The organism is Corynebacterium sp. KPL4072, from assembly GCF_037908395.1.
Lineage (GTDB): Bacteria > Actinomycetota > Actinomycetes > Mycobacteriales > Mycobacteriaceae > Corynebacterium > Corynebacterium kefirresidentii.
The window spans coordinates 173,015-230,685 of the sequence record NZ_JBBMGE010000001.1 but is presented as its reverse complement, the minus strand read 5'-3'; the positions used below and the strand labels follow the sequence as shown (position 1 = coordinate 230,685).

Annotated in this window: 53 protein-coding genes and 2 pseudogenes (2 of these 55 running past the window's edge); 15 read left to right on the top strand and 40 right to left on the bottom strand. The window is 59.1% G+C overall.

What is annotated here, in order from left to right:
* The 8 genes from WMP97_RS01065 to WMP97_RS01030 all read right to left on the bottom strand — a co-directional run.
* Positions 1 to 1,579: the 5' portion of a DUF4040 family protein gene (locus WMP97_RS01065; protein WP_200288904.1), read on the bottom strand. Its footprint begins 1,400 nt before the window's first position; only the first 1,579 of its 2,979 coding nucleotides appear in the window; the start codon lies at positions 1,577 to 1,579; its stop codon lies beyond the left edge, outside the window.
* A 371-nt stretch (positions 1,580 to 1,950) separates the two neighbouring features.
* Positions 1,951 to 3,915, bottom strand: coding sequence for a signal recognition particle-docking protein FtsY (gene ftsY, locus WMP97_RS01060; RefSeq protein ID WP_200288903.1), 1,965 nt, complete (start codon positions 3,913 to 3,915; stop codon positions 1,951 to 1,953).
* 102 nt (positions 3,916 to 4,017) lie between these two features.
* Complete coding sequence (gene smc, locus WMP97_RS01055) at positions 4,018 to 7,527, bottom strand: chromosome segregation protein SMC (protein ID WP_248098810.1); 3,510 nt, start codon at positions 7,525 to 7,527, stop codon at positions 4,018 to 4,020.
* A gap of 78 nt (positions 7,528 to 7,605) precedes the next feature.
* Complete coding sequence (locus WMP97_RS01050; protein ID WP_023021271.1) at positions 7,606 to 7,884, bottom strand: acylphosphatase; 279 nt, start codon at positions 7,882 to 7,884, stop codon at positions 7,606 to 7,608.
* 22 nt (positions 7,885 to 7,906) lie between these two features.
* The gene (locus WMP97_RS01045; RefSeq protein ID WP_200288901.1) at positions 7,907 to 9,406 is read right to left on the bottom strand and encodes an alanine/glycine:cation symporter family protein; all 1,500 of its coding nucleotides are present in this window, start codon (positions 9,404 to 9,406) and stop codon (positions 7,907 to 7,909) included.
* 53 nt (positions 9,407 to 9,459) lie between these two features.
* Positions 9,460 to 10,275, bottom strand: a complete 816-nt coding sequence (mutM, locus tag WMP97_RS01040; RefSeq protein WP_248098812.1) for a bifunctional DNA-formamidopyrimidine glycosylase/DNA-(apurinic or apyrimidinic site) lyase — start codon at positions 10,273 to 10,275, stop codon at positions 9,460 to 9,462.
* 2 nt (positions 10,276 to 10,277) lie between these two features.
* Positions 10,278 to 11,048: a ribonuclease III gene (rnc, locus tag WMP97_RS01035; protein WP_200288899.1), complete on the bottom strand. Its 771-nt coding sequence runs from the start codon at positions 11,046 to 11,048 to the stop codon at positions 10,278 to 10,280.
* A complete protein-coding gene (locus WMP97_RS01030; RefSeq protein ID WP_340439638.1) occupies positions 11,045 to 11,590 on the bottom strand; it encodes a YceD family protein in 546 nt (181 codons plus the stop codon). Before WMP97_RS01030 ends, rnc begins: the two co-directional genes overlap by 4 nt.
* 150 nt (positions 11,591 to 11,740) lie before the next feature.
* Here WMP97_RS01030 and WMP97_RS01025 point away from each other — a divergent pair, with 150 nt between their 5' ends.
* Entirely contained in the window at positions 11,741 to 12,388 is a 648-nt protein-coding gene (locus WMP97_RS01025) for a hypothetical protein (RefSeq protein WP_023021266.1), read from the top strand.
* A gap of 184 nt (positions 12,389 to 12,572) precedes the next feature.
* On the opposite strand, the gene WMP97_RS01020 is transcribed toward WMP97_RS01025, so the two are convergent.
* Complete coding sequence (locus WMP97_RS01020) at positions 12,573 to 13,331, bottom strand: DivIVA domain-containing protein (protein WP_340439637.1); 759 nt, start codon at positions 13,329 to 13,331, stop codon at positions 12,573 to 12,575.
* Between the two features lie 199 nt (positions 13,332 to 13,530).
* Positions 13,531 to 14,877, bottom strand: a complete 1,347-nt coding sequence (gdhA, locus tag WMP97_RS01015; RefSeq protein ID WP_200288898.1) for an NADP-specific glutamate dehydrogenase — start codon at positions 14,875 to 14,877, stop codon at positions 13,531 to 13,533.
* A gap of 198 nt (positions 14,878 to 15,075) precedes the next feature.
* Between gdhA and WMP97_RS01010 the strand changes: the two genes are divergently transcribed.
* A complete protein-coding gene (locus WMP97_RS01010) occupies positions 15,076 to 16,158 on the top strand; it encodes a glycerate kinase (protein ID WP_200288897.1) in 1,083 nt (360 codons plus the stop codon).
* Here the strand turns inward: WMP97_RS01010 and WMP97_RS01005 are convergent.
* On the bottom strand, positions 16,155 to 16,553 hold the full coding sequence (locus WMP97_RS01005; RefSeq protein WP_200288896.1) for a hypothetical protein: 399 nt from the start codon (positions 16,551 to 16,553) through the stop codon (positions 16,155 to 16,157). The genes WMP97_RS01010 and WMP97_RS01005 overlap by 4 nt on opposite strands.
* A 36-nt stretch (positions 16,554 to 16,589) precedes the next feature.
* Here WMP97_RS01005 and WMP97_RS01000 point away from each other — a divergent pair, with 36 nt between their 5' ends.
* Together WMP97_RS01000 and WMP97_RS00995 are read left to right on the top strand one after the other, a co-directional pair.
* On the top strand, positions 16,590 to 17,795 hold the full coding sequence (locus WMP97_RS01000; protein WP_248098819.1) for an amidohydrolase: 1,206 nt from the start codon (positions 16,590 to 16,592) through the stop codon (positions 17,793 to 17,795).
* Positions 17,796 to 17,895: 100 nt separating this feature from the next.
* A complete protein-coding gene (locus WMP97_RS00995) occupies positions 17,896 to 20,286 on the top strand; it encodes a glycogen/starch/alpha-glucan phosphorylase (protein WP_248098821.1) in 2,391 nt (796 codons plus the stop codon).
* Between the two features lie 71 nt (positions 20,287 to 20,357).
* Here the strand turns inward: WMP97_RS00995 and WMP97_RS00990 are convergent, their stop codons facing one another.
* Complete coding sequence (locus tag WMP97_RS00990; protein WP_255342550.1) at positions 20,358 to 21,542, bottom strand: alkaline phosphatase; 1,185 nt, start codon at positions 21,540 to 21,542, stop codon at positions 20,358 to 20,360.
* On the opposite strand from WMP97_RS00990, the gene WMP97_RS00985 reads away from it, so the two are divergent.
* A complete protein-coding gene (locus WMP97_RS00985) occupies positions 21,519 to 22,862 on the top strand; it encodes an IS256 family transposase (protein WP_023021258.1) in 1,344 nt (447 codons plus the stop codon). The two genes, WMP97_RS00990 and WMP97_RS00985, sit on opposite strands and share 24 nt — an antisense overlap.
* Before the next feature lie 36 nt (positions 22,863 to 22,898).
* A pseudogene (locus WMP97_RS00980) lies at positions 22,899 to 23,626 on the top strand (IS1634 family transposase); the annotation flags it as partial.
* Between the two features lie 30 nt (positions 23,627 to 23,656).
* Here WMP97_RS00980 and WMP97_RS00975 read toward each other — a convergent pair.
* From WMP97_RS00975 to hisD, 15 genes are all read right to left on the bottom strand, one after another.
* A complete protein-coding gene (locus WMP97_RS00975; RefSeq protein ID WP_005328806.1) occupies positions 23,657 to 24,547 on the bottom strand; it encodes a cation diffusion facilitator family transporter in 891 nt (296 codons plus the stop codon).
* Between the two features lie 293 nt (positions 24,548 to 24,840).
* A complete protein-coding gene (gene pyk / locus WMP97_RS00970; protein WP_248099936.1) occupies positions 24,841 to 26,256 on the bottom strand; it encodes a pyruvate kinase in 1,416 nt (471 codons plus the stop codon).
* 158 nt (positions 26,257 to 26,414) lie between these two features.
* Positions 26,415 to 27,368: a prolipoprotein diacylglyceryl transferase gene (lgt, locus tag WMP97_RS00965; protein ID WP_340439636.1), complete on the bottom strand. Its 954-nt coding sequence runs from the start codon at positions 27,366 to 27,368 to the stop codon at positions 26,415 to 26,417.
* A gap of 45 nt (positions 27,369 to 27,413) precedes the next feature.
* Positions 27,414 to 28,244: an indole-3-glycerol phosphate synthase TrpC gene (locus WMP97_RS00960; protein WP_023021255.1), complete on the bottom strand. Its 831-nt coding sequence runs from the start codon at positions 28,242 to 28,244 to the stop codon at positions 27,414 to 27,416.
* An 84-nt stretch (positions 28,245 to 28,328) separates the two neighbouring features.
* Positions 28,329 to 28,967, bottom strand: a complete 639-nt coding sequence (locus WMP97_RS00955) for a TIGR02234 family membrane protein (RefSeq protein WP_023021254.1) — start codon at positions 28,965 to 28,967, stop codon at positions 28,329 to 28,331.
* Positions 28,964 to 29,326 carry a phosphoribosyl-AMP cyclohydrolase gene (hisI, locus tag WMP97_RS00950; RefSeq protein ID WP_023021253.1) on the bottom strand — a complete coding sequence of 121 codons (363 nt, stop codon included), beginning with the start codon at positions 29,324 to 29,326 and terminating at the stop codon, positions 28,964 to 28,966. The genes WMP97_RS00955 and hisI overlap by 4 nt, the downstream gene beginning before the upstream one ends.
* On the bottom strand, positions 29,323 to 30,093 hold the full coding sequence (gene hisF / locus WMP97_RS00945; protein WP_023021252.1) for an imidazole glycerol phosphate synthase subunit HisF: 771 nt from the start codon (positions 30,091 to 30,093) through the stop codon (positions 29,323 to 29,325). Before hisF ends, hisI begins: the two co-directional genes overlap by 4 nt.
* Before the next feature lie 30 nt (positions 30,094 to 30,123).
* Positions 30,124 to 30,906 (bottom strand): inositol monophosphatase family protein, encoded by a 783-nt coding sequence (locus tag WMP97_RS00940; protein ID WP_023021251.1) that lies wholly within the window; start codon positions 30,904 to 30,906, stop codon positions 30,124 to 30,126.
* A gap of 3 nt (positions 30,907 to 30,909) precedes the next feature.
* Positions 30,910 to 31,698, bottom strand: coding sequence for a bifunctional 1-(5-phosphoribosyl)-5-((5-phosphoribosylamino)methylideneamino)imidazole-4-carboxamide isomerase/phosphoribosylanthranilate isomerase PriA (gene priA / locus WMP97_RS00935; RefSeq protein ID WP_023021250.1), 789 nt, complete (start codon positions 31,696 to 31,698; stop codon positions 30,910 to 30,912).
* Between the two features lie 14 nt (positions 31,699 to 31,712).
* A complete protein-coding gene (gene hisH, locus WMP97_RS00930) occupies positions 31,713 to 32,345 on the bottom strand; it encodes an imidazole glycerol phosphate synthase subunit HisH (RefSeq protein ID WP_340439635.1) in 633 nt (210 codons plus the stop codon).
* Between the two features lie 3 nt (positions 32,346 to 32,348).
* Positions 32,349 to 33,599: an MFS transporter gene (locus WMP97_RS00925; protein ID WP_023021248.1), complete on the bottom strand. Its 1,251-nt coding sequence runs from the start codon at positions 33,597 to 33,599 to the stop codon at positions 32,349 to 32,351.
* Positions 33,596 to 33,754 (bottom strand): hypothetical protein, encoded by a 159-nt coding sequence (locus WMP97_RS00920; protein WP_198010475.1) that lies wholly within the window; start codon positions 33,752 to 33,754, stop codon positions 33,596 to 33,598. The genes WMP97_RS00925 and WMP97_RS00920 overlap by 4 nt, the downstream gene beginning before the upstream one ends.
* A 14-nt stretch (positions 33,755 to 33,768) precedes the next feature.
* Positions 33,769 to 34,371 (bottom strand): imidazoleglycerol-phosphate dehydratase HisB, encoded by a 603-nt coding sequence (gene hisB, locus WMP97_RS00915; protein WP_023021246.1) that lies wholly within the window; start codon positions 34,369 to 34,371, stop codon positions 33,769 to 33,771.
* Positions 34,368 to 35,498: a histidinol-phosphate transaminase gene (locus tag WMP97_RS00910; RefSeq protein WP_200288891.1), complete on the bottom strand. Its 1,131-nt coding sequence runs from the start codon at positions 35,496 to 35,498 to the stop codon at positions 34,368 to 34,370. Before WMP97_RS00910 ends, hisB begins: the two co-directional genes overlap by 4 nt.
* Positions 35,499 to 36,809, bottom strand: coding sequence for a histidinol dehydrogenase (gene hisD / locus WMP97_RS00905; RefSeq protein ID WP_340439634.1), 1,311 nt, complete (start codon positions 36,807 to 36,809; stop codon positions 35,499 to 35,501).
* A 126-nt stretch (positions 36,810 to 36,935) separates the two neighbouring features.
* Here hisD and WMP97_RS00900 point away from each other — a divergent pair, with 126 nt between their 5' ends.
* On the top strand, positions 36,936 to 37,832 hold the full coding sequence (locus WMP97_RS00900) for a YbjN domain-containing protein (RefSeq protein ID WP_239207542.1): 897 nt from the start codon (positions 36,936 to 36,938) through the stop codon (positions 37,830 to 37,832).
* Positions 37,833 to 37,841: 9 nt separating this feature from the next.
* Here the strand turns inward: WMP97_RS00900 and WMP97_RS00895 are convergent, their stop codons facing one another.
* Together WMP97_RS00895 and WMP97_RS00890 are read right to left on the bottom strand one after the other, a co-directional pair.
* A complete protein-coding gene (locus WMP97_RS00895; protein ID WP_239207541.1) occupies positions 37,842 to 38,354 on the bottom strand; it encodes a hypothetical protein in 513 nt (170 codons plus the stop codon).
* Positions 38,329 to 39,114, bottom strand: coding sequence for a hypothetical protein (locus tag WMP97_RS00890; protein ID WP_200288888.1), 786 nt, complete (start codon positions 39,112 to 39,114; stop codon positions 38,329 to 38,331). The genes WMP97_RS00895 and WMP97_RS00890 overlap by 26 nt, the downstream gene beginning before the upstream one ends.
* Before the next feature lie 161 nt (positions 39,115 to 39,275).
* On the opposite strand from WMP97_RS00890, the gene WMP97_RS00885 reads away from it, so the two are divergent.
* The 5 genes from WMP97_RS00885 to WMP97_RS00865 all read left to right on the top strand — a co-directional run bounded on the left by WMP97_RS00885 (position 39,276) and on the right by WMP97_RS00865 (position 45,083).
* A complete protein-coding gene (locus tag WMP97_RS00885; protein WP_023021240.1) occupies positions 39,276 to 39,815 on the top strand; it encodes a TetR family transcriptional regulator in 540 nt (179 codons plus the stop codon).
* Positions 39,816 to 39,836: 21 nt separating this feature from the next.
* Positions 39,837 to 42,035 carry a glycogen debranching protein GlgX gene (glgX, locus tag WMP97_RS00880; RefSeq protein WP_232212598.1) on the top strand — a complete coding sequence of 733 codons (2,199 nt, stop codon included), beginning with the start codon at positions 39,837 to 39,839 and terminating at the stop codon, positions 42,033 to 42,035.
* A 13-nt stretch (positions 42,036 to 42,048) separates the two neighbouring features.
* A complete protein-coding gene (locus WMP97_RS00875; protein ID WP_340439633.1) occupies positions 42,049 to 43,380 on the top strand; it encodes an exonuclease domain-containing protein in 1,332 nt (443 codons plus the stop codon).
* 76 nt (positions 43,381 to 43,456) lie between these two features.
* Positions 43,457 to 44,074 carry a hypothetical protein gene (locus tag WMP97_RS00870; RefSeq protein WP_023021237.1) on the top strand — a complete coding sequence of 206 codons (618 nt, stop codon included), beginning with the start codon at positions 43,457 to 43,459 and terminating at the stop codon, positions 44,072 to 44,074.
* 10 nt (positions 44,075 to 44,084) lie between these two features.
* Positions 44,085 to 45,083 (top strand): GTP pyrophosphokinase, encoded by a 999-nt coding sequence (locus WMP97_RS00865; protein WP_023027873.1) that lies wholly within the window; start codon positions 44,085 to 44,087, stop codon positions 45,081 to 45,083.
* Positions 45,084 to 45,093: 10 nt separating this feature from the next.
* Here the strand turns inward: WMP97_RS00865 and WMP97_RS00860 are convergent, their stop codons facing one another.
* The 4 genes from WMP97_RS00860 to ilvA are packed head-to-tail and all read right to left on the bottom strand — an operon-like array spanning position 45,094 to position 47,635.
* On the bottom strand, positions 45,094 to 45,483 hold the full coding sequence (locus tag WMP97_RS00860) for an RNA-binding S4 domain-containing protein (RefSeq protein ID WP_340439632.1): 390 nt from the start codon (positions 45,481 to 45,483) through the stop codon (positions 45,094 to 45,096).
* Positions 45,484 to 45,726: a hypothetical protein gene (locus WMP97_RS00855; RefSeq protein ID WP_023021234.1), complete on the bottom strand. Its 243-nt coding sequence runs from the start codon at positions 45,724 to 45,726 to the stop codon at positions 45,484 to 45,486.
* A gap of 2 nt (positions 45,727 to 45,728) precedes the next feature.
* On the bottom strand, positions 45,729 to 46,367 hold the full coding sequence (locus WMP97_RS00850; protein WP_023021233.1) for a YigZ family protein: 639 nt from the start codon (positions 46,365 to 46,367) through the stop codon (positions 45,729 to 45,731).
* Positions 46,367 to 47,635: a threonine ammonia-lyase IlvA gene (ilvA, locus tag WMP97_RS00845; protein ID WP_023021232.1), complete on the bottom strand. Its 1,269-nt coding sequence runs from the start codon at positions 47,633 to 47,635 to the stop codon at positions 46,367 to 46,369. Before ilvA ends, WMP97_RS00850 begins: the two co-directional genes overlap by 1 nt.
* 98 nt (positions 47,636 to 47,733) lie before the next feature.
* On the opposite strand from ilvA, the gene WMP97_RS00840 reads away from it, so the two are divergent.
* Positions 47,734 to 48,531: a hypothetical protein gene (locus WMP97_RS00840; protein WP_308767491.1), complete on the top strand. Its 798-nt coding sequence runs from the start codon at positions 47,734 to 47,736 to the stop codon at positions 48,529 to 48,531.
* Positions 48,532 to 48,579: 48 nt separating this feature from the next.
* On the opposite strand, the gene WMP97_RS00835 is transcribed toward WMP97_RS00840, so the two are convergent.
* Positions 48,580 to 49,770 carry a cobalamin-independent methionine synthase II family protein gene (locus WMP97_RS00835; protein ID WP_200288885.1) on the bottom strand — a complete coding sequence of 397 codons (1,191 nt, stop codon included), beginning with the start codon at positions 49,768 to 49,770 and terminating at the stop codon, positions 48,580 to 48,582.
* Positions 49,771 to 49,842: 72 nt separating this feature from the next.
* On the bottom strand, positions 49,843 to 53,415 hold the full coding sequence (dnaE, locus tag WMP97_RS00830) for a DNA polymerase III subunit alpha (RefSeq protein WP_284798344.1): 3,573 nt from the start codon (positions 53,413 to 53,415) through the stop codon (positions 49,843 to 49,845).
* 45 nt (positions 53,416 to 53,460) lie between these two features.
* Here dnaE and rarD point away from each other — a divergent pair.
* A pseudogene (rarD, locus tag WMP97_RS00825) lies at positions 53,461 to 54,312 on the top strand (EamA family transporter RarD).
* Here the strand turns inward: rarD and WMP97_RS00820 are convergent.
* Genes WMP97_RS00820 through lspA form a run of 5 tightly spaced genes read right to left on the bottom strand, consistent with a single transcriptional unit; the run spans position 54,299 to position 57,608 of the window.
* Positions 54,299 to 54,568: a hypothetical protein gene (locus tag WMP97_RS00820; protein WP_023021226.1), complete on the bottom strand. Its 270-nt coding sequence runs from the start codon at positions 54,566 to 54,568 to the stop codon at positions 54,299 to 54,301. The pseudogene rarD and the gene WMP97_RS00820 overlap by 14 nt on opposite strands.
* Positions 54,569 to 54,581: 13 nt before the next feature.
* Complete coding sequence (locus WMP97_RS00815) at positions 54,582 to 55,604, bottom strand: HNH endonuclease signature motif containing protein (RefSeq protein ID WP_239207536.1); 1,023 nt, start codon at positions 55,602 to 55,604, stop codon at positions 54,582 to 54,584.
* Positions 55,605 to 55,664: 60 nt separating this feature from the next.
* A complete protein-coding gene (locus WMP97_RS00810) occupies positions 55,665 to 56,201 on the bottom strand; it encodes a hypothetical protein (protein WP_340439631.1) in 537 nt (178 codons plus the stop codon).
* Positions 56,198 to 57,124 (bottom strand): RluA family pseudouridine synthase, encoded by a 927-nt coding sequence (locus tag WMP97_RS00805; RefSeq protein ID WP_340439630.1) that lies wholly within the window; start codon positions 57,122 to 57,124, stop codon positions 56,198 to 56,200. Before WMP97_RS00805 ends, WMP97_RS00810 begins: the two co-directional genes overlap by 4 nt.
* Complete coding sequence (gene lspA, locus WMP97_RS00800; protein ID WP_034655419.1) at positions 57,117 to 57,608, bottom strand: signal peptidase II; 492 nt, start codon at positions 57,606 to 57,608, stop codon at positions 57,117 to 57,119. The genes WMP97_RS00805 and lspA overlap by 8 nt, the downstream gene beginning before the upstream one ends.
* A 41-nt stretch (positions 57,609 to 57,649) precedes the next feature.
* Here lspA and WMP97_RS00795 point away from each other — a divergent pair, with 41 nt between their 5' ends.
* Positions 57,650 to 57,671, top strand: the 5' end (the start) of a protein-coding gene (locus WMP97_RS00795) for a hypothetical protein (protein ID WP_023021221.1). The gene runs 920 nt beyond the window's last position; only the first 22 of its 942 coding nucleotides appear in the window; it begins with the start codon at positions 57,650 to 57,652; its stop codon lies beyond the right edge, outside the window.

The window sequence follows — 57,671 nt, the reverse complement described above, 5'->3', positions numbered from 1 at the left end:
TTGCCCACATCGTCTTGCGGGCAAAGATACCGGCAATACCGGCGATAAGGACCACGAGCGAGATAAGGAAAGGAACATTAAGCCCGTGCCAGAGGGCAAGGTGCGAATGATGTTCCAGACCAACAGCAGCCACTGCATGGTCAATCGGGTTATTAAAGATTCCGAGTACAAATACCAGTGGCAGGGACATAAAGCCCGGTAGTGCGGCAGGCAGCCACAGGGAAACCGGAGCCTCGTGGACATGTCCCATATCGCGAGGTCCATCAAAGAAGGCGCCGAAGACGATCTTGGCGGAGTAGGTAAAGGTAAAGAAGGCGCCGATGGCGGCAACGATGAGCAAGATGCCCTGGCCAGTGCCACCAATCGGGGCGTCTTCAAACGCAGTGAGCATGCCTTCCTTGGATACAAAGCCCAAAAGCGGTGGTACCGCGGCCATAGAGGCCGCGCCGATGACTACCGAGCCAAATGTCCACGGCATCTTATTCCACAGTGGTCCGAGGCGGCGAATATCGCGCGAACCGGCCTCGTGGTCGATGACGCCAATAAGCATAAACAGCGAGGACTTAAATAGCGCGTGCGCCAACGTGTGTACCAACGCTGCGGCGATAGCGAATGGGGTTCCCACACCAATGGTGGCGACAATCCAGCCCAAATGGGACACGGTCGAATAAGCCGTGAGCTTCTTCAAATCCGTCTTTTGCACCGCAAAGACCGCGGACATTACCGCGGTACCCATTCCGACCACGATGAGCAGCCAATTCCATACCGCCACATCGTGGAAGATCGTGGAAAAGCGAATCAGCAGATACACGCCAGCCTTGACCACTGCGGCTGCGTGAAGGAAAGCCGAAACCGGAGTGGCGGCGGCCATAGCCTCAGGAAGCCAAAAGTGGAATGGGAATTGCGCCGATTTGGTAAATGCAGACGCCGCGATCAACACGGCTACGGCCGCTGTTACACCTGGGCGCTGCGTCCATACCGGCGACGCCAGAATCTCAGATACCGTAGTCGATCCGGTCACCGTCGCAGCAATACCCAACCCGGTCAGCAGGGTCAATCCACCAACGAAGGTCAGGATCAAGGTGCGCTGCGAACCAGCTTCGCCGCCCGAACCGGAGCGCGCAATCAGCATAAAGGAAGCCAAGGAGACTAGCTCCCAGGCAAGGAACAAAACCACAACGTCATTGGCCAAAACCAGCAATAAAATGGACAGCGTAAACGCTGTCATCAAGGTGTAGAAGCTGGTATTACCCTCATTCTTAGGCAGATAAGCCGCCGAATAAGTAAAGACGACGGCACCAATGACCAGCGCCAACATAGCAAAGAAAATACTCAACGCGTCCCCGCGGAGAGCAAAACTTACGTCGACGCCCGGTGCGATAAAATCGCGCACCCAAGTGGCGTGGAAACTCAATTCCTCCCCGGCTGCAATGGCAGGAAATTCCTTGGCAATAAGGACCGCCGCAATAACGAAAAGGCCAGCTAGTGGATAGCCTGCCTTTCGGTCAATAACCTTTACGGTTACCGGTGCCAAGATCACTGCCAGCGCCGCGAGGAGGACTGCATAAAGTAGCGTCACGAAATACTTGCCTCACGAACCTTGGTCTAGGTTTAATGCGAATTTCGCATTAAATACAGCCCCTTCAGGCTACCATTCTCACCAAGGCCAAACCACATTGCAGCATTCCCTGTCGGCTGATAAAAGGCGAGCACAACCGCCCCAAATACGCTTATAGTCAGAAAAACCACAGGCACTTAGCAGGACATTCTTCCATACCAATTGAATTGCCCATTCCGCATAGTTTGCGAAGTGGTGATCCCAAATCGGCGAAAAGGATTCGCGAGCAAGGTACACGCTGGAACTTAGCCAGGAAAACGAAGAACTCCCCCAGCACACCGTGGCGCACGCTCGCGCTTCCCGATATACAGGGGGAGTATCAAAGTTGGCCGTTATTTTTCACCCAAGAGAGCGTCGACAAAGCCTTCGACCTCAAACGGCGCGAGATCATCGGCGCCTTCGCCCAAGCCCACGAGCTTGACCGGAACGCCCAACTCCTCTTGCACCTGGAAGACGATTCCGCCCTTGGCAGTACCATCCAGCTTGGTTAGGACGACGCCGGTGATATCTACTACCTCGCGGAAAATCCGGGCCTGGGTCAGGCCGTTTTGTCCCACGGTAGCGTCCAGTACCAGCAGAACCTCGTCCACATCAGTCTTCTTTTCCACCACGCGCTTGACCTTGCCCAACTGGTCCATCAAGTCTGTGGAGGTATGCAGGCGGCCTGCGGTATCGACCAAGACCACATCTACTTGCTGTTCTACACCGCGAGCTACCGCGTCGAAGGCGACCGATGCTGGGTCAGCGCCCTCCTTGCCGCGCACGGTATCGGCGCCAACGCGGCGACCCCATGTCTCGAGCTGATCAGCGGCCGCAGCACGGAAAGTATCCGCCGCGCCCAGAAGTACCTTATGGCCCATGGCTACAAGCACACGGGCAAGCTTGCCCGTGGTGGTGGTTTTTCCGGTGCCATTTACGCCGACAACCATAACGATGGCTGGCTTACCCTCATTCGGCATGGCCTTAATCGAACGGTCCATCTCTGGGTGGCCTGCCTCAATGAGGCATTCACGCAGCATGGCACGGGCCTCGTCCTCGCTGGAGACGCCGCGCTCAGCAATCTTCTCGCGCAGGGAGTCAGTCACTTTCATAGTGGACTTGGTGCCTAGGTCCGCCATGATGAGAGTATCTTCTACTTCCTCCCAGGCGTCTTCGTCCAGGTCGCCTGCGGAAAGAATCCCCATAAGTCCCTGGCCGATGGCATTTTGCGACCGGGACAGGCGTCCACGCAAACGGCCGAGGCGCCCACCGGCGGGAGCGATGTCTTCCTGTGGTGCTGGCGCTGGGGCCGGCTCTCCCTCTGGAACCTCGGTCTGCTCCTTGGCAGCTTCGGCCGCGCCGGTTTGTGCCTCGGCTGCAGCCGCAGCCTCTTCGGCCTCCTCGCGGTCATCGACGCGCTCTTCAATGTCTTCCGCGTTCTTGTCTTCAACGACCTCGTCAAAGACTGGGGATTCCTCTGCTACTGCGGCGTCTTCCACAGCTACGGTATCTTCAGGAGCTTCTGCCTTTTCAGCAGCTGGCGAAGCCTCTTCCGCTGGCTTATCTGCCTGCGACGTCGCTGGCTCCTTCGGCTCGGATGTTGCTGCTGGCTGCTCGACCGACTTTGGGGCTTTATCCGCAGGTGTTTCTTTACTTTCTGCAGCCGCAGCTGCCGTACCCGCTACCCCTGCTGCACCGGCAGCGGTTGCCGCCGTGGCTCCAGCGCCCGTGGACGGGTTCTTTTCGGACTTATCTGGGAGAGAGTCAGTCGGCTGCTCTTTGACATCTGCCGGCTTCTTGGTCTCAGTAGTTTTATTGGTTTCTGCCGGCTTTGCCTGCTGTTGTGGTGCCGGCTTATTTTCCTTTGGTTGCTCTACCGCGGGCTTGTCGGCCGCAGCATCGGTCTGAGACTGAGCGGGCTGTGGCTTGTCCGCAGGTGCTTGCGGCTTGGCCTGTGGTTGTGGGGTCTTGCCGCTAAGCTGCTCGTTGGCAATGTCGGTAGCATTAGGCTCTGCCTTTGCCTCCTGATGTGCCGGAGCTGACTTATCCGCAGCTGGCTGGTTCTTCACGGGCTTTTCCGCTTGCACCGGGCTTTTCTGCTTTTCCTTGGCACTACCGGCAGGAGCGAAGTTAAAGCCGGACTTAGCTTGATAATTGCCGGACTTTTGCTCCTGAGTAAGCTGCTTCGGTTCTTCCTCAGTGGGCTTGTCAAAGGACACCTTCTTGGCGTCGCCGCGTTTTTTGCCGATCACTACGAGAAGAATAATCAGCACAATGACGACGATCGCAATGCCGATCCATAACCATAAAGAATTCATGTCTCTATAGTGCCAGTCTTGCGGGCTCGCGGCACGCCAAACCCCCTCCTATCCCGGATAGAGGGGCCTACCGGCAGGCGACGCCCGCGGCTACCACCCTGGCTAGTCGCCCCGTGGAGCATCAACGCCCAGGCGGGTAGCGTCCTCGCTGGCTTGCTCTGTTCCAGGGGCACTACCTGCGGGATTCATGCGCTGCGAAATAACACGGGTGATACCGTCGCCGCGCATGGTCACGCCATACAGCACGTTAGCTACATCCATCGTCGGCTTTTGGTGCGTAATGACGATAAGCTGCGAATCCTTGCGCAACTCTTCAAAAAGGGCGATGAGGCGGCGCAGGTTGACATCATCAAGCGCTGCCTCAACCTCATCCATGACGTAGAACGGGCTGGGGCGGGCGCGGAAGATTGCTACCAGCATTGCCAGCGCGGTGAGCGACTTCTCACCACCAGAAAGCAAGGACAGGCGCTTGACCTTCTTGCCCGGTGGGCGCGCTTCCACCTCGATGCCGGTGGTAAGCATGTCCTCCGGCTCCGTGAGGATGAGGCGGCCCTCGCCACCAGGGAAAAGGGTCTGGAAGACCTTGGGGAATTCCGCTTCCACGTCATGCCAGGCATCGGTGAAAAGCTGTAAAATCTGCGCATCCACGTCCTCAATAACCCCGGCAAGATCCTTGCGGGCTTGGATGACATCTTCCAGCTGGGTGGACAGGAAGGAATAACGCTCCTCCAAAGCCTTATATTCTTCCAACGCAAGTGGATTAACCTTGCCCAAAGAATTCAAGTCCTTTTCTGCTTGCTTCAGGCGCGCATTTTCCGCCCCGCGATCGAAATCCTCGCCTGGGGTGTAGTCCTGCAAAAGGTCCGAAATCGCAATGCCGAGCTGCTCCACAATCTTGGCTTCTGCTTCATCGACGCGCACCTGTGCCTGCGAGCGAGCAATTTCTGAGTCATGAGCGCGGTTGGTCAACCGGTCCAGCTGCTGTCGCGCGGCCGAGACTTGCTGTTTTACCTGTTGCAACTGCGCGTTCAAGGAGGTGCGCTGCGCAAAGTAGTCATCGCGCTCAGCGGTGGCGCGCTCTAGCAATTGCGTGGCGCGCGCGGCCAAATCACGCGAATGCCTTGCCACTGCACCGGCCAATTCCCCTTGGGCTTTGCGCCGGGCCATGGCCTGCTCATGGCGAGCCTTGGCTTGGCGCTCATGCTGCGCTTGGCGACGCAATGCCTCGCCCTTCCCCGCTACCTGACCCACTTGGTCTTGAGCAGAGCGGGCTGCAACCTGCGCCTCCATCTCCATCGACTTAACCTGCTCTAATGCGGCCGAAGCCTCGTCACGTTCCGCCGAAGAAGGCTCATCTGGCTGCTCGTCCGCATCGACGCGGGCGAGCCTATCGCGGGCGTCGGCAAGCTGCTTGCGGGCTTCTGCGATCTTTACCTCAATCTCGGTCGCCCGCGCAGCGGCCTTTTCGTGTTCCGATTTATTGGCCTCGTATTGCTTAAGCAGGCGCTGATGATCACGCTTCCACGCGTCAACCTCGGTATCGTGTTCGCGCAAGGCAGCCTTCGCCGAGGCGGCGGTCACGCGGGCATCTTCTGCCGCAATCTTTGCGCCCTCAAGTGTGCCGGATAGTTCTTCTAGCTCCTGCGTCGCAGATTCCAGCTGTTCCTCTGCCTCTGCGATGCGAGCGGTGACCTCTACGGTAGACGAGGCACCGGTGCCTACTTCTACCCAACCTTCGCCCAGTACCACGCCCGATTCGGTAACGGCGCGCAGGCGAGGATCCTCTGCCACCAATTTTTTCGCCGCCGCGAAATCGGGAACGAGCACGACATCCGCAAGGAGGCGGTGCAGCGCGGCGGATACCTCCGGAACCACAGCAATGTGGTCGAGCAACCACGAGGTTCCGGTGGGCAAAGTTGCATCCACGCGCCAGGAAGTGGCGGGGGCGGCCACAGAGACATCGATAAGCGCGGAGCGCGTACCCTTTTCCAGGTCCGCAATGAGCTGAACGGAAATCTCGCCGGCCTGAGCCTCAGCGAAGGCGCCCAATGCGGCAGCAACCGCCGTCTCATATGAGGTGCTGATGAATGTGGCCAGCGGCTGGAACTGCTCACCTACATCGACTTTTTCTGGTGCAGTCTGGGCCAGGGTATCGATGCGGGAGCGCAACGTGTACACGGCGCGCTCGCGTTCGCGCTGCTCATCGCGCAGCTGTTCCAAGCGTTTGTCGGCCGCACCCGATTCACTGGCTGCGCGCACATGTGCCTCCTCGAGCGGCTCGCGCTCGCCAGCCAAAGATTGCAGTTTATCCGCCACCTCATCGGCCTCTGCCTGGGCAGACTGGGTGCGTTGGCTGGTAGAAGCAAGGGTTTCCTCTTGCCGCGCTAGCTCCTCTTCCGCCGAAGTAACCTGGCCTGCCGCCTTTTCCTCCGCCGCGATAAGGCGGACTACGCCCTCGCGCCTATCAGCAATGGCGCGCAGCTGGGCCATGTGTTCGCGCTCGGCCGCCTCAAAGGCTTCGCGACGCTCTGCTACCTCTTCGCGGATCGCTTCCAGGCGTTCTGCAGCTTCTTCCGCCGCGGCGAGAAGCTCCGCATGCTCCTCATCTGCACGGGTGGCCCGTGCCTCTAGGTCCTCCGGATCTTGGCCAGAATAAGCCACCTGCGCACCAGCATTGGCCGCTCGCTCTTCCGCGATGCGCTGCGTGGCGGAAATGCGCTCAGAAAGCGTAGACAGATCGAACCACAGTTTTTGGGCGGCATCTGCCTTGGGGCTTATTTCTTCTAGTTGGGCTTCTACCTCTAGCTGGGAGCCTGTCGCTTCTTCCAGCTGCGCCGTAACTTCTTCAACCTGCTCGGCGAGAACTTCGGCCGTGCGCTCGGCCTCCTGAAACTTGCTGCGCAGCCGCACTACCCTATCGCCGGCTAAGCGCAGGCGGGCATCGCGCAGATCAGCTTGCACCGTGGCCGCACGCTGCGCGGCCTCGGCCTGGCGGGCCAAAGGCTTAAGCTGCTTTCCTAGCTCATCCGTAAGGTCCTGCAGGCGATCCAAATTGGCCTGCATGCCAGTGAGCTTTCGCTGCGCTTTTTCCTTGCGGCGGCGGTGCTTGAGCACACCCGCTGCCTCTTCGATATAGGAGCGCCGATCTTCGGGCCGCGATTCGAGGATTTCAGAAAGCTTGCCTTGGCCGACGATAATGTGCATCTCGCGGCCAATACCCGAATCAGAGAGCAGCTCCTGAATATCCATAAGGCGCGCCTTGGCGCCATTGATTTCGTATTCGCTGGCACCGTCACGGAACATTCGGCGGGTGACCGAAACTTCCGAATACTCGATCGGCAGCGCGCCGTCCGCATTATCGATGGTGAGGGTTACCTCGGCGCGGCCCAAGGCTTTGCGGTCGCCGGCGCCGGCAAAGATGACGTCTTGCATCTTTCCGCCACGCAGCGTCTTGGCGCTTCCCTCGCCCATGACCCAAGCTAGCGCATCGACCACATTGGACTTGCCGGAACCATTCGGTCCGACAACAGCGCAAATGCCCGGCTCAAATTTCAGAGACGTCGCCGACGCAAATGATTTAAAGCCTTTGAGCGTCAGCGATTTCAGGTGCATTTGGGTTAGTTTAGCAAGCTTAGAGCACGCCTGCCCAGCCGAGCCTCAAGGCTCGAAACTGCGGGCATGTGCTATGCATCAGCGTTCAATGAAGCCAGACTCTCCCTTGGGGGCAGCCCATTGCTCGACTACTAGGTCCACCGTTCCTGGCCGGCGAGTCATACTGGGCTGTTCTTTGAGGAGTCCTAGCAACTCCTCACATTTCTCCCGCGGTCCCTCGGCTACAACCTGAACCCGACCGTCGGCCAAATTAGTAGCATGCCCCTTCAAGCCGAGCTCGAGGGCACGGGAGCGCGTCCACCATCGAAAGCCCACGCCTTGGACGTGCCCGTGGACAAAAGCGGTCATTCTTTCCATGGTCAAGCGGCCTCCCTAGCTCCTAGTAGTGATCTTGTTGACCCTTATCGCGCAGGACGCGGCGGTCCTCTTCGCTGCGACGAGTGACGGGGTCGGAGCCGTCCCAGCACTCCACGCCTTTAAGCTCCGGCAGCATATCGCGGTGGAATACCGGGTCAATGCCATGGCTGCGCTGCTCGTTGTAGTTCTTGAGCAGTTTGATGGCCACCCCGGATAGCGGCACGATGGCGAGGATATTGAGGATAACCATGGTTGCCGCGCCGGTATCGGCCAAGGCAAAGACCAGCGGCAAGGAGCCCACCGCACCGAACCAGACAAAGAAAAGTACGACGAGGCGGAAAATCACCAGCGCAGGCTTGCTCTGGGTGAGGTACTCCAGGTTAGACTCCGCCAAGTAGTAATTGCCCAGGATGGAAGAGAAGGCCAGGAAGAAGAGGATAAAGCTGACGAAGTGGATTCCCCACTCGCCCACCTCAGAAGATAGGGCTGCCTGGGTCAAGGACACGCCTTCTGCTTCTGCACCATAGGCAATCTCTGGTCCCAGCAAGATAATGAAAGCAGTGATGGTACATACCACCAAGGTGTCAAAGTACACGCCGAGGGTCTGCACCAAGCCTTGCTTGACTGGGTGAGATACGGCCGCAGTTGCCGCCGCGTTAGGGGCAGAGCCTTCGCCGGCCTCATTTGAAAACAGACCGCGCTGAATACCCTTCATCATGGCCGCGCCAAGACCGGCTCCCGCAATTTCCTTGATTCCTAGGGCGTGACCGACGATATCGCCAATCATTCCCGGTACCTTGTCAAAATTGGTAATGACGACAAAACCACCGATGAGCAGGTAAGCCACCGCCATAAATGGCACGATGACCTGGGTGATATTGGCAATGCGGTTCACACCGCCAAAGATGATAAGACCCGCAACCACGGCGATAACAATGCCGATAATGGAGCGGAACATCGTGTCATCGCGGTCAAAGGAAAAGGACACCGCATCCGCAATGGCGTTGGTCTGGAAGGCGTTATATACCAAGCCAAAGGTAAAGGCGATGGCGATGGAGAAAAGCACGCCGAGCGGTCCCCACCCCAAACCGCGCTTCATATAATACGCCGGACCACCGCGGTACCCATTGCCATCGCGGACCTTCCACAGCTGGGCCAAGGTTGACTCGATGAACGCAGTAGCGCCACCCAGGATGGCAATCAGCCACATCCAGAAGACGGCACCTGGGCCGCCAACGGAAATGGCCACTGCCACGCCGGCAACGTTACCGGTGCCAACGCGGGAAGCAGCTGAAATGGTGAAGGCCTTAAACGCGGAGATTCCGCCATAGTCTTCGTCCTCATCGCGGCCCTCCCCCTTGGGGCGCTCGACGACGGCGCGGAACATATCCGGCACCATGCGCACTTGCACCAAAGCAGTACGGATGCCGAAGAATAGGCCCGCAGCAATCAGCAGCCACGGCAAAATCCACGACCACACGCCGTCATTAAATGTCGTTACGACATTTTCAAGAAAATCCATGCAGAATAATTTACTGCCTTAAGGTTCACAACGTGAACCCCATACGCCATAAATTATTGACAATGGGGGCAAAAATGGGTGGACCGCCCTGAAATTATGCAGCGCTCCAAGGGCGTTCCACACCGCAGACAGGGCTGGCCAGCACGCCCATACGCGGCCAAGGAACGCGAAAAATACCCCGATTCGCCGTTCACATTTACGTACAGGGAATCAAAACTCGTGCCACCCACTTTTAGGGCCGCTGTCATGACCTCCTGAGCTGCTGCAAGCAGAGCAACAGCATCTTTTTGCCGCAAGGTCGAAGCTTTCTTGCGGGGTGAGATTTGCGCGTCCCACAGGGATTCATCAGCGTAAATATTGCCGATTCCAGAGGTCAGCGTTTGATCCAAAAGCGCGGTCTTCACTGCGGTCCTCTTCGCACGCAGGCGCCGTGCTGTAGCCGCACTATCGAAATCCGGTTCCAGCGGGTCAATGCCAATGTGCGCAATCTTGTCCCACGGCGCATACAACCAATACCCAAAGGTGCGCTGGTCAACAAAGCACACCTCTACCCCACCGCTCAGCTGGGCGGTAATGCGAAGGTGCGAAGATTCGGTGGCACCTATTCGGATCTGACCCGACATACCTAGGTGGATAAAGAGGACGTCACGGTGGGGGTCCATGGCATCTTCGCCCACAAATTCCAGCCACATAAACTTCCCGCGCCTGGCCACCGCAGAGATCTCTTTGCCCTCAAGGAGACCGGAAAGCGGCTCATCTTGGCCACGATTGGAACGCGGGTGTAACACCTCTACAGACTCAAAAGTCCGTCCCACCACGTGTGGTGCAAGGCCACGGCGGACGGACTCGACTTCCGGCAATTCCGGCATGCTCAGCCCTCTTTATGTGCAGTGCCTTGCACCAAAAGCGGAGTTTCGCGCAGGGTCTGGCAGGCCTCCTGAGCTGCCTGCTGCTCGGCCAACTTTTTATTGTGGCCCACACCATTTCCTACGGTCAGACCAGCCACAGTAGCTACTGCATTAAAGGTCTGGTCATGCTCTGGTCCGGTGGAAGTAGCCGAATAAACCGGCATCGGCGCCTTTAGCTCCGCGCACAGCTCCTGCAAAGAGGTCTTCCAATCCAAGTGGCGCCCGCTCACAGTCGCATTTTCGATCTTTTCCGCAAATAAGCGCAAGATGACGTCACGCGCCGTTTCAAAACCATGCTCGCGGTAAATGGCACCAAAGATTGCCTCAGTGGTATCCGCAAGAATGGAATCTTTATCGCGGCCACCGGTGGACTGCTCGCCCTTACCCAACAAAATGTGCGGTCCTAGGTTTATTTCCCGGGCGATATCAGACAGGCCGTAGCGCGAGACAATCGATGCGCGCATCTTGGAAATATCCGATTCCGGACGGGACGGGTAGGTGATGTAGAGCTGAGAGGCTACCGAAAGGCCCAGCACCGCATCGCCCAAGAACTCCAAGCGCTCGTTGTTTGGCAAGTGCCCATTTTCATTAGCAAATGAACGGTGGGTCAATGCTAGGCACAGGTGCTCTGGTTGCAATTCCACACCGAGCGATTCCAACAACGGGGAATGGTCTACTGCAGCGAACTCGGCAGCCAGTGCCTCTTCCCCAGTTAGCTTCTTCTTGCGGCTCATAGGAACTTCTCCAAACCAGCCCAGCGGGGATCGACCTTTTCTTCATCCTTTTCGCCAGAGATACCCGTGGTTACGCCCTCAGGCGTGTCAATCTCGCAGCCATCTTCGCATACTGGGGCAAAGGGAAGATTAAGGCCTGCCTCATCGATCACGGCCTGCAAGAGATCCAGCTCATCATCTTCAATCTCTGGAATCTCATCTCCGGATCCTTCGTCGCCGTCTGAAGGGGTATCTCCCGAGACAAAGGATTCGTCGGCTGCAAAGACCTGTGTGACGTGCAAGTCCAACTGTGGGTGCAATTCCTTCAAGCAGCGAGCGCATTCCCCGGTCAGCTGTCCGGATACGTTGGCATCCACTAAGACACCTGCACCAAGAGGGGTCAAGGTAGCGTCTACGGTGAGCTCTTCGCTCTGCGGGATGGCGATCATCTCCACGCCGATCCTCTCAGGTGAGGGGCCGGTTTGGGTGCGTTGTTCCGGCAGTGCGTCAGCGCCTTGGGCGTTCAACAATTCGCCCACATCGAACTTCAATGGTGATGTCATAACACTAGGTAGTCTACCTTGCCCCGCAAACTCCGCCTAGCGGCCCGCGCGAGGAAAGTTTCTGTCAAGAATCTGGCGTTTAATGTAAAAGGACATATGCCTTTGCGGATTAGCCTTTTCCCGAGCGAAAGCCGTCCTTAGTCTGGAAGCATGACCTACCACTTGGCACTAGCCTCCACGGATCTACGCAGCATAGCGCTCGGTTTCACCGTGTTTAGCTGTCTTCCCGCTGCGGTGTTAGCTACTGCCGGTATGCTCGTTCACGCCACTCCACGCCCGGACCGTTCAGGCATGTACGGCGCGCGTGGCATTCGCCTCTTTACCGCACTCATCTGTAGCGTCGTTGCCGGTTTGGTAGCCGGTGCCATTTTAGTATTGCCCACCGGCATGGACCTTTCGGTCCTTACCGGCGCGCTCATCTTTTCCCTAAGCGCAGGTGCTATTACTTGGTTCTCCCGCGCGACCATTCCTACCGCGCTCATTTCTGTGGGCACGATGGTGCTAGCTACCGGTGCGCTCCTTAGCGTGTGTGCCGTGTGCTTTCCACAAAATTTCAGTGATAATCCCTTGACATCATTGTCTTCCTATTTCTTCACTGCACTCGTTGCGTTCCTTTTTCCAGGCTTGGTAACCGCGATTATTGCAGCATGCATGGCCGTCCAATCCGCCGCGCCTGCACACCTTCTCCCGCAGCAGGAAGACATCTCCGTTCCCCTACACACCCACATAACGCCTACTCCCCATGAAAAAGGAAAGGCCATTGCCGCTAAGCAACCTCGCACTCGTGCCACCACCTAATTTACTCAGACCAGCGGCGATGAATAAAGGCCCTATTTGGTGAGCAGACGGTGTACGACGAACCGCCTGCTCACCAAATAGGGCCTTTGGCCGTGCCTAGTGTATAGGTCTTTCCTAGCCCCTTACTCTACGGCCCGGTGTGCACCGAACCATAGAGTTTAAGGCCGATAAAGAAACTAAAGTTTTAGCGCTCGTTATAGCGGCGCTCATAGGTCTCGCCTTCAGCGTAACGTGTGTTGCTTGCGGCGCCGCCGGCGCGTCCCGGAGCCGAATAGTCGCCGCCACGGGAGCGCACTCCGGCACCGCCACGCAGGGCAGAGCGGTCGGAGTTTACTGTACGCAGCAGACCATTAAGGGTGGTTTCAAATTCGCTTAGCTTGCCATCCACAAATTCATCGCAATCACTGCGCAGACGGTTAGATTCGGTGTGGGCGGATTCCACAATGCGATGTGCTTCTTCATCGGCGCGGCGAACAACTTCTGATTCCGAAACCAGACGCTCTTGCTCTGCGCGGCCTTCAGCGACGGAACGCTCATATTCATCATTCGCCTGAGCGATAGTACGGTCTGCTTCCGCGCGGGCCTGCTCCACCATGGACTGAGCGCGAGCTTCAGCATCAGCCACCAGCTTGGCGGCATGCTGTTCTGCATGGGACACCGTGGCATCTGCTTCCTCGCGGGCGTGGCCCACAATGTCATCTGCCTGGGCATTAGCATCATTGATGGTTTGGTCCGCGCGCTCCTCAGCGCCGTGCAGGATTTCATCCTGCTTATCCAACACATCCTGCGCGTCATCAATCTCAACGGGCAGCGCGTTACGGAGGTCGTCGAGAAGCGCGAGCATTTCATGGCGCGGAACTACGCAATTAGAGGTCATGGGGAAGCCATGGGCCCCCTCCAAGTGCTGAACTAATTCATCTAGAGACTCAAAGACACGGTACATACCGCGAATTTTACATACCCTCACCCGCCATGCGTGGAGGCCACGCACCGAGTGTGTACTGCAGATTTTACTTCCACAACCGGTCTTGCCAGTCCGCGCCCACACATACAGAATTTATGGCACGCATATACAAAAACAAGCGCCCCTTTTACCGCCACGCTCTGTGGCGCAAAAGGGGAGCTTGAATAAAGGTCGATTTTTAGATGACGCCCTGTGCCAGCATGGCATCCGCTACCTTCTTGAAGCCGGCGATATTTGCGCCGGCTACGTAATCGCCTTCGCGGTCGTATTCCTTCGCCGTGTTGTCGATGTTTTTAAAGATATTAGACATGATCGCGTGGAGGCGGTCATCGGTGTAGTCAAAGGACCAAGAATCACGGGACGCATTTTGCTGCATTTCCAGCGCGGAGGTAGCAACACCACCAGCATTAGCGGCCTTGCCCGGCGCGAAGTTGATCTTGGATTCTTGGAATATGTGGACGGCCTCCGGGGTGGACGGCATATTGGCACCTTCGGCCACGTAGCGCACGCCGCCTTCCACAAGCTTTTTGGCCGAGTCGCCGTCCAGCTCATTTTGGGTAGCACACGGCAGTGCCACGTCCGCCCCTACTTCCCAGATATTTCCGCCCTCATGGAATTCCACGCCGCTGCCAGCCTCTTGTGCATAAGTGGAAATACGCTCACGACGAGTTTCTTTGACGTTCTTGAGAAGCTCGATGTCCACGCCTTGTGGGGTGGTGATATAGCCGGAGGAATCGGACATGGCCACCACGGTGGCGCCCAGTTCTTGGGCCTTCGCTGCGGCGTAGATGGCAACATTGCCAGAGCCAGAGACAATGACCTTGGCACCATCAAAGGACTCGCCATGGGTCTTCATCATTTCATTGGTGAAATAGACCGTGCCAAAGCCTGTGGCCTCGGTACGAACCAGGGAACCGCCCCAGGTCAGGCCTTTGCCAGTAAGGACACCGGATTCATGCTGGGTAGTCAGGCGGCGGTACTGACCAAAGAGGAAGCCGATCTCGCGGCCGCCGACGCCAATATCACCAGCTGGAACATCGCGGTATTCTCCGATGTGGCGGTGCAACTCCGTCATAAAAGACTGGCAGAAGCGCATGATTTCCACCTCGGACCTGCCCTTGGGATCAAAGTCAGAACCGCCCTTGCCACCGCCAATGGGCAGGCCGGTCAGGGAATTTTTGAAGATCTGCTCAAAACCGAGGAACTTAATGATGCCCAGGTTGACCGAAGGATGGAAACGCAGTCCGCCCTTGTAGGGGCCGAGCGCAGAATTGAACTGGACGCGAAAACCGCGATTGACTTGGATATCACCATTGTCATCGATCCACGGCACGCGGAAGATGAGCTGGCGCTCAGGTTCACAGAGACGCTCCACCAAGCCGTAGTCCGCGTACTGCGGGTCTTTTTCTAGGACAATCTTCAGCGAGTCCAGAACCTCAGAAACCGCTTGGTGGAATTCTGGTTCTCCCGCATTGCGCTTGAGCAATTTGTCGTAGTACTCAGAAATTTGGCTATCTACTGACATGGCGTGCATTCCATTCTGTGGACGTATAAGAACAGATACCAGTTTCCTATCAAACTACCGATAAAGCAAGCAGTTTCTAGACCTTGCATAGATCCGAACCGTCTTTACCAGCGACAATAAAGTAAAATATTTTCTGTAGAACGTTCGGATCTTCAGCCGCACAGACTCCTTTCGCAGGCGGGCTTTATAATCACGGGCATGCATATTGTCGTCGCGCCAGACTCGTTTAAAGGCACCGCCTCCGCGCCCGAGGCCGCAGCAGCCATTGCTATGGGGGTGCGCCAGGTTCTTCCCGAGGCCACGGTTACCACCCTGCCCATGGCCGATGGTGGCGAGGGAACCGCCGCCGTCCTCGCACAAGCGGCCGCAGCCGGCGGACAATCCGTCGAAAACATCACCCTGCCTACCACCGACGCTATAGGCCGCTTGACTCAGGCAAGCTATGCTCTGGCCGGAACCACTGCGTTTATCGACGTCGCCTCTGCCACCGGCCTGCCCGCAGTGCAGGACAGCCTTGATCCGCTGCACGCCGATTCTTATGGCACCGGCGTATTGATTGCGGATGCAGAAACGCGCGGCGCCACCTCGATTGTGCTCGGATTGGGAGGAACTGCCAGCATCGATGCTGGCATGGGCATCCTTACCGCGCTCGGCGCTGCCGCGCACGACGCCCGCGGCTACGCCCTGCCCAAGGGCGGCGCTCCCCTAGTTCAGCTCGATCACATTGACACCGCGCAGCTCAATATCAAAGCAGGCATGCTTGACTTCACTTTGCTAGCCGATACCCGCGCTACTCCAGTACAGGCGGCAACCATCTACGGCCCCCAAAAAGGAGCGCAAGGCGAGCAGGTAGCGCTGCTGGCCGGTGCCATGTTGCAAGCATGCGAAGTCACCGGCGCCGATGCGGACTCCGAATATTTCGGTGCCGCGGGTGGCCTTCCCATCGGCCTGCACTGGCTTTCTCGCACGCTCTGGGGCTCAGATGAGCATATTCGCGTCTTATCCGGCGGCGCACATGTCGCCACTGCGCTCGGGCTTCCAGAAAAAATATCCTCCGCCGATCTCGTCATCACTGGCGAGGGCCGGTTTGACGAGCAATCTTTGACCGGAAAGGCCGTCGGAACCATTGCGGCTCTCGCCCGGGACGCAGGCACGCCCATGGGCATCATCGCCGGTTCTTTCGAGCATGGCACGGACGCCTACTGCGCATCGCTTAGCCAAGAAGGCCTCTTGGCGCAACAGCTGGCGGCGGCCGCCAGGGACATCGTCAAGCAGCTCTAAGGCCGGATAGACAGCGACCATGGGAAGATAGCTGGCCGTTCATGCGCTAGCTCATCTTCCAGCAAGACGTGGTCTTTCGGCAGCACTGCATGCGGGGTAAGAAGGCGCGAGAGCACCATGCCTAGTTGGTTAACCGAGCCGCTCACCCCTGTTACCGCAATGTCGTAGCGGTGCACGCTCGCGTCCTCAAGGTCGCGGTCCTCATGCTCATCGCGATAATTTTGCCGCAGCTGTTCTTCCAACCCCTCTGGAAACTGCGGTGCATCAGGGCGAGTAACCTCAGCGGAGGCTAATGAACCGCTTTCTACCAACTTGTCGGTGGCAGTGGTAAAGATATCCGCGACGCGCTCTGCTTGTGCGTTGGGAACCAAAACATCAAATTGAATAACCGGCATAGCGCTAACCCTACCCAATTCCTAAGGTGTGAAACCATGTCTGATTCTGCCCGCATCGCCCAGCTCGTCACTTCCCAGCAGGCCGATCTGGAGTGGCAGCAGGACTTTTATGAGGACCTGCACCGCCACCCCGAGCTTTCCCACGAGGAAGAGCGAACCGCCGGTCGCATCCGCGCCAAGCTCGCCGATTTTGACTGCGAGGTAGTAGAGAACATCGGGGGTTATGGGATGGTCGCCATCTTCCGCAATAGCGATGGACCCACCGCTTTGCTGCGCGCGGATTTCGATGGTCTGCCGGTAGAGGAGGCCACCGGTGTTTCCTATTCCGCTGCCAATGGAAATATGCACGCCTGCGGACACGACATGCACACCACCGCGCTGCTAGGTGCCTGCGCGCTTCTCGACGCCTCCCGTAGTTCCTGGTCCGGCACCTTCCTCGCCCTTTTCCAACCGGCCGAAGAATCCTCCATGGGGGCTAAATTCATGCTGGCCGATAACCTCATTGAACGCGTCCCGCGCCCCGATATTTGCCTTGGCCAGCACATCATGCCCGGCCGCGCCGGCACGGTTCGCCACACCGCCGGCCCGATCATGGCCGGATGCGACTCCCTGCGTATCCGCGTCTTTGGCAAATCCGCCCACGCCTCCATGCCCCATAACTCCATCGACCCGACCTACATCGCGGCTATGATCGTCACCCGCCTCCAAGCCATTGTGGGCCGCGAGGTCGCCCCGCACGAGTTCTTTGTCATCTCCGTAGGCGAGCTTCACTCCGGCGATAAAAACAACATCATCCCCGACTCCGCCGAGCTGGTACTCAATACTCGCTACTATGATCCCGCGTTGGCAGAAAAGGTCTACCACTCCCTCGAACGCATGGTTAAGGCCGAGTGTGTCGCCTCCGGAAGCGAGCAGGACCCTATTTTTGAGTACTACGCCCACGGCGAGGTCACCGATAATGACGCCGCTGCCCATGCCCCAGTAGGCGAGGTTTTCGACGCCGCTTTTGGCTCCGACTCAGTCATCGCGGCCCCCTCCACCGCCTCCGAGGACTTTTGCTACCTGCCGCAGGCGTGGGGGGTACCTTATGTCTTTTGGCACATCGGCTGCACCCCGGAAGATGAGTTGCAGGATCCTCCGGTCAACCACCAAGCAACCTTCCTGCCTGACTATGCCCCCACCGTTTATGCCTCCACCCGGGCGGCATATGGTGCGGCAATGACCTACTTGGCCACGCCCTAGGTGCCCGAGACGCGTATTCTCATTCCCCCGCCTGCGGCGCAGGGCCAATGCTATTAAGCTGGCAGGCGTTTCGTGACTCCCCACAAACTTAAGGTTGAAAATGAGCCAGCCACGGCATTCTGCTTTCGAATCCACTGTTCCCTCCCATGTCCGCGCGGCCTCTGGCGTGAGCCCGCACAGCGCTTCCAACCGTAAGTTCTGGTCGGGCCTCTCCGGTGCCGTCATGGAGCAGATTGCCGATAATTGGGAGCGCACCCGTGCTGCCTACGCGGAAACGCGCCAACAGCACTACTTCTCTGCGGAATTCCTGCAGGGACGCGCGCTGCTCAATAACCTCACCAACTTGGGTCTTGTTGACGATGCCAAGACCGCGGCCAAGGCAACCGATCACGAGCTGAGCGATGTCCTCGAAGCCGAGCATGATGCCGCGCTCGGCAACGGCGGCCTCGGACGCCTTGCCGCCTGCTTCCTCGATTCCGCTGTCACTCAGGACTACCCCGTAACCGGCTATGGCCTTCTCTACCGCTACGGCCTTTTCCGACAGTCCTTTGAGAATGGCTTCCAGAAAGAACAGCCAGATGCGTGGATGGAAAACGGCTATGACTTTGTCATTCGCCGTGCCTCTGAACAGCGCCGCGTCCACTTCGATGACATGGACGTGCGCGCAATTCCCTATGACATGCCTATCACCGGCTACGGGACCGATAACGTAGGCACCCTGCGCCTATGGAAGTCCGAGCCCATCGATGACTTCGATTACGATGCCTTTAACTCCCAGCGCTTTACCGAGGCCATCGTCGAGCGCGAGCGTGTTATGGACATCTGCCGCGTGCTCTACCCCAATGACACCACGTACGAGGGCAAGGTATTGCGCGTGCGCCAGCAGTACTTCTTTGTCTCCGCATCCCTGCAAACCATGGTGGATAACTACATTGCCCAGCACGGCGAGGACCTCACCGGTTTTGCGCAGTACAACTCCATCCAGCTCAATGACACTCACCCAGTGCTCGCCATCCCAGAGCTCTTGCGCATATTGCTCGATGACCATGGTCTGAGCTGGGATGCGGCGTGGAAAATCGTCACCGAGACCTTCGCCTACACCAACCACACCGTGCTCGCAGAGGCACTGGAGAGCTGGGAAGTGTCCATCTTCCAAAAGCTGTTCTGGCGCATCTGGCAGTTGGTGGAAGAAATCGATCGCCGCTTCCGCGAAGATATGGCCCATCGCGGCCTGGATCAGGGTCGCATTGACTACATGGCGCCGGTGTCCAACGGACAGGTTCACATGGCCTGGATCGCCTGCTACGCCGCTTACTCCATTAACGGTGTCGCCGCCCTGCATACCGAAATCATCAAGGCCGATACGCTGTCCGAATGGCATGAGCTCTGGCCAGAAAAATTCAACAATAAGACCAATGGCGTCACCCCGCGCCGCTGGCTGAAGATGTGCAACCCCCGCCTGGCAGAACTGCTCACCCAGCAGGCTGGTTCCGATGCGTGGGTTACTGACCTCACCCAGCTGGCCAGACTCGCCGATAAGGCCGACGATGCTGACCTACTACGAGAACTGATCGCCATCAAGCAGGCCAATAAGCGCGACTTTGCGCAGTGGGTAAACGACCACCAAGACGCTGAAATCGACCCTGATTCCATCTTTGACGTGCAGATTAAGCGCTTGCACGAGTACAAGCGCCAGCTGATGAACGCCCTCTACGTCCTTGACCTCTACTTCCGCATCAAGGACGAGGGCGAAACCGTGCCGAAGCGTACTTTCATCTTTGGTGCCAAGGCCGCGCCGGGCTACGACCGCGCCAAGGCGATTATTAAGCTCATCAACACCATCGCAGACCTGATTAATAACGACCCGGACACCAAGGACATCATCCGCGTCGTCTTCGTAGAGAATTACAACGTCTCCCCCGCAGAGCACATCATCCCAGCCGCTGATATCTCCGAGCAGATTTCTGTGGCTGGCAAGGAAGCCTCCGGCACGTCCAATATGAAGTTCATGATGAATGGTGCACTGACCTTGGGCACCATGGATGGAGCAAACGTAGAAATCGTCGAGGCGGTTGGCGAGGACAACGCTTATATCTTCGGCGCCCGCAATGAGGAGTTGCCGCAGCTGCGCGCCGAGTACAACCCGGGCGAGCTTTACCAGAGCGTGCCAGGCTTGGCCCGCGTACTGGATGCGCTTGTCGACAGCACCCTGGGCGCAAACAATGCCGGTATCTTCGGCGATCTGCGCGCCTCGCTTCTCGACGGCTTCGGGGAGCACGCCCAAGACCAGTACTACGTCCTAGGTGACTTCGCCGACTACCGCGAGACCCGCGACCGCATGGCCGCAGAGTATAAAGAGGACGAGCTTGCGTGGGCAAAGAAGGCGTGGCTAAATATCTGTTATTCCGGTCGTTTCTCCTCGGACCGAACCATCGCGGACTACGCGAACGAGGTGTGGAAGATCCAGCCGACCCCGATTTCCCAGCGCTAAGAAAAGGTCCTGCCCTTCGCTTCCACGGCGAAGGGCAGGACCTTTAGGTAAGGCGGTGTGCCTGATTCTGTTTAGCGCAGGTCCACGCGCTTGAGCTGCTCATAAATGGGCTTCAAGTCAATGTTAAGCACGCCCATCTGCGTAGCTAGGAAACCGAGTCCACCAACGACAGCGCCCAAGATTCCTAGGCCTGTAGCTAGGCCTGCGGCAAATTCCTTGCTGCTGCCTTCCTTGCCGGCGTCATCGGACGGGTTGGCAGCGTCTTCTGGCTGCTCTGGGTCGTCTGCTTGGCCGGTGCCATCGTTCCACCACTCATCAAAGGTCAAGTTGGCTACCAGGGTGTTGTCGATGTAGTCACCGCGGACCGAATCGGTCCCAAAGATACGGGCCATGATGTCCCCGGAGCCGGCGCCCTTGAAGAAGAACGGCACCAACTGGTTGGTGTGCTGACCGGAGTACCAACCGTGGCGAGCAACCTTGCCCTTCTCACCTTCCATAGCGTTGAAGCGGTTATCCGCCTCAGGGTTATCCTCAGTCGGAGCCTCGTTCGCACCGGAGAGATAGCCGGTTTCGTGGTCTGCGGTAACAACCAGCAGGGTCTCCTCCCAGGAAGAATTCTCCTCGACCCATTTGATGGCGGCATCGACCGATTTGTTGAAGTCCTGGGTTTCTTCGATATCGCGCACCGGGTTATTGCCGTGTCCGGCCCAGTCGATGGCACCACCCTCGATCATGACGGAGAATCCATCTTCATCCTGTCCCAGTGCGTTGAGTGCGCCGGTGGTCATGGTGGGGAGATCCACGACGTCGTTAAGCGGATCAGAGTACGGCTCCTTCGCCTCGCCAGAGCGGGAGTTCTGCAAGGTGGATCCTACCTGTGCGATACCCCAGTACTTCTGATCCGGCTTGACGTCGCCTTCCGCCATCTTCTTGAAGTCATCGTTGGACTCAAAGTAGTTCCAGTCGGTCTCGCCAGCGGAAAGCTTGGCGTAGTCCTCCTCATACATGAAGCTGTAATCCGGAGTATCGACCTTTTGGTGGTCATTGTCGTAGAACGGGTGACCAGCTGCCATGACCACGTCGAGGTCGCTGCCAAGCATCTCGCGGCTGATGTCCGGCAACTTATTGCGGTCCATGTTGTGCGCGGCCCACGCCGCCGGAGTGGCTTCGGAATAGAGAGTGTCTGATGGTTTGTGTGTGGGTTCCCAACCTGCATAAGGAGATAAGCCAGAATGACTACTGTGACAAGACGAGATCCGGCTGATAAGGCCAAGATTGATGCGATTGAAAAGAAGTTGCTTGCTAACCCAGAAATCGCGAAACTGATTGATGACCTAGGCACGTCCACGACGGATGCCAATGACCTGGTTCGCGGCATGTTACAGGCCTCGATTACCAGAGGCCTCAACGCTGAAATGGATGCCCACCTGGGCTACGAGTCTGGCGACAGGAGCGCTAAAGCTGCTGCTGGGACAGACAATCACCGCAACGGGTCGTATCCAAAGACTGTGGATTCTAACTACGGGCCAGTTGCCGTTGATGTCCCGAGAGATCGGGCTGGAACATTCTTGCCAACTATGGTCCCTAAAGGTTCTAGGCGCTTGACTGATGTCGATGACATGATTGTCAGCTTGTACGCCGGTGGGATGACAATTAGGGATATCCAGCATCATATGGCAACGGCGATGCGTGTTGATATTTCTCATGAGACGATTTCCGCAGTCACCGATGCCGTCCTCGATGAGGTCATGGTCTGGCAAAACCGCCAGCTAGACGAGTTCTACCCGGTCATTTTCCTGGACGCGCTGCGCATTAAAATCCGCGATGGCGGCCTAGTGGTCAATAAGTCCGCGTACATGGCAATCGGCGTGGCTCTCGACGGTATCAAGCACTTTTTGGAATCGTGGATTGCCAAAGAAGAAAGCGCTTCATCCTGGGCGCAAGTATGCGCCAATCTTTCTAACCGTGGGGTTAAAGACGTCTTTATCGTTTGCTGTAACGGGTTCAAAGGCTTGCCGGAAGAAGTAAAGGCAACCTGGCCGAACTCTATGGTGCAAACCTGTATCGTGCACCTGATTCGTGCCGCTAACCGATGGGTAGCCTACAGGGATCGCCGGGGCGTATCGGCCGCGTTGAAAAAGATTTACACCGCCACGGACGAGTCCACAGCTCAGGCTGCCTTAGACGAATTTGAAGCCTCTGAATTGGCAGAAAAGTATCCACGCTCAGTCAAAGTCTGGCGAGATGCATGGGCGCGTTTCGTACCGTTTCTCCAGTTCCCACCAGCAGCCAGCAAGGTCATTTACACGAAGAATTCGATTGAATCATTCAACAATGAACTGCGGAAAGCTACCCGCAACAGGGTGCAGTTCACTAACAATGAATCAGCGCTCAAGACGCTATGGTTGATGATCTGCAATATCGAAGACAGACGAGCTGCCAAGAGAGCGAAGCAGGGCAAACGAGTCTCAGCGACAACCGGCAGACTCATGGAAGGGACCCGAGTTTCCGGCTGGAAACAAGCCATTAACCAAATGGCCGTGGCCTACCCCGACAGCTTCGACAAATACCTATAAACCTAGCCCCACACACAAACAACTTGACACCCTCCGAACAAGCAAGCATTGATAGATGCAGGTCTGCACTACATTTTGTCGGTGAAACCCCACCGTGCCTGAGGTGATTGAAACCTGGCGGCGGGAAATCCCTGGTGAAGCCTACGCCCACGGCCAGATCTGGACACAAGCCTCGGCAAGCGATGCGCGCAAACACACAACCCCGAATACGGTGACCCACTTCCAGTACTCCTATGATCGGGCCAGACGCGGCCTGCGCGGAATCAAAGAGCAAGTCGCAAAAGCCAAACGCGCTGTTGACGGCGAAATCGCCATTAAGCGCAACCGCTATTTCGATCTTTCCACCCCGAACAAGAAGGTCAACTACGCTCTTGCTGCCAAACACCGAGCCCTAGCCGGAATTAAAGGCTATGAAACCGACCTGACCGCTCTTCCCGCCCAGGAGGTTATCGGGCATTACCGCAGGCTATTCCACATTGAAAATGTCGTATCGGATGTCGAAATCAGACCTGAAAGCACGCCCAATCTATGCGAGGAAACAAAACTCGATCACAGCACATCTCAATATTGTGATGGCAGCACTAGCCGTGACCCACCTGATGGAGACCCGCAGTGGTCACTTCATCAAACGCCTCGTGAGAACACTCAAGAAATACCGCAGCTTTCAACTCGTCGTTGGCGGCGAAACCATTCACGCCGCCGTACCATTCCCGCCCGACCTCACTGCCACCATCCAAGTAATCACCGGCCGCGAACTTCCGCACAAAATTGGCCTAAGTCAGGTTAGAAGGGAATCAGCACACCGTCTCGTGGGATTCGTGCTCTGGGTGCTCAATCTGGATGGTGGAGTGCTCGATACCGTGTTCGCGCAGGGCCTGCTGGGCGGCATCCAACAGCGGGCCGGTGCCGACGGTGCCGTCGCGCACGATATGCACGGTCGTGAGCACGTTCACGCCGTCCAGGCTCCACAGGTGCAGGTCGTGGATGTCAGCAACGCCCTCGACCTGCCGCAGCGCGGGCTCGATCGCACTGGCGTCGAAGTCCGCCGGGACTTGCTCGAGCAGCACGCTCGCCGAAAGCCGCATGAGCTGCCAGGCGCGCGGCAGCACCATCGCCGCGATCGCTAGGGAGGCGATCACGTCCGCCGCCACAAACCCCGTGGTCAGTACCACGATGCCGGCTACGATTACTGCGACCGAGCCGAGCATATCCACTAACACGTGCAAGAACGCGCCCTCCACGTTGATCGAGGATTTGCGGTGCCGGTGCAGAACCCACGCCGATAGCGCATTCGCCACCAGGCCGATCACCGCGATGATCAGCATCGTTTTTCCCTGCACTTCGGCCGGGCTCTGCAGGCGGCGCACCGCCTCGACGACAATCCACACCGAGATCGCCAGCACCATCACTGCGTTCGCCAGTGCAGCAAGCACCTCCACTCGTCGGTAGCCGTACGTGGCCTGAGCCGATGCTTGTCGGCGCCCAACCAACACCGCTAACACCGCGATGATCAACCCCGCAGCGTCGGAAAGCATGTGCATCGCATCCGCCATCAGCGCCATCGAACCCGCCAACCAGCCGCCGATCAGCTCCGCGAAGAAGACGGTGCCGGTAATGCCTAGCGCAATCAAGAGTGCGCGCAGCGGCGTGCTGGAGTGATCGTGGTCGTGGTGCTCGTGTGCCATGCACTCAGCCTATCCCCGTCGACGCTTATTGACAATTAAATGAAAATGGATGGCGGTAAGCGCAGCCACTGAGGCCAAGTCGGCCTGATTTAGGTCATTGTGCAGTTGTCCTTTGAATGTGTAGAGAAGCTGAAACATGAACAACCAAAAAGTACTGCAGCCGCATGTCAGGAAAGCAACCGCTGAGTGTACTCGAGGTAAATATAAATCTACATTTGTATAAATGTATATAGAAAAGCGCCGCGACCCGTGGAACGTGTTAAAGGGTGGGTCGCGGCGCTCGTGCCAAAAATCTACTTCTTGGTTTCACCCAACAAGTGACACTGAATCATGTTGGTATTGCCGGCAATTCCTGGAGGGGTACCAGCAATGACGACAATCATGTCGCCTTCTTCATACCTGTCCATCTCCAGCAATGCATCATCGATGGCTTCCATCATGTCATCGGTGGACTTAACGTGCGGGCTCAAGAAGGTCTCAGCACCCCACGTCAAAGCCAGCTGGGAGCGAACCGCTGGGTCCGGCGTAAACGCCAACAGCGGAAGCTGGGAGCGCAGGCGAGCCACTCGCTTAGCGGTATCGCCGGAGGTAGTAAAGGCTACGATGGCCTTTGCATTGAGGCGCTCGGCAATGTCGCGGGCGGAATAGGACACCACACCACGCTTGGTGCGCGGAACGTGAGTCAGCGGTGGCACCTTGCCACCATCTTCAGCATTAGCCACGATCTTGGACATGGTGCGCACGACGTTCTGCGGGTCAATACCCACGGAAGTCTCACCAGAGAGCATAACGGCGTCAGCGCCATCGAGAACGGCGTTAGCCACGTCGGAAGCCTCTGCACGGGTCGGGCGCAGGTTAGAAATCATGGAATCCAGCATCTGGGTAGCCACGATGACCGGCTTAGCGTTCTCGCGAGCAATCTGGATAGCGCGCTTCTGGAACAGCGGCACGCGCTCCAGCGGCACCTCAACACCTAGGTCGCCACGGGCAATCATGATGGCATCGAATGCCAGCACGATGGACTCGAGCGCGTCTACTGCCTCAGGCTTTTCCAGCTTCGCAATGACCGGAACGCGGCGACCCTCTTCGTCCATAATCTCATGGACCTTATCCACATCTGCTGGGGAGCGGACAAAGGACAGTGCCACGAGGTCAACGCCGAGCTTCAAAGCGAAGCGCAGGTCGGCGATATCCTTTTCCGACAAAGCCGGCACGGAGATATCCATGCCAGGAAGGGAAACGCCCTTGTTATTGGAAACTGGGCCGCCCTCGGTAACCTCACACACGACGTCATTGCCGTCGACTTCCTTACAGACAACGGCGACCTTTCCGTCGTCGATAAGCAGGCGGTCACCCGGCTTGGCGTCCTTGGCCAAGCCCTTATAAGTGGTAGATACTCGGTCGTGGGTGCCTTCGATATCGTCCACGGTAATGCGGACGATTTCACCGTTATCCCACTGCTCCTCGCCGTTAATAAAGCGGCCAAGGCGAATCTTGGGGCCCTGCAGGTCCGCCAAAATACCGACGGCGCGGCCGGTCTTATCAGTAGCCTGGCGCACCCAGTTGTAATTCGCCTCGTGGTCCGCGTGCTCGCCGTGAGACATATTCAAGCGGGCAACGTCCATGCCGTCTTGAACGAGGCGCAAAATGCCATCCTCGCTAGCAACGGCAGGGCCGAGAGTACAGACAATCTTTGTTCTTCTATCCAGCATTATTGGCCTATTCCGTCGGGGAAACTGAACACTCCCCAACCTACTCCTTCGTATGGATTGCGGCCACAATTTTGGACCCCTATTTTCCGAACGGACACTCAAAAATGCCCCAAACCCCACACAATCAAACCTATTCGGAAATACTGGGGTAGAACCTACGTTGCTGCAGAGTCCGGATGCTGCCCCTCAGGTACCGCGCTACCATCGCCACCCCCGTTACTATCGCGGCGCTCGGCCCAATACTTAGGATCTACCTCTGCGGGAGATTCTGGGCCTTGGCGGCGCCTATCAAGCAAGAAAAAGACGACCGCAGAGATGATGAAAATCACCAGGGAGACGATGATATTCACGCGCAGCCCGAAGATATGGGTAGCTTCATCGGAACGCATTCCTTCGATAAAGAACCGGCCCAACGTATAGCCCATGACGTAGAGGGCAAAGACTCGTCCGTGCCCCAACTTCCATGCCTTGTGCGCCCACAAGAGGAATAGACATACAAGGACGTTCCACACCAGCTCGTAGAGAAAGGTCGGATGCACCGAAGTCATAACCTCACCCGTGGAGTGCCCGGAAACCGGCGCATAACCGCCGTTGTCATTGACTCGGTAGTAAATATCTAAAGCCCATGGAACGTCGGTCGGGCGCCCGTAGAGTTCTTGGTTAAACCAGTTGCCTAGCCGCCCAATCGCCTGCGCGAGGACCAGGCCCGGGGCCACGGCATCAGCGAAGGGGCCGAGTGGCACCTTCTTCACTTTGAAAAGTATCCACAAGGCCAGCGCGCCGAGAGCAACAGCGCCCCAGATGCCAAGGCCGCCATTGGTAATCTTTAGCGCATCCGCGGGGCTGCAACTATCGCAGAAGTACTTCTGATTATCGGTAATCACGTGGTAGAGCCGCCCGCCAATGATGCCGGCTGGGATAACCACGATGGCAGCATCCCATACTGTGTCTGGGTTGCCGCCGCGAGCGGTATAACGGCGCAAGGTCATGCGCAGGCCGACGATAATGCCCACGATGATGCACAGCGCGTAGGCACGGATGGGAAGTGGCCCCACCTGCCACACGCCCTGCGGCGGAGACGGAATATTTGCAAGAATTTCTGTGTGCACGTAGCCAGTGTGCCTTATCCCCCACCCCGCCAGCTAGTCGGGGTATTACTCTAATTTGCGCGCGGGGCACGCTGGGTGCTGGCCGGCGGCAACCAGCGACCGAGCCAACGCTGTAGGGTCTTGGGCCGCCATGACTGATTCGCCGACGAGCACCGCATCGGCGCCCCGGGAAGCATAGTGAAAAAGGTTGCGCGCGTTGTTTACCCCACCTACTGCAATGCGCAGGATGGATTCGGGCAGGCCCGGGGCAATATCGTTGAACGCCTCACGGTTAATCGCGTCCGAGGCTAAAGACCACGCATTGATGGAGATAACGCTACTTCCAGCCTTAATTGCGCGGTCGACCTCGGCGCAGTTGCGTACCTCGACGATGGCGGTCATACCGAGAGATTCCACGCGGTCTAATAGTGCCTCCAAGCGAGCCTGCTCCAGCAGCTCTACTTGCAGTGGAATAGCATCGGCCCCATAACAGCGGGCCTCATGAATTTGGTAGGGATCTACGATGAGATCTCGTGACATCATGGGCACATCAATCGCTGCGCGGGCAGCCGCCATGTCCTCCAAAGAACCGTGGAAGCGGCGGAAATCAGTCTGGCACGCCATAAGGTGTACGCCGCAGTCTTCAAAGGTGCGGGCCCATTGCGCCATGTGCTCCGCAGAACCAACATGTGCAATCTCGCCGCCGTAGGGAACGGCACGCTTGAGTTCCGTGATAACGGAGCAGCCGGGGCGCAAGAGAGCTGCGCGCACATCCCGGGGAGATTCCATGTCACGCGAGCGTGCCTTTACTTCCTGAAACGACACACGGGACTCCCGCGCAGCGACGTCCTCTAAGACTCCTGCTACTAGGTGGTCAACGGCAATGGGCGTAGGCATCAGCACCTCCCTCCACGGGCGATTGAAATCACACTTAGGTTAACCCGCTCCCGTGCAGTTGCGGAAATTGCACAGACTACGGGGCTATTTTTTATCCATATCAGTGGGATCGATATCACTATCAAGCGCGTCCCACATCACGCGGCCAGAATCAGAGGAGGTTTCCAAATCCTCCTCCAATTTCGCTTGCCGCGCTGCCGGCGTCTCGTATTTGCTAGATGCCTTCACTTTATCCTCGCCTGGGTTGCGAGCTAGCATAACCGCACCAAAAAGAGCCATTGCCGCTCCTACCAGGGCCAGAATCGGCCCCCAGGCATGCACCTCGGTGGAAACCACTGTGGCCCATTGAGAAATTTGCGCGGAATCTACTGCATTCTTATTAGCCGAGGCACCTTGCAGGATCTTCTGCGCGCGCTCAACATCCGCGCCCGCCGTCAGCAAGCTAACCGGGGTCCATGCACTGGCCGCTGCTGCGAGGGCACAAATAATGCCCACTACGCGCCTACCGATGCGGCGCAGAGCCAACCCTGCGACGGCGCCGGCAACCAATACTAGAGTCAAGGCCATAATCTCTAGCGACCATGCCGAACCTATGATGTCATTGGCGGCGGAGCCGGTCTTATCATCTTCGCTGGCAGCAACCACCCACGTGGCACGGGAAGACAGCCACAATACGATGGCTCCTACAGCGATAAGTAGCGGTCCAAGGCGTTTAGCCTTCACGATTGTCCTCCTAGGAGATCTGTGGCGTCAAAGCACGTGCGGTCACCGGTATGGCAGGCGCCGCCACGCTGCCGCACGGTCAGCAGGATAGTATCTCCATCACAGTCAAGGCGAACGCCCAGCACCTCTTGGGTGTGGCCAGAAGTCTCACCCTTGACCCAGTACTCATTGCGCGAGCGCGAAAAATACGTGGCCTTGCGCGTGGCAAGGGTATGCGCCAAAGCATGGTCATCCATCCATGCCATCATCAGCACCTCACCGGACTCAGCCTGGGCAATGGCCGGCACCAAGCCTTGGTCATTGCGCTTGAGCTGCTTGGCGATGCCCCCATCTAGTTCATAGTCGGCCGGGTTACTCATCGGCGCACCTCGTAACCTGCGGCATCTAGGGTGTCCTTTACGTCGCAAATTTCTACCTCACCAAAATGGAAAATGCTTGCGGCCAAAACGGCATCGGCACCGGCCGCAACGGCCGGTGGGAAATCCGCGGCGCTGCCCGCACCGCCAGAAGCGATGATGGGAATAGTCACTGCCTCGCGCACGGCATACAGCAGGTCCACATCAAATCCTTGCTTGGTGCCATCGCCATCCATCGAGTTGAGGAGAATCTCCCCTACTCCGAGTTCCTCGCCACGGCGAGCCCACTCAATGGCGTCTATTCCGGCCGACTTCGTGCCACCATGCGTGGTGACCTCGTAACCAGAGGGCGCAAACTCCTCCCGGCACCGGCGGGCATCAACGGACAGCACGATGCATTGGGTCCCGAAAACCTCGGCCATTTCGCGCAGCACTTCCGGATTCTTAATCGCTGCAGTATTTACGGAAACCTTATCTGCACCGGCGCGCAGTAGCTCCCGGACGTCGTCGACGCTGCGTACCCCGCCGCCGACTGTTAGTGGGATAAATACCTGGTCCGCAGTGCGGCGTACAACCTCTAGCATGGTTGAACGCCCTTGCTTTGAGGCAGATACATCCAAAAATGTAAGTTCGTCAGCGCCTAAGGAGTCATAACGCGCGGCCAACTCCACCGGGTCACCGGCATCGCGCAGGTTTTCAAAGTTAACGCCCTTGACCACCCGGCCTTGGTCCACGTCTAGGCAGGGGATAACACGTACGGCTACAGCCATATCGGCCGCCTCCTTTGTGAGAATGAAGTCTTAGCGGTGAAAGGAACCGCTATGACGGGACAGGATGTCCACGATAGTGGCATGGACCTGCGGGGTACCTGCGACCAAGCCACGCGACTGCGCAGTCCACGGATTTCCTTCCGGATCAGTCACTACTCCGCCGGCGGTTTGAATTTGCAGTGCACCAGCGGCGTTATCCCACGGGTGTGGGGAGAAGTTAATCGCGCCATCAAATACGCCCTGCGCAACAAAGGCATTATCCAGCCCCACTGAACCGGTCATCCGCGGGCGCAGGCCGGTTTCGCGCAGCTCGTGGAAGATCTCAGTGGGCAGATGAGAAGAGCAGCCCACGTGTCCGCGCGCTTCATCGAAGCCCATCGCGTCCTCCCCACCGCCGAAGCCAGTAGCAGGCCCGCCTACTGAGCGCAGAGGAGAGCCATCGCAAGTGACCAAACGTCGCCCCAATAATGGGAAATCAGACACCGCTACAACAGGTGCGCCCTTATGGATGAGCGCCACCAAGATGCCGGCTAAAGGGTTTCCAGCGGAGTAATTTGCGGTGCCATCAATCGGATCTACTACCCAGACGGTATCTAGCACGCTGCCGCCGGATTCTTCTCCGTACACTGGGATGCCGGTCATTTGAGTCAAAATATCCCGCAGCTGTTGCTCGATGACGAGATCTACCTCGGTGGCAAAATCTCCCTGCCCTTTAAAGCGGGCGGGCTGCGCACCGAGGCCGGAACGAAAAATGGGTTCTACTTGGTCTACGGCCGCCTCCGCGAAGGCCACCAACTCGCGGGGTTCCATCATGGCTTAGTTGTCCTCAGGGTCGAACGGGTCAATGGTTTCTTCCGCCGGCAGCGGCTCTACCTCGGCCACTGCTGTGAGAGCTTCTTCGAGGCTGAATTTCCCCTCGTAGAGGGCTTTTCCAATAATGGCGGAATCAATGCCCTCATTTTCATAGAGAGCAAGCTCGCGCAGGTCTTCCACGCTAGAGATACCACCGGAGGCGGTGATTTTAGCTTCCGTAGCCATGGCGACCTCGCGCAGCAGCTCGATATTCGGTCCGCTTAGCGTGCCGTCTTTAGATACGTCTGTCACCACAAAGCGCTGGCATCCGGCAGCATCGAGGCGCTCGAGCACCTCCCACAGGTCGCCGCCATCGGAAACCCAACCATTGCCCGCAGTGCGCCACTCGCCGCCTTCCTCGCGCACGGCGAGATCCACGGCAACCTTATCGCCATAGCGCGCAAGGATATCTTCTATCCATTCCGGCTGTTCAAGAGCAGCGGTGCCAATATTAATGCGCTGCGCGCCGGTAGCCAGTGCTTGCTCTACTGCGGCATCGTCTCGGATGCCGCCACTAAGTTCCACGTTTATGCCCAGCTCTGCGGTGATATTCGCCATCTGCTCGTGGTTGGAACCGCGGCCGAATGCCGCATCCAAGTCCACAAAATGCAGCCATTGCGCGCCGTGGGACTGCCACTTCAATGCGGCATCGCGCGGCGCACCGTAGGAGGTTTCGGTGCCTGCTTCGCCTTTGTCCAAGCGCACCGCTTGACCTTGAGAGACATCAACTGCGGGCAAGAGCGTAAAAGTCATAGTCATCATCCTACCTAGAGCGTGCGCATCCAGTTTTCCAAAAGCTGTGCGCCAGCGTCCCCGGATTTTTCCGGGTGGAATTGGGTCGCCCACAAAGCGCCATTTTCCACCGCCGCGACAAACCTATCACCCGCGTGCTCGGCCCAGCTGACCAAGGGTGGACGGGTGATTTCCATTTCCAACTCCCAGCGGCGGACGCCATAGGAATGCACAAAATAGAACCGCTCGTCTTCGGACAAGCCTGCAAACATATCGCTGCCGACGGGAACCGCAACGGTATTCCACCCCATATGCGGCAGGACTGTAGAGTGAAGTTTTTCAACGGTGCCGGGCCACTCGCCGCAGCCGGTGGAATTGATGTTGTGCTCCACCCCGACGTCGAAAAGCACCTGCATACCTACGCAAATACCCAGCACTGGCCGCTCCCCTGCCAGGCGCTGGCCGATGACCCTTGGCCCCTGAACCTCGTTTAGCCCGCGCATACATGCGTCAAAAGCGCCAACGCCGGGGACAAGCAGACCGTCTGCGTCCACCGCTGCTTTGGGATCCGCAGTCACGGCAACTTCCGCGCCTACTCGCTCCAGCGCGCGCTGTGCCGAGCGCACATTGCCCGCGCCGTAATCCAATAATGCGACCGTCTTTGCCATGGGCTATACCTTACGCATGCGACGCAGACGCGTTCGGATATCGTTGGTTTCACTCACGCGGGTGCGCCCAAGGATAAAATCTGCCAGCGTCATTAGTACGCCAACGCCGAGGATAGCCACACCGGCGCCAAACGCCCCCGCGTAGCCGTAGCCGGCAACCAACGCACCCAAAAGGGTCGAGCCCAAGCCGGTGCCGCCATCATAGAAGATATTCCAAATGGCCGAAGCCTCCGAGACACGCTCGCGCGGTAGACGGTCAAACATCGACAACAGGGCTTCATTTTGGGCAATGCCAAAGGCCCCGCCGAATAGGAAGGCACCCAGCACAAGCCACCACACGGAGCCGTCGAGGTAGAGCGGGACGGCGATGGCGAGCACACCCACAATGGCCATGATCTGGCTGGGGATATACAACCGGCCGGGAGTGCCCACGCGGTCTGCCACCATGCCGGCGAAGTAGCGGAAAATCATGGCCGCGCCACCCACGATGGACAGCATGATGCCGGCAAGGCTGGCGCCACGCTCTGCATCTAGTTCCTGCACCGCCGGCGGCAGGAAGGACGACACGGCGCCGTAGCTCATGGAGAAAGTCGTTAACGCTAGTGCAGGCACTGCCACCAGCTTCCACGTGGGAACGCGGATTAGGTTGGGCTCGTCTTCGGTATCAGAAGCCAGCGTGACCTTTATCTTGGGAATGCGCAAGCACAAACCAAAGCCCACGAAGCCAATGATGCCGGCAGTGATATACGTCGAGGCATAACCCAGCTTTTCCGCCATGACCAAGCCCAAGGGCAAAAAGACCATTTGGCCTAGTCCCGTAAACACACCGATCATGCCGGTGGCCTTGCCCAAAAGGCGAACAGGTGCCAACTCGGCAATAAGCGCAGACTCGGAAACGGTCAGCGCGCCAAAGCCCACCCCGCGCAAAGCGGAAAAGAGTAGGACAACCCAAGCATCTGTTCCCAAAAGATGTCCGAAGGCAGGGACGCCCAAGGTAAAGGCGGAAAGTGCCATCACGCGGCGATAGCCCCAACGGCGCAAAAGCCACGGGGAAATGATCTGCGTAAGCACGGTAAAGGCCATGAAGATGCCGGTGGATGAGCCCGCCAAAGTAGCTGAGCCGCCGGAATCAATGACAGCGAGCGGCACCACCGGAAGGAGGATGGACCAAGCGCCGAAAGCAGCGGCAATGGCCATCATAGTGGCGGTATAGCCCGGGATCTTCCAAATATTAGTCTCTTGGGTTTTGCTCACTTACCAAACGCTCCTACCATCCACGAAATTGCTGCTACCACGGTAATTGCGGCCAAAAGGGAGGCTACTACTGTCATTGCCTTCGACCCCTGTTGGTAGGCAGTCCATGCACCGCCTACTAACATGCCTGCCACGAGGAAAAGAACCAAGATCATAACATGCATGCTTTTTAGAGTGCTCCCTTCGTCGAAGGAATTCCAGTCCGACGGGGGTCGGGTTCCACGGCAGCGCGCAGCGCACGCGCCACGGCTTTAAACTCCGCCTCCGTAAGGTGGTGCGGATCGCGCCCATAGCGCACGTTGAGGTGCAGCGTTATCGCAGCGTGGGCAGCAAGCGTTTCAAAAAAGTGGCGGTTAATCACCGTGGCGTAGTGGCCACCAATTATGTGCCACTGCAGGTGCTCTGGCTCGCCGTTCATCACGAAATAAGCGCGGCCAGAAAAATCCACCACCGCTTCAACCAACGTTTCATCCATGGGCAGTAGCTGGGAGCCGAAACGACGAATGCCGGCCTTATCCCCCACTGCTTCCCGCAGTGCGGTACCGAGCACGATGGCGGTATCTTCCACGGTGTGGTGGGCATCGATCTCGGTATCACCCGCTGCCTGCACGGTGAGATCAAAGCTGCCGTGGGTGGCAAACGAGGTCAGCATATGATCGAAAAAGGGCAGGCCGGTGGAAATATCGCTGCGTCCCGTGCCGTCTAGGTCGATGACCACGGAAATCTGCGATTCAGAGGTAGACCGCTGGGCGCGTCCTACACGGTTGCTCATGGTTCGCTCCTTTCTCCTCCGGCCGGATTATCCGCTACTACTGTATCCGCAAGGTCCTCAGCTACTGCCAAAAAGGCCGAGTTTTCTTCCGGCAGGCCCACGGTCATGCGCAGGTGCCCGGCAATCCCGACATCCCGGATGAGTACTTCTTTATCCAAGAACTGCTGCCATACGCGCTGCTGGTCAGCAAAGCGGCCGAAGAAGAGGAAATTGGATTCACTAGGCAGGACCGTATAGCCCAGTTCCCGCAAGCGAGCTGCCACGCGCTCGCGCTCGCTGGCGATCTTTTCCACGGTGGCGAGCGTATCCGCGCTATGGCGCAACGCCACTGTCGCCGCAGCTTGGGAGAGCACAGACAGGTGATACGGAAGTCGCACTAACATGACGGCTTCTACAAAGGCCGGATCTGCCACAAAATAGCCAAGGCGGCCACCGGCGAAGTCGAAGGCCTTGGACATGGTGCGCGAGACCACCAACTTTGTGGGGTATTTATCCAGCAGCGTCACTGCGGAGGGCGAAGAGGAGAATTCGCCGTAGGCTTCATCGACGATGAGGATTCCCGGCGCGGCGTCGGCAAGCGCGGCAATATCGTCCAGACTAGTCACCCCGCCGGTGGGGTTATTCGGCGTTGTCACAAAGATGATATCCGGCTGGTGCCGCGCCACGGCCGCCAGAGCCCGGTCCATGTCTATGCGGAAATCCTCGTCCCGCGGGCACTCCACAAACTGCGTGTAGGTTCCGTCCGCAAGGATGGGGTGCATGGAATAAGACGGCGTAAAGCCGAGCACGCTGCGGCCTGGACCACCAAAGGCCTGTAGAAGCTGCTGCAAAATCTCATTCGATCCGTTCGCCGCCCATACCTGCTCATAACTAACCCCCACCCCGGTCTGTTCGGAAACGTAATGGGCCAAGGCTTTACGCAGCTCTACGGCATCGCGTTCCGGATAGCGATTGAGCGTGGAGGCAAGGCGCTGAGTCTCCGCCACCAAATCAGCAACGAGCGCTGGAGAGGGCGGATAGGGATTTTCATTGGTATTGAGTTGGTAGGCCACAGTGAGTTGCGGCGCACCATAGGCGGACTTGCCGCGCAATTCCTCGCGCAGGGGAAGATCTGTCAATTGCGTCATTTAGTTCTCCTCGAATCGGGCGCGGATTGCTTCGCCGTGGGCAGGCAGCCCCTCGGCCTTAGCAAAGGCGATGACCTGCGGGGCAATTTCTTCCAGCGCAGCTCGGTCATAATTAATGAGGTTGACCGGCCGCATAAAGGTGTGGGTAGACAGGCCAGCCGAAAAGCGCGCCGTGCCGGAGGTGGGCAGCACGTGATTGGAACCGGCAGCGTAGTCCCCGAGTGGCACAGGGGCGAAGTCCCCCACAAAGATGGCACCAGCGTGCTTAATCCGCTCAGCTACCGTGCCGGGTTCTGCGGTGTGGATCTCCAGGTGCTCGGCGGCATAGGCATTAGCCACCGCAATCGCTGCGTCCAGGGAATCGACCACCACAATGCCGGATTGCTCGCCGCCTAAGGCCGCGGCCGCCCGCTCCGCATGAGCGGTAGCGCCGTAGCGCGCCTCCACCTCCGCGTTCACCCGCTGAGCGAGGCTTTCTGATTCCGTAATAAGCACACTCGCTGCCATCGGATCATGCTCGGCCTGGGAGATAAGGTCATAAGCCACATACACGGGGTTTGCGGTGTCATCGGCGATGATGGCAATTTCGGTCGGACCTGCTTCTGCATCTGTCCCCACTACCCCGCGCACCAAGCGCTTGGCTGCGGTAACGAAAATATTTCCCGGCCCCGTAATCATGTCTACTGGTGCAAGCTCGGCATCATCATCGCCGTAGGCCATCAGCGCAATGGCCTGGCCACCGCCTATAGCCCACACCTCATCCACGCCAAGCATCTGGCACACAGCTAGCACCGTGGGGTGCGGTAGACCGCCGAACTCCTTTTGCGGGGGCGAGGCCACCACTAAGCTTTCTGCGCCGGCCGCCTGCGCCGGCACCGCGTTCATGATCACAGACGAGGGATAGACGGCCTTGCCTCCCGGCACGTACAAACCGACGCGCTCGATGGGGCGAAAGACCTCTGTCACCGTGGCGCCCCGAGCCAGTTCGGTGGTATGTGCGGTCGGCTTTTGTTCGAGGTGGACCTTGCGGACGCGCTCAATCGAGGCCTCAATTGCTCGGCGCACCTGCGGGTCTAAGCCAGCGACGGCCTTGTCCAATTCCGCTTGCGGTACCCGCAGGTGGCGCGGGCGCACGCCATCAAAAAGTTCGCTGTAGTCCAGTGCCGCCGCGGCGCCTTCTTGACGGACGCGATGAACCATTGGCGCCACTTTGTCCACTACAGCGGCGACGTCGGTGCCGCCGCGTGGCAGGACTCGCCGCAGCTGGGCAGGGCGCAGCTCTGTGCCGCGCAAATCGATGGTTCGAAGCATTTCCGGCTCCCATTATTCTTATCGGATTTCTATTATTAAACCAATATCCTAATGTCCAAATGCCAGCGAGGGGGCGGGTTTGGACGATAGACTCGGACTCAACACAGCTTTAAGGTGGTGGCAGTGATGAGCGAGAGTGATCCTTCCCTTCTGCTTGCGCATGTCCGCGCCATCGCCCGCGAACATGGCTTGTCCTGCTGGGCGCTACCCTCAGGCGAACTTTTAGTACCCCACTCAGCCGGCGGATCTACCTTCATCTTTATAGACCAGCTAGAAGAACCGGTACTCCACCTACACACCAGCCCCCGCGGCGGCGTAAATCTCAGCGAAATATCCGAACTAGCGCGTGTGGCCAACGAGTGGAACCACGATTGCCTCTCACCGGCGGTAGTGGTTGATTTTGACCAGCCTGAGTGCGTGAGCGTATCCGGTCATAGTTATCTACCTGCGGATATCTCCCCGAGCCGGGAACAGCTCGCGACGTTTGTCTTACCGGCGCTGCGCAATGCCGAGGTCCTCATGGACTTGCTTGCCCAATCCCGTCCAGGCCTCGTGCGCGAAGCCTCACCGGAGCTAGACCCGCTTGCCGACGCCCCCTTAGAGCCCTTCACCCTCGATAGCCTGGCCGAAATCCTGCCGCTTATCGGAATCCAACGCTTCCAAAGCGACGGCGCCACGGCTATCTACGCGTGGGTCAATGATGTTCTCTTTTCCTTCGCTTTAGACAACGGCCCCAGCCTTATCATCAAGGGACATTGGGACCCTAGCTTGGAGGAAGCGGAATTTACCCGCCTGTTCCTTATTTGCAATGACTGGAATCGCGCCCATCACGGCGCCGTTGCATATTGCCACCACACCGCCGAAGGCCTGCAGGTGCGGATGGATGCCACCACCATTGCCGCCGCCGGCCTAACGCGGCCCCAACTCTTTAGCGCTATCGGCCGCGGCCTTAAACACATCCTGCACGGAATCGATGACATCGCGCAGGAAGTTACCGGCGCCTCCCCCGTGGAATGGCCCTAGGCGCGCGGCTTACCAATCATCATCGGAACTCACAAAAGCCGTGGACCAGTAGGAAAACATCGCCATGAATGGCGCCACCGCCCAAGAGATGGCCGGGGAGAATTTCGGTGCAAATTCTACGAACTCTCCTGGGTTTTCGGGCGGATGCGTGGCGGTGACCCCGCCAAATACGTAAAACGAGGCCGCGCCTGCCAAGGCGCACACGCCGACCCACAAGAGCATCGACAAGCCCCGCCCTTGCCGTCGCAGATATGCACCCAAGCCCAAAAGCAGTCCGAGTAGGCCAGTTATGAGGGCAAAGGTAATGAAGGCGATGAACTGGGCGCTGCCCATCGCTTCGATGGCATAACCGCCATCGTCTACCTCATGGCCGGCAAGTGTCGGACGGAAAAGCCCCCACAGCGCACCTGCCACGCCAAAGACCAAGAGCGCACACGCGAGTAACCCCGCACCAAAACCTAGGGTGCGGGGTAAGCGGCGCTGGGAAAGAGACAATTTAGTTGCAGAAGGTCCAGTTGCCATTCTCGCGACGGAAGCGAACCGTAGAGGTCTCATTGCCCTCAGAGTTGGACACGCTCACGGTTGCAGAAGCATCGTCACCGTTGACCACAATGTCGTTAACAGACTGCAGCTTGGTCGACTGCGGGATGGACTCCAGCTGGCTAGCGAACTTCTCTACCTCACCGTTGCCTCCGCCCTGCTGGCGCATGGTGTTGGCGTACTCAGCGAAGGACTGGTTCGGCAGGCTATCGACGTACTGCTGGTACTGGCCAAACTCCTTGGCCTGGCCTTCACGCACGGCTTGGCAGGCGTGCTGCGGCATGTAGTTGAAGTATTCCTTCACGTTATCGATTTCGTGCTGACCGCGGACCAGCTGCTCGATGGCCTGCTTGTCAGCATCATTTGCGTCCTGGCCACCTTCAATCGGCTTGATGTCCTTCGCCCCAGCGAAAGGATCCTCGCCATTATTTAGCGGGTTGGCCATCTGATCTGGGCCCTCGCCAGGGGCGCCCTCGCCGTCTTGGCCCTCTGCACCAGCAGCGCCGTCCTTGTTTTCGCCGTCCTTGTCTTTATCCTTATCCTTGTTTTTGTCCTTGTCCTTATCGGCGTCTTTGTCCTGGGACTTGTCTGCAGACTTATCCTCAGAAGACTTGGAGGCAGTGGTGGCGGCAGCCTTCTTAGAATCGTCGTTGTTGTCATCCGAACCACATGCAGCCAGCGCCAAGGGGGCAACCAGCGCTACTGCGATAAGGGACTTCTTAGCAGGGGTCAAAAAGGACAAGGGAAAACTCCTGAATCAATCTTGCGAATGTGAAGCGCCTTAAGGCAGCTTCTTTTTGTCTTCGCAATACTAACAACACCACGATGGAAATGACATTGATACTCCATTAAAGGAACCTGTGAGCTACCGCCCCGCTAGTCCTAGTCCGTACAATCACCAAGGTGCATATCAATCGCGAGAGTATTATCGACGCCGCTATTTCCTTGCTTGATACCTATGGGCTGGGCGACGTCACCATGCGCCGCGTTGCATCCTCCCTCGGCGTTGCCCCCGGTGCGCTTTACTGGCACATTGCCAATAAACAGGCGCTCATTGCGGCTTTGGCTGAGTACATTATCTCCCCCGTTTCTGGGGAGTCGCTCGAGGAGCTCAGCCTCAGCCTGCGCGATGCGCTACTTGCCCACCGCGACGGCGCTGAGGTAGTCATTGCCGGTCTCTCCCTGCCTCAGGCCCCCGCCTGGGACTACCTCTTATCCGTCTTTTGCTCTGCCGCAGCGCGTGGTGCCTATGAAGCCGACAGTACCCACCGCGCCGCCGCCCTATCGGCCATTCACCTCGTACTCGGTGCCACCTTGATGGAACAGTCCCAACGCCAGCTTGCAGAAACCACCGGCGAGGCTCCTGGCTCTAATTATCGCGACGACCTCCATCGCGGCATTCGCATTATTCACGCTGGGCTTACGCACGGCACTGGAGACTAAAAAGTGGTTATGCTCGTGAGCATGAACACTCCCGCCATGGACGCAGTCCCCACGCCCACCGAGCGCTACGGCCGCCAAATCTGGCCTGGCAAACCTACCCCACTGGGATCCACCTTTGACGGATCCGGCACCAATTTTGCCCTATTTTCTGAGGTTGCAGACAAGGTCGAGCTCTGCCTCATCGACAAAGAAGGCAGTGAAGAGCGCATAGAAATGTCAGAGGTCACCGCCCATGTGTGGCATGTCTACCTCCCCAATGTCACCCCTGGCCAGCGCTATGGCTACCGCGTTTATGGCCCCTATGAACCTGAAAACGGCCTGCGCTGCGATCCTTCCAAGCTCCTCGTAGATCCATATGCCCGCGCCTTCGACGGCGAATTCGACGGCGATGCCTCCCTATATTCCTATGACATCCACGCCGAAGAACCTGGCACCGGCCGCAACGAAGAAGATTCGCTGGGCCACACCATGCTCTCCGTGGTCATCAACCCTTTCTTTGACTGGCGCAGCGACCATCGCCCGCACATTCCAGACAACGAGAAGGTCATTTACGAAACCCACGTCAAGGGCATGACTATGACCCACCCAGACGTGCCGGAAGAACTGCGCGGTACCTACGCCGGCATGGCGCACCCCGCCATCATTGACTACTTCAAGGAGCTCGGCGTCACCACCGTCGAGCTCATGCCCGTCCACCAATTCTTGCAAGACGATCGGCTGCGCAACTTGGGCCTGCGCAACTACTGGGGCTATAACACCTTCGGCTTTTTCGCCCCGCACCATGACTACGCCTATGCCAAAAAGCCAGGCGAGGTGGTCTCCGAATTCAAGACCATGGTCCGTGCCTTCCACGAGGCAGGCATCGAGGTAATCCTCGACGTGGTTTATAACCACACCGCCGAAGGCAACCACATGGGGCCCACCATTGCCTTCCGCGGCATTGACAATGGCGCTTACTATCGCCTCGTCGAAGGCGATGAAGCCCACTACATGGACTACACCGGCACCGGCAATTCCCTCAATGTCCGCAACCCGCACTCGCTGCAACTGATTATGGATTCCCTGCGCTACTGGGTCACCGAGATGCGAGTCGACGGCTTCCGCTTCGACCTGGCGGCGACTTTGGCGCGGGAGCTTGACGACGTCGATAAGCTCGCTACCTTCTTCGACCTTGTCCAACAAGACCCCATTGTCAGCCAGGTCAAGCTCATCGCCGAGCCCTGGGACATTGGCCACGATGGCTACCAGGTAGGCAACTTCCCACCTATTTGGAGCGAATGGAACGGCAAGTACCGCGATACCGTCCGCGATTTCTGGCGCGGTGAGCCCGCTACCCTGGGTGAATTCGCCTCCCGACTGACCGGCTCTTCGGATCTTTATGCCGATAATGACCGCCGCCCCACCGCTTCTATCAACTTCATCACCGCCCACGATGGCTTTACTCTGCGCGACCTCGTGTCCTATAACGACAAGCACAACGAGGCCAATGGCGAGGACAACCGCGACGGCGAGTCCTTCAACCGCTCCTGGAACTGCGGTGAAGAAGGCCCCACCGATAACGAAGAAATTCGCAAGCTGCGCCGCCGCCAGGTGCGCAACTTCCTGACCACTCTCCTACTCTCCCAAGGCACTCCGATGCTCTCGCACGGCGATGAGTTCGGCCGCACCCAAGACGGAAATAATAACGTCTACTGCCAGGACAACGAGCTGGCATGGATGGACTGGTCCATGCTGAAAGAAGAAAAGTCCGCCGCCATGCTGGGATTTACCAAGCGCGTGCTGGCCATTCGCAACCACCACCCCGTATTCCGCCGCAAACGCTTCTTGGCCGGTGGCCCGCTAGGCGCGGATGTAAAAGAACGCGATATCGCCTGGCTGGTCCCCTCTGGTCGCCTGATGACCCAAGACGACTGGGACCACGATTTCGGCCGCGCTCTTATGGTCTACCTCAATGGCAATGCCATCACGGAGACCACCTCCCGCGGCGAACGTATCACCGATGATTCCTTCATCATGATATTCAACTCCCACGACGGCGAAATCGAGTTCACCCTGCCTACCAAGGATCTCGGCGCCACCTGGCGGCTGATGGTCGATACCGCCGATTCCGGCGGCTACCCCGCGGAGGAAACCCTCATTGAGGCAGAGGGTACGATCACGGTGCAACCGCGTTCAACGCTGATCTTGCGTCAGGTTGAGCCGCCCGTTTTTGACTCCTAGAGAAAGGCCCCTCGTGTCATTTCCCGCGCACGGCGTACTCATCGATGTCACAGCGGATAAACTCGTGCTCCACCGCACGCTGCTGGCCACCAGCCTTGGCGCCCCCGCCACGCAGGATATCCCGCTCGATTCCATCGACACTGTGCGCGTGAATGAACCGACCGCCACCGGCTTTGGCGCCCTCGACCTTGGCGCCGCCGGTTCCATCGCTTTCGCCCCGCACCAAGACCCGCAGGCCGTCGCCCGCGCCATCGCCGCCGCCCAGCGCGGCGAGGCCCCCTCCGCCACCGCCACCATCCCGGGGCTCGATTTCACCGCCGTGGATGTAGAAACGGCCAATGATAACTGGGGCTCTATCTGCCAAATCGGCGCGGTTCGCTTCCGCGATGGCCAAGAGACCGACTCCCGTTCCTGGCTGTGCACCCCTCCGCCGGGCCTAGAGCACTTTGCGGATATCAACGTCTCCATCCACGGCATAACCGCGAGCGATGTGGAAGGGGCGCCAGCTTTTGCCGACGTCGCCAAGGAGCTCTTCGACTTCCTCGGCGGCGACGTACTTGTCGCGCACAACGCCCAATTCGATTCCACCGCACTGCGCTCCGGCCTGCTTGCCGCCGGCGCCGAGGCACCCACGGTGCCGCTGGCATGCTCCCTCGCGCTAGCCCGCGACGCCTCTAAAGCCAAGGTAATTTCGGTGCGCAATCACAAGCTGCCCACCGTCGCAGCCCACCTTTCCGCTCCGGATTTTAGCCACCACGACGCCACCGAAGATGCCCGCGCAGCCGGCGAAATCATCGCCCGCTTGGCAGAGCGCTTCGGACACACCGGCAGCATCCGCGATCTATTCACCGCCCGCGAGTTCACCCTTGGCCGCCTCGAGTCCACGGCCGTCCTTCCCGTCCTGCGCGCCCACACGGCCCCGACCTCCGGCGCCGACCTCGGCGCAGGCACCGACTTCCGCGACCAAACCCGTGCGGCCGGCTCGGCAAAAAAGAAGTCCGGTGGCCCCGCCCCCTGGCAGTCTGTCGCCACGCCGGATACTATCCCCGAGCCCAATCCAGACGCTGATCCGGAAGGCGCACTTTATGGCAAGCATGTCACCCTCACCGGTGATTTCGAGCCCTATGACAAGGGGGTGCTGTGGCAGGGCATCGCCGAGCGCGGCGGCCAGGTAGCCAAAAACGTCACCAAAAAGACCACGCTGCTTATCGTGGGCGAATGGGCCAAGAAAACCTCCAAGGAAAAGCGTGCGGAGGAACTGCAGGCCAAGGGCCAAAAAATCGACATCTGGCCGGCCGATAAGCTCTTTGCCGAACTCCAACTCGACGCCGAGCCGCCCTTTTAATTTTCCCGGGAACCAAACGGCGGTTTCTCCAGTCCAATAAAGGCGACTGCACCCTACCCCACTGGAGAGCCCCGTCGTGACCGTCGCCCTGCGTTCGCCGCGTCCTACCACCGCAAACCTGCTGCCTGCCCTCTTTGCCCGTTCCTGGCTGAAAGAACAGCGGCTTTCCGACGACGGCTTTTGCGATTCCCTTGCCACCATCCAGCTCTCCCCCAGCCTGTCCATGGCGCTTGTCTTTCCAGGCAAGCGTAGCTTTCGCCGACTAAGCCACCGCGGCTTGGCAGACATGGACATTTCCACGCGCCGGGCGTGGAACCACGCCTCACATAACCTGCAACGCGCCGCCCTCGATTCGCAGGGACTGCGTTTCTGGACTCGTCCGGCTGCCTGCGAGCTCCCTTCCGCCTCCCACCTCGGGGGCCTACAGGTTCGCTCCCACGGCGCACCGATTTCCTCCTGGATCGCTCACCCAGAAACATTTACTGTGCTGGACAAGCACATGCGCCGCCTCCTGCGTTCGCACTCGCTGACCTACCTTGTCCCAGACTCCGCCACCCTCTTCGTTTTTGCCCGCCTGCCGGACACCTATGCCTGCCAGCTGGCTGCCGATGCCGTCGCGCGCGTGCCCTACCATCGCACCGTGCTCCACCCGCGCCCGCTAGTATGGTCTAACGGATTCCCGCGGGAGTTATGAAAGGAGCACCATGCCGGAAAGTAGGATGTCGCGGCTAAGCAACCAGTACCACGACTGGGCGCGCAACCACCCCACCGCTGCGGGGGACTTCCGCACCGCCATCGAGGATCTCCTCAACGACGCCGGCATCATCTTCGACCGCGTTTCTACCCGCGTCAAGACTTGGCCCTCGCTTAAGGCAAAGGCCAAAAAGCGCCGCGAGAACGGCGATTTTGTCTACCCCCAGCCGTGGCAGGAGATCCACGATGTGATGGGGGTGCGGGTCACGCTGTTTCACTCCACCGCGATTCCAGAAGCGCTGAGCGTTTTTGGTGAATCGTTTAAAGTCGAGCGTTCCGTTGATAAAGCAGCCGAGACCCGCATTTCCGGCGGCTTTGGCTACGGCTCCCACCACCTCGTGCTCACCGTGACCGAAGATAGCGCTGCCGCAATGGAAGAGCTCGCGAACTACGTAGGTTGGACCTTTGAGGTGCAGATTCGCACCGTTCTGCAGCACGCATGGGCGGAGTTTGAACACGATATCCGCTACAAGCAAGGGCCCAACCCACCCTCACCTGAAGTGGACCGCCTCTTTACCTTGGCCGCGGGGCTTATCGAGCTTGCGGACCAGCAATTCGACGAGATTGCTGCACTCAAGGCCCCAGGTACGGAAACCGATCGGGACGTCGAGCTTACCGCCGAGACCCTACCGGGCGTGCTGGCCATTATCCTGGGCAACCGTTTCCCGCTCTCGCGCTCGGAGCACTACCGATTCTTGGCGGAGTTATTGGAGCAAAACGGCGTGCGCCACTTGAGCCAGCTCGAGCAGCTGCTTGACGATACTGCCATTGCCCACGTCCACGACGCCATGCGCTACCGCTTTCGTCCCGGCCAGGTGCGGCTTATCGACGACTTGCTGCTCAACAAATTTGGCAAGCAGCATATCGAGGCCACCGCCGAATCCGGCGACCGCCCGGGCCGCAAGCGTCGGCTTACTGCGCGCCTGAAGGCCTTGCGCGCTGCCCACTAGTTTCGGCTGATTATCGGAAACCGCCGCGGAATTTCTCCATATCGCGTCGTTCCTTCTTCGTCGGTCGGCCCGCCCCGCGTGGGCGCACGGGTACCGACGGCATAAACTCCTTGGGTGGAGGCGGCGGCGCATGGTTCGTGTAGCACGTACGCGCCACGGGTGCGCCCACGCGCTTGGCCACAGTCGCTAAGACCTCAAGGTCATGCTCGTGGTGATTGCGCCACACGCGCACACGGTCGCCCGGCACCACCTGCTGGGAGGGCTTGACAGCCTCGCCATTTATCTTGACATGCCCGGCGCGCACGGCCGTCGCGGCCGCCGAACGGGTCTTAAACATGCGCACGGCCCACACCCAGGCATCAATCCGGACGGGGCGGCCGCTAGGTTGCGGTGCCGGCATCTAATACTGGTTGTGGTTCTCGTTGACGATTTTCTGGATCTTCAGCCAGTTATAGCCGCCACCGACTACGGCGACGATGGCACCCACCAACATCCAGGCCCAGAAACTTGCCGCAGATAGCACGCCCAGCACTGCGCCCACGCCGAGGCCGGCAACCACGCACACAACGGCGTTGCGGGAGTGCTTGCGCACCTGCTGCTTGCGCTGCGCAATGGGGTTATTCGGTCGCTGCTGCATACTCATGTTCAGGATCTTACCTCAACCCACGCGCTGCCAGCTTCTGCCGCCGCGAGCTGGCCCTGCGAGATCGCTGCCAGCGTTGCTTCCAGCTCTTCCAGCCCACCTGGGCGCACGGCCACGGTAAAGGTTACTGCGGCCGCGTAGGCGGTATCGGTTATCTCATAGCCGCGCCCGCGCAGGTCCGCCTCCACCCGCCCGGCAGTTGCATGTGGGCACTCCACGGCATAAAGCTCCCGGCGCGCCCGGGTTACCGCACGCACCTTTTCCATGGCCTCACTCACCGCGCCACCATAGGCATGCACGAGGCCGCCGGCGCCTAACTTGATGCCACCAAAGTAGCGCACTACCACTGCGCAGACATCGAGCATGCCGGAGCCTTTGACCACATCCAGCATGGGTTTTCCGGCAGTGCCGGAGGGCTCGCCATCATCGGAGGAGCGCTCCACCGGGTTTGCGCCGTCGACGTGATAGACGTAGGCGGAGCAATGGTGACGGGCGTCGGGAAAGCGGGTGCGGGCGGCGTCGATAAACGCGCGGGCCTCTTCCTCATTGGTGACGCGACCGATCAAAGTAATAAATCGGGAACGCTTGATTTCAATGTCGTGTTCAACCTGGCCTACGGGGCGACGATAAGAATTTTGCATTAGGCTACGAGGAATTCATACTCGGGGGTGCCGGGCTTGAGGTACTGCACCGAAATCTTGGATTCACCCATGCGTTGCAGCAAGCCGTCGAGGTCCTCGGCGCGGCTAAGCTGCAAGCCTACCAACGCAGCACCAGTTTCCCGGTTATTGCGCTTGAGATACTCAAAGAGTGTGATGTCATCGGTCGGACCCAAAATCTCGTGCAAAAAGTGGCGCAGCTGCCCGGGCTCCTGCGGGAAGTTCACCAGGAAGTAGTGCTTGAGGCCCCGGTGAACTAGGGAGCGCTCCATGATTTCTGCATAGCGCAGCACGTCATTATTGCCGCCTGAAATCACGCATACCACCGTCGAGCCCGGTTTCAGGTCCAGCTGATGCAGGCCCGCCACCGACAATGCACCGGCCGGCTCGGCAATGATGCCCTCATTTTGATACAGGTTGAGCAAGTCCGTGCACACCGCGCCTTCGGACACGGTGTCAAAGCTCAGGCGCTCGCGATTGGCGTCCAAAATCTCATAGGGCAGCGCGCCCAAGCGCTTTACGGCCGCGCCATCAACGAAGGGGTCGACCGCATCCAGCGTGACTGGGCCCCCGTGGTCAAATGCCGCTCTTAGCGACGCCGCCCCTTCCGGCTCCATGCCCACCACCCGAGTATCCGGTGCCATATCCGCCAGATAGGAGGTGATGCCAGAAATCAGGCCACCGCCTCCTACGGGAACGACAACGGCATCGGGCGACTTGCCCTTGGCCGAAAGCTGCGCGAGAACCTCTGCGGCTACGGTGCCCTGCCCGGTGATGGTATCGCGGGCGTCGAAGGGCTCGATGAAGGCGGCGTCGCGCTCGGCGGCGTCGGCATGCGCGGCTGCGGCTGCCTCATCGAAGTTGGAACCAACTACCACCAGTTCTACTTGGTCGCCGCCGTGAACCAGGATGCGGTCGCGCTTTTGCATTGGCGTGGGCTCTGGCACAAAAATCTTGCCGGCGATTCCCATTGTGCGGCAGGCATAAGCCACGCCCTGCGCATGATTGCCGGCCGAGGCCGTAACAATTCCCCGGTGCCGCTGCTCTTGCGGCAGATTCGACATCCCGTTTAACGCGCCACGAATCTTATAGGAGCGCACGTCCTGCAGATCCTCCCGCTTGAGGTAGACCTCGCAGCCCGTCTCGGCCGAAAGCCGGGCGCAATACTGCAGCGGAGTCGGGGCGATTTCCGAGCTAATCCGTGCCTGCGCCTGCTGGATATCGGATGCATGGATGGTCGAATCAGTCATGTCTTGACAGTCTACCCATTCACTGGAAATTCACTGGCCTTTAGTTGCACCGTTACCTACGTAGGCAATAGTGGACATAACCACAAGAAAGGAAATCTATGCTCAAACGCATCTCTCTCTGCGTTACCTCCTCGCTCGTCCTCGCCTGCTCCCCTGCCGCGCATGCCCACGTCGTGGATAACGTGCTGGAGCATTCCGCGCCCACCGCTGCGCTGCAGCTTAACCCCATCGGTTCTCATGAATCGGGTGTGCCGGGCAAATCGGCCGCCGAAATCGTCGCTTATCACGCCGCGTCCCAGCGCATCCTCACCGTCAATGCGCGCTCCGGCGAGGTCGATATCTTAGATGGTTCCGATCCCTCCCACCCGCACAAGATCGGCGCCATCTCCGCCGGTGGTAACAGGGAGATTAACTCTGTGTCCGCGCGCCCCGTTGGCCTGGCCGCCACCGCCGTGGCAGCAGGCCTCGTCGCACCAGCTACCGCTTCTGCCACAGAAGAGCAGCCAAAGCAACTTTCGGCTGAGTGCCAGGCCGAGGTCGACAAGGACAAGGAAGAGCACCTCAAAAAGATCAAGAGCGGCGAGCTCGGATCTTCCGCTCGCACCCCGCAGGAGCTTATGCAGGGCCTTGCCAATGGCTACGGTTCTTCCGGAATGCCCAAGGAGCCGGACTGCGTCGCCAAGGAGGCGGAGCAGCACCAGATCGAGGCACTTGAGCGTCTGCCTATTTGGGGCTCTTCCACCCCCGAAAAGTTCCTCGAGGTCACGAGCTGGGTGACCGTGGCAGCCAGCCTCGTGGCTGCGCTGCTACAGGCCTTCAACATGGTTGCCACGGTAAACCCGGCTGTGCTGGAGCCGATGAAGAACGCCCTCAAGCAGCTGGGCGTGCGCTTCTAAACGCCACAGATTAAGCCGCTCCGGAGTTTCGGAGCGGCTTTCGGCGTTTTAGAACAGTTCGCGGGTAGCGATGTCAGCGCCTTCTACCAAAGATTGCAGCTTCGCCCACGCAATCTGGGGGTGCAGGCGACCGCCCAAACCGCAATCGGTCGACGCGATAACATTTTCAGGGCCTACTACCTCGGCGAATTGGATGATGCGATCTGCCACGAGGCGCGGATGCTCTACCGCGTTGGTGGAGTGCGAAACCACGCCTGGGTAAATCACGGTGCCTTCCGGCAGCGCGTGGTCCTGCCACACGCGCCATTCGTGCGCGTGACGCGGTGACGCGGCTTCGAAAGAGAATCCGCCGACCTCGGCCCGCAAAATTTCCTCGATGATATCTGCAAATGGGACGTCGGTTACGTGCGGGCCGTGCCAGGAGCCCCAGCAGATGTGCAGGCGCGTTTGTTCCTTGGGCAGGCCGGCGATGGAATCATTAAGGACATCGATGCGCTCACGAATGAAGCCACGGAAGTCCTCTACGGTTGGCTCCGGGTTGATTTGGTCCCAGGCCTCGGCCAGGTCGGGTGCATCGAATTGCACAGTGAGCCCGGCATCGGTGATGGCTTGGTATTCAGTGCGCATGGCACGGCCGACGTCGGCAAGCAGCTGGTGCTCATCGTCGTAGTAACGATTGTTAAGGCGCGCAGCCGAACCGGGGGAAAGGGCGGCGATGAAGCCTGGGGTGCCGGAAGGTAGGGCGTCGGCAAGCAGGCGGACATCGGCGGCGACCTCATCTTGTCCGATGTAGGTTACCGGGCCGGTAAATTCTGGGTTTGCCACCTTGGCTCGGCCGGTGAAGATGCCAGAATCCGGGTCGTTGTAGGCCTCGGAGAACAGCGCGCGGTCGCGGCGGTCAATAAACGACGTCAGCCGCGGCTCCCCCGGTTTCGAGCGCACTACCTCAGCCGATTCCCAGCGGTCGGTATCCGTCATCGTCAGCCCGCCCAGGCGGCTAAATGAGTAATTCCACCATGCGCCATAGTCCACAGCGCCCGAGGTGATATGGCCGTATTCGCCCTCGTTAATGATATCGAGGCCCAGATCAAGCTGCCGCTTGACGACGTCCGCCACCGCAGCCTCCAAAATCCCCTGGAACTCCGCGGCCGGCAGCTCCCCGCGCTTCAGGTTGGCCTCCAGGAGCTCCGGGGTGCGCGGCAGCGAGCCGACATGGGTAGTGCGAATCTTACAAACCATCAGGTTTCCTCCATCAAAATAGACTGTGCTGTCTATATTAGTGGAGGGGGTCGCCGGCCACCGAAATTAGATTCAGCCTAAGATGCCCGCGCCCATAGTGGCTTTGAGATCGCCCATGAGGTTGCCGGAGCGTTCCACGCGCAGGTGGTCGCCGAGGATCATGGTGGTGGACTCGGAGCCGTCGACAAGCTCGAGATACACGTCCGACTCGCCCTGGTTTTTGAGCAGAACCTGCTTGAGCCGGGCAATATTTTCCATGGTGCACTGGTCCGTGCGCATAGTCAGGCGCAGCGGCAGGCCCGCACCCCCGCCCGGGCCGAGGTCTGGGACGCGAATATCGGAGCAGAACAGGGAACGCCGCTCATCACGAATCTTGACGTTCACGCGTGCCAAGATGATGTTGTCCTCCACAATCTGCGGGGCGACGAGAGAGTAGACCTTGTTGAATACCAAGATTTCCACCTGCGCGCCGTTGTGGTCTTCCACCGTGACAATGGCCCATGGGGAGCCATCGCGCTTGGAGAAGCGGCGGTCCACGCCCGAGATGATGCCACCGATGATGAGCTCTTGGCCGTTGCGCACCTCATCGTTGAGGATCTTAGTCAGCGGGGTATCCGTTTGCGCGGCCAGCGCCTCTTCGAAGCCATCGAGCGGGTGGCCGGACACGTACAAGCCAAGCATCTCGCGTTCGAGGGCAAGCTCGTGTTTTCGGTCCCACTCATCTTCTGGGATATCCATGGCAAAGGCATTGGCGACCTCGTTATCTTCTCCTCCGCCGATTCCGGCGAAGAGATCGAACTGGCCCTTATCAGCGGCCTTCTTGGTGGTTTGCACTGCATCCACCGCGTCCTCATGAATGAGCATGAGACCCTTGCGCGGGTGGTTCAAGTCATCGAAGGCACCGGCCTTGATGAGCGCTTCTGTTACGCGCTTAGTACAGGCGGTCAGCTCGATCTTGTCCAGGTAGTCACCAAACGAGGTAAACGCGCCCTTGTCGTGGCGCGACTTAATGATGGATTCCACCACTTCCGAGCCGACGTTGCGGATAGCGCCCATGCCGAAGCGGATATCCTCTCCCACCGCCTGGAAGTCTTCTTCGGACTCATTGACGGAAGGCGGGAGCACCTTAATGCCCAGGTGGCGGCAGTCCGAAAGGTAGATGGCAGACTTGTCTTTCTTATCGCCCACCGAGGTCAACAGCGCGGCCATGTATTCCGGTGCGTAGTAGGCCTTGAGGTAGGCCGTCCAGAAAGACACCAGGCCATAGCCCGCGGCGTGGGACTTATTAAACGCGTAGGACGCGAAGGGCTCGATGGTGCCCCAAAGCGCATCCATGGCGGACTTTGAATAGCCGTTTTCTTGCATGCCGCCCCAGAACTTGTCGTACTGCTGGGCCAACACTTCGGGCTTTTTCTTACCCATCGCCTTACGGAAGCCATCTGCCTCGCCGGCCGTGTAGTTGGCGACCTTCTGCGAGATACGCATGATCTGCTCCTGGTAGACGATGAGGCCGTAGGTCTCATCCAGGATTTCCTTCAGCGGCTCTTCTAGCTCCGGGTGAATCGGGGTGATTTCCTTCCGGCCGTTCTTGCGGTCCGCATAGTCCCAGTGGGCGTTCACACCCATCGGTCCCGGGCGGTAGAGCGCAAGGGATGCCACAATATCTTTAAAGCCGGTAGGCTTCATGCGCTTGAGCAGCTCTTGCATACCACCGGAGTCGAGCTGGAAGACGCCCAGCGTATCGCCGCGCGAGAGCAGGTCATAGACCTTGGAGACTTTGGGGTCGTCGGCATGCAGCTGCTCCAAGTGAACTTCTTCGCCGCGGTTGCGCTTGATGTTTTCAATCGCATCGCCGATAACGGTGAGGTTGCGCAGGCCCAAAAAGTCCATCTTCAGCAGGCCGATGGCCTCACACGCCGGGTAGTCCCAACCAGTAATGTAGGCGCCGTCGGCTGGGCGCTTCCACATGGGGATGTGGTCCATGAGGCGGACCGAGGCCATAATCACCGCACAGGCGTGCACGCCCGCCTGCCTGACGACGCCTTCCAAGCCCCTAGCCGTGTCATAAATCTTTTTCACATCCGGGTCGGATTCCACCATCTGGCGAACCTCGGTGGCCTCAGAATAACGCTCGTGATCCGGGTCCGTGATGCCCTTAAGCGGAATATCTTTGGCCATGATCGCAGGTGGCAACGCCGCGTTGATGCGGTCGGCCATCTGGAAGCCAGGCTGGCCAAAGTGCACCTTGGCGGAGTCTTTAATGGCCTGCTTCGTCTTCACCGTGCCGAAGGTAATCACCTGCGCCACCTTGTCCTCGCCCCAGCGCTCGGCCGCGTAGGTGATCATTTCGCCGCGGCGGCGGTCATCGAAGTCGATATCGATATCGGGGGCGGACGGGCGCTCGGGATTCAAGAATCGCTCGAAAAGGAGATCATGTTCCAGGGGGTCGATATTGGTAATGGTCAGTGCGTAAGCGACAAGCGCGCCGGCCGCCGAACCACGGCCTGGCCCTACACGAATGCCCACCGAGCGCGCGTGCTTGATGAGCTCGGCCACGATAAGGAAGTAGGACGGGTATCCCTTCATCTCAATAACGGAAATCTCATACTTCGCGCGCTCGATGTACTCCTCCGGAACATCCTGACCGGGGAAGCGAGCTTGCAGGCCCTCCATAACCTCGTGGGTGAGCCAGGAAGTTGGGGTGTGGCCCTCGGGGACGTCGGCAATAGGCATGCGATCGTGGGTGTGTTCTTCCCAAATCTCGCCATAGTCTTGTACACGCTCGGCAATCCACAGCGTGTTATCGCAGCCATCTGGAATCATATCGTCCCAGGTCTCGCGCATCTGCGCGGCCGATTTAATGTAGTAGCCGGTGCCGCCGAATTTGAAGCGATCAGGGTCCATAAAGGTCTTGCCGGTCTGCACGCACAACATCGCCTCATGCGCCGGCGCCTGGGATTCCAAAACGTAGTGGCAGTCATTAGTCACCAGCGGCGGCAGGTCCAGCTTGCGGCCGATCTCTAATAGGCCATCGCGCGTGCGCTTTTCGATGTCCAGCCCATGGTCCATCAACTCCAAAAAGAAGTTATCTTTGCCGTAGATGTCTTGCCACATGGCCGCAGCCTCAAGCGCCTCATTGAACTGGCCGAGGCGCAGGCGGGTCTGGACGTCGCCCGAAGGACAGCCGGTGGTGGCAATGATGCCGTCAGCATGCTCCGCGATGAGCTCAGCATCCATGCGCGGCCACTTGCCCAGCTGGCCCTCATAGGAGGCCAACGAGGACAGGGTAAAAAGGTTGCGCAGGCCGGTCGCGTTTTCCGCAATCATTGTCTGGTGGAGGTAGGCGCCGGAAGCGGAAACATCGTCGCGCTTTTGGTCCGGTGTGCCCCACAGCACGCGCTTTTTATTGAAGCGAGACTCCGGTGCCATATACGCCTCGATGCCGATAATGGGCTTGATACCGGCGCCGGTCATGCGGCGGTAGAAGGCATCGGAGCCGTACATATTGCCGTGGTCGGTCATGCCTACGGCCGGCATTTTCTGGCGGACCACCTCGTCTGCCAGCATATCGACCTTGGCCATGCCGTCCAGCATGGAAAACTCGGTGTGGTTGTGCAGGTGGACGAAGGAGGAGTTTTTGGCCATGCGGCTCATCATAGCGGGGCGGTCAAAATGGGCTATTATTTTGTGATGCTCTACACGCTGGCCGCCTACATCATGTGGGGATTTTCCCCGCGTTCTTCCCTCTCTTGTTGCCGGCATCGCCTTTAGAAATCTTGGCCCACCGCGTGCTGTGGACCGCGGTGTTGGTCACGGGATTTTTGTGCCTCGCCGGCCGATGGCGCGAGTTAGTGCGCATGGACAAGCGCACGTGGGGCTGGCTCGCGGCCGCGGGAGTATTCATCACGGCTAATTGGGGCACCTACGTGGTGGCGATTAATAGCAACCACGTAGCCGATGCGGCGCTGGGGTACTTCATCAATCCCCTCGTATCAGTTGCCCTCGGCATGGTGTTTTTGAAAGAGCGGCTGCGGCCGTGGCAGGCCGGCGCGGTGGGGGTTGCGGCCATCGCGGTGCTGTATTTGACATTCTTTACCGGCCAGGCGCCCTATATTTCGCTGTTATTGGCCTTCAGCTTCGGGATTTATGGGCTGCTCAAAAAGCAGGTGCGGGTATCCTCGGCCGTCTCGGTGGCAGCGGAGGCGCTCGTGATGTCACCACTAGCGGTGGGCTACATCCTGTGGCTAGAAAGTAGCGGCCAGGGCACCTTCGCTAGCGAAGGAACCGGCCACGCGCTGCTTTTTGGTGAGCGCCGGCTTAATCACCGCACTGCCGCTTCTTTGCTTTGCAGAGGGCGCGCGGACGCTACGCTTATCGACGATCGGCATGCTCCAATACCTCACCCCCATCATGCAAATGCTATGGGCGCTTTTCGTCACCCACGAGCACTTTTCGACCCACCGGTGGATCGGTTTCGGCATCATCGGCTTAGCCGTAGCAATCTACGTGGTCGACCTAGTGCGCATGGCTAGGAGCGCTTGAGTTCCTCGCGGGCAGCGCGAGCACGGCGTCGTGCGGCCTGCTCTTCCTCCGCTTTTAGTGCCCAGCGGGGCATCACTGCGATAAGGAAGATGCCATAGGCACACACGATCCCCGAAAACACCAGCGTCATCGGGGTGCCGCCGGAAACGAGGCCAATAAGCAGTGCGATGCCGGAGACCACCGCCGCAACCCAGGCGGCGATATAAGCAAACTTGTAGTTGGGCATCCACTGCGAAAAAGGCTGCTGCGAGAACATAGGTCTAGCCTACCTAGGTAGGGCTAGTGTCAACCAGATCCGGCGGGGGCTCTTCCCAGGGGTTGACCCAGCGCACGCCGCGGGCCGTGCGCTCGAAGCGGCCGTTGCGCGGCGGGCCGGTGCGATGATCGTCATTGCGGCCATTGTGATAAGCGCAGGCGGTGGTGAGGTTCTTCGCGTTCGTCCACCCGCCGCCGGCCCAGCTGAATATGTGGTGGACTTGGCACTCATCGGCAGGCTTGTGGCAGCCCTTAACCGGGCAGGTGGGGTTTTCCGCCGCGGCCATCATAAACTGCTTCCAGGTCGCCCCGCGGCGCATGCGGTACAGATTCACCGGACCTTCCACGGGATGCAGCAGGGTGACAAACCCCTCCTCTGCCAGCGCGCGCTGGGCCAATTCGGCACCGGTTATCTGCGCGCCGTTGGTCATGGTCAGCACCACATCATCACTACCATGGGCCACGCCGACCAATTTATCTAGTGGCACCACAACATTAGTGCGCACGGTAGAGGTAGAGGCGCCGGTGCGGAAGAAAGAGGCGACGTCGGCAAGCGAGCTGGCATGCTGGTGAAGTTCCGCAATGAGCGCGGAAGGACCGGTGATAGAAAGCGTCCACGGCTTTCCGGCGGCGCGGCGCCGCAGCCGCACGCCAGGCTTGGGTTCACGTGGCGCGCGCATCCTGCGCAGCTTGGTGCGGGCACGCCTTTCCATCTCCCGCGTATCGCAGGCAAGGTGGGTGAGCTCGGCGCGCAGGGCCCAGGCGCGAGCTTGGGTGGGCGCGCGACGCGCATGCTTTTCGATGACCTCCAGCGTCGGCAGTGAATGCCTGTTACGCCGCGCCCCATCCACCGCGCGCCGTTGGCGGCGGCGAAAGCTGGTGGGGCCGAAGTAGACCTGCGCGAGCTGCGCAATAGAGTCCGCTGCGGCATCGGGCATGCCGGCGGCGGCAAGGTCGGCAGCAGAAACGGAGGCGGCCTCGGCGAGGATATCCATTGCCGAGTTCAGTGCCGCGATATAGGCCCGAATATGTTCCATGCCCCTGATGCTAAAAGCGCTGCGGGGGCACTGCGCGCTGCGGGAGCACAGAAGGCGAAATTAGCTGGGAGGGCGGATGGCGAAGCTGCCCCAGGCGGCGTCGGCAGGCGCGGGTTCGACGGCGGCAACGGAGGGGGTGGAGGCGACGTCGGCAAGCTGGGCGCCCGATCCCCACACCACAACTGCGCTTACCGTGCTGGGCCGCTGCCCATAGGAAGCATCGATGCGGTCGAAGGCGCGCTGGATGACGGCGGCCCGGTCCTCACCAGCGCTCGGTTCGGGGACGTCGATGGGGGCGGTGGAGCCAATGAGGATGGCATCCATGCGCGGGGCCGCTGCAACGGCGGCCGCGGCGGCTACGGGCGGTAGATCCTCGTCGAAGGTAACCAGGGCGTAGGCAGGCTCATTGGGAATGTCGCTGCCCGCCACGCGCGCAATATACTCCGCGCGCGATTCCCCATCCGGGCCGAGCTGGTCTCCTTGCACCTGCGAAGAAGCCTGTGTCCCCAAGGCACCGAAGAGCGCAAGGGCGGCAAGGAAAAGCACCGCTAGCACCGCCAGGGCCGCTAGCCGACGCCGCCGGTAGACCTTCCTCATCCCCGCAGAACCTCCAAGGCATGGTCGAGGTCGGCTGGATACGGTGTCTGAATCTCGAACCATTTTCCGGTGCCGGGATGAGTAAAGCCGAGTTTTACCGCGTGCAGCCACTGGCGCTGGAGCCCAAGGCGCTTAGCCAGGTTCGGATCCGAGCCGTACATCGGATCGCCCACGCACGGGTGGCCGGTGGCGGACATGTGCACGCGGATCTGGTGGGTACGGCCGGTCTCTAGGTGCACCTCGATGAGGCTGGCCTCACGAAAGGCCTCGATGAGGCTGTAATGGGTGACGGCCGCTTTGCCGTCGTCAAGCACGGCGAATTTCCAGCCCGACTTGGGGTGGCGGCCGATGGGCGCATCGACGGTGCCCTCAATGGGATCTGGCAGGCCTTGGACCACAGCGTGGTAAGTCTTTTTCACGCTCCGATTCTTAAAGGCATGCTTGAGCGCAGAGTAGGCGCGCTCCGAGGAAGCCACGACCATCACGCCAGATGTACCCACATCGAGGCGGTGCACGATTCCCTGGCGCTCGGTCGGCCCGGACGAAGCCACGGTATAGCCGGCCGCGCGCAGCCCGCCGATCACCGTCGGCCCGTCCCAACCCACGCTGGGGTGCGCGGCCACGCCCACCGGCTTATGCACGCAGATGATATCGGCATCGCTGTAGAGCACGTCCATGCCCTCGACCAGCTCTTCGCGCGGCAGCAGCGGCTTTTCTGGCTCCGGCAAAAGCACGGAGACCACGTTGCCGGAAATCAAACGCTCGGACTTGCCCAGCTCCTGGGAATCGATGGTCACGCTGCCCTCGGCGCACAACTGCGCGGTGGCGCTGCGGGAAAGGCCAAGGAGCTTGGCCAGGGCGGCGTCGGCACGCATGCCTTCTAGCCCTTCGGGGATGGGGAAGCTGCGCATCTGCCTATTCATGCTCGGCCTTCCTTTCCTCCAGCACCATGGTGATAATGAAAAGCACCACTCCGCAGGTGATAGCCGCATCTGCGATATTGAACACGGCGAAAGAGCCAACCGAAATATAGTCCACCACGTGCCCGAACCAGAAGCCGGGGGCGCGGAAGATGCGGTCGGCAAAATTACCCAGCGCACCGCCAGCAATGAGCGCTAGGCCTACTGCCTGACCGGAGTGGGTAATGCGCGGGGCGGCTACGGCCACGCCGAGCACAAAGACCAATTGGATGGTAGTAAACAGCCACGTAGATCCCTCCCCGCCCATGGAAAAGGCGGCACCAGGATTAAAAAGCAGCGTAAAACGGAACCAGTCCCCAATCACCGGCAGGGGTTCGCCCTCGTTAAGGATGGAGAGCATTACCTGCTTCACGGCTTGATCCACCAGCGCCACGGCAATGACTACTGCGGCGATAAGTCCTGTCTTGCTCCTTCGTTTTTGACTCACCCGGTCTATTCTAAACGGGAGCGTCCGGTATTTTGGTAAGCGTGTTTCGAGTCAAAGTTTTTG

Bases quoted from the DNA above. Each gene is read 5' to 3' on its own strand.
- WMP97_RS00995 (WP_248098821.1), top strand. From the start codon at position 17,896: ATGAGCCAGCCACGGCATTCTGCTTTCGAATCCACTGTTCCCTCCCAT.
- WMP97_RS00835 (WP_200288885.1), bottom strand. From the start codon at position 49,770: ATGGTTTGTAAGATTCGCACTACCCATGTCGGCTCGCTGCCGCGCACC.
- hisI (WP_023021253.1), bottom strand. From the start codon at position 29,326: ATGAGTAACCCGGCCGACTATGAACTAGATGGGGGCATCGCCAAGCAG.
- hisH (WP_340439635.1), bottom strand. From the start codon at position 32,345: ATGGCAAAGACGGTCGCATTATTGGATTACGGCGCGGGCAATGTGCGC.
- WMP97_RS00985 (WP_023021258.1), top strand. From the start codon at position 21,519: ATGACTACTGTGACAAGACGAGATCCGGCTGATAAGGCCAAGATTGAT.
- WMP97_RS01050 (WP_023021271.1), bottom strand. From the start codon at position 7,884: ATGGAAAGAATGACCGCTTTTGTCCACGGGCACGTCCAAGGCGTGGGC.
- hisD (WP_340439634.1), bottom strand. From the start codon at position 36,809: ATGCTTCGAACCATCGATTTGCGCGGCACAGAGCTGCGCCCTGCCCAG.
- WMP97_RS00940 (WP_023021251.1), bottom strand. From the start codon at position 30,906: ATGATGGAACCCCGCGAGTTGGTGGCCTTCGCGGAGGCGGCCGTAGAC.
- WMP97_RS00805 (WP_340439630.1), bottom strand. From the start codon at position 57,124: ATGAATAGGCAGATGCGCAGCTTCCCCATCCCCGAAGGGCTAGAAGGC.
- smc (WP_248098810.1), bottom strand. From the start codon at position 7,527: ATGCACCTGAAATCGCTGACGCTCAAAGGCTTTAAATCATTTGCGTCG.
- ilvA (WP_023021232.1), bottom strand. From the start codon at position 47,635: ATGACTGATTCGACCATCCATGCATCCGATATCCAGCAGGCGCAGGCA.
- priA (WP_023021250.1), bottom strand. From the start codon at position 31,698: ATGACTTTTACGCTCTTGCCCGCAGTTGATGTCTCTCAAGGTCAAGCG.
- WMP97_RS00860 (WP_340439632.1), bottom strand. From the start codon at position 45,483: ATGCCGGCACCGCAACCTAGCGGCCGCCCCGTCCGGATTGATGCCTGG.
- WMP97_RS00855 (WP_023021234.1), bottom strand. From the start codon at position 45,726: ATGAGTATGCAGCAGCGACCGAATAACCCCATTGCGCAGCGCAAGCAG.
- WMP97_RS01045 (WP_200288901.1), bottom strand. From the start codon at position 9,406: ATGGATTTTCTTGAAAATGTCGTAACGACATTTAATGACGGCGTGTGG.
- glgX (WP_232212598.1), top strand. From the start codon at position 39,837: ATGAACACTCCCGCCATGGACGCAGTCCCCACGCCCACCGAGCGCTAC.
- mutM (WP_248098812.1), bottom strand. From the start codon at position 10,275: ATGCCGGAATTGCCGGAAGTCGAGTCCGTCCGCCGTGGCCTTGCACCA.
- WMP97_RS01005 (WP_200288896.1), bottom strand. From the start codon at position 16,553: ATGCCGGTTATTCAATTTGATGTTTTGGTTCCCAACGCACAAGCAGAG.
- ftsY (WP_200288903.1), bottom strand. From the start codon at position 3,915: ATGAATTCTTTATGGTTATGGATCGGCATTGCGATCGTCGTCATTGTG.
- WMP97_RS00920 (WP_198010475.1), bottom strand. From the start codon at position 33,754: ATGATCTTGGTTCTTTTCCTCGTGGCAGGCATGTTAGTAGGCGGTGCA.
- dnaE (WP_284798344.1), bottom strand. From the start codon at position 53,415: ATGGCCAAAAACTCCTCCTTCGTCCACCTGCACAACCACACCGAGTTT.
- hisB (WP_023021246.1), bottom strand. From the start codon at position 34,371: ATGAGCAACCGTGTAGGACGCGCCCAGCGGTCTACCTCTGAATCGCAG.
- WMP97_RS00960 (WP_023021255.1), bottom strand. From the start codon at position 28,244: ATGCCTACGCCCATTGCCGTTGACCACCTAGTAGCAGGAGTCTTAGAG.
- rnc (WP_200288899.1), bottom strand. From the start codon at position 11,048: ATGAGCCGCAAGAAGAAGCTAACTGGGGAAGAGGCACTGGCTGCCGAG.
- WMP97_RS01000 (WP_248098819.1), top strand. From the start codon at position 16,590: ATGTCTGATTCTGCCCGCATCGCCCAGCTCGTCACTTCCCAGCAGGCC.
- WMP97_RS00810 (WP_340439631.1), bottom strand. From the start codon at position 56,201: ATGAGGAAGGTCTACCGGCGGCGTCGGCTAGCGGCCCTGGCGGTGCTA.
- WMP97_RS00840 (WP_308767491.1), top strand. From the start codon at position 47,734: ATGCTCAAACGCATCTCTCTCTGCGTTACCTCCTCGCTCGTCCTCGCC.
- WMP97_RS00820 (WP_023021226.1), bottom strand. From the start codon at position 54,568: ATGTTCTCGCAGCAGCCTTTTTCGCAGTGGATGCCCAACTACAAGTTT.
- WMP97_RS00850 (WP_023021233.1), bottom strand. From the start codon at position 46,367: ATGCAAAATTCTTATCGTCGCCCCGTAGGCCAGGTTGAACACGACATT.
- WMP97_RS01025 (WP_023021266.1), top strand. From the start codon at position 11,741: ATGACCTACCACTTGGCACTAGCCTCCACGGATCTACGCAGCATAGCG.
- hisF (WP_023021252.1), bottom strand. From the start codon at position 30,093: ATGGCTGTAGCCGTACGTGTTATCCCCTGCCTAGACGTGGACCAAGGC.
- gdhA (WP_200288898.1), bottom strand. From the start codon at position 14,877: ATGTCAGTAGATAGCCAAATTTCTGAGTACTACGACAAATTGCTCAAG.
- WMP97_RS00900 (WP_239207542.1), top strand. From the start codon at position 36,936: ATGAGCGAGAGTGATCCTTCCCTTCTGCTTGCGCATGTCCGCGCCATC.
- WMP97_RS00975 (WP_005328806.1), bottom strand. From the start codon at position 24,547: ATGGCACACGAGCACCACGACCACGATCACTCCAGCACGCCGCTGCGC.
- WMP97_RS01030 (WP_340439638.1), bottom strand. From the start codon at position 11,590: ATGACATCACCATTGAAGTTCGATGTGGGCGAATTGTTGAACGCCCAA.
- WMP97_RS00895 (WP_239207541.1), bottom strand. From the start codon at position 38,354: ATGGCAACTGGACCTTCTGCAACTAAATTGTCTCTTTCCCAGCGCCGC.
- WMP97_RS00910 (WP_200288891.1), bottom strand. From the start codon at position 35,498: ATGACGCAATTGACAGATCTTCCCCTGCGCGAGGAATTGCGCGGCAAG.
- WMP97_RS01020 (WP_340439637.1), bottom strand. From the start codon at position 13,331: ATGTACCGTGTCTTTGAGTCTCTAGATGAATTAGTTCAGCACTTGGAG.
- WMP97_RS01010 (WP_200288897.1), top strand. From the start codon at position 15,076: ATGCATATTGTCGTCGCGCCAGACTCGTTTAAAGGCACCGCCTCCGCG.
- WMP97_RS00865 (WP_023027873.1), top strand. From the start codon at position 44,085: ATGCCGGAAAGTAGGATGTCGCGGCTAAGCAACCAGTACCACGACTGG.
- WMP97_RS00815 (WP_239207536.1), bottom strand. From the start codon at position 55,604: ATGGAACATATTCGGGCCTATATCGCGGCACTGAACTCGGCAATGGAT.